This is a genomic window from Streptomyces rectiviolaceus (assembly GCF_039533825.1).
Taxonomy (GTDB): domain Bacteria; phylum Actinomycetota; class Actinomycetes; order Streptomycetales; family Streptomycetaceae; genus Streptomyces; species Streptomyces rectiviolaceus.
On sequence record NZ_BAAAUG010000123.1, the window covers coordinates 51548 to 106677 of the forward strand.

The 55130-nt window shown below is 71.2% G+C and carries 54 protein-coding genes and 2 pseudogenes (1 of these 56 cut by a window edge); 31 read left to right on the top strand and 25 right to left on the bottom strand.

Translation table 11 applies throughout. The annotated features are described in order from the left end of the window. Positions 1-207, bottom strand: a pseudogene (locus ABD378_RS30255) (endo alpha-1,4 polygalactosaminidase); the annotation flags it as partial. A gap of 269 nt (positions 208-476) precedes the next feature. Between ABD378_RS30255 and ABD378_RS30260 the strand changes: the two are divergent. Further along, positions 477-1235 carry a DeoR/GlpR family DNA-binding transcription regulator gene (locus tag ABD378_RS30260; RefSeq protein WP_344525916.1) on the top strand — a complete coding sequence of 253 codons (759 nt, stop codon included), beginning with the start codon at positions 477-479 and terminating at the stop codon, positions 1233-1235. Positions 1236-1277: 42 nt separating this feature from the next. Here the strand turns inward: ABD378_RS30260 and hemC are convergent, their stop codons facing one another. Next, positions 1278-2213, bottom strand: coding sequence for a hydroxymethylbilane synthase (gene hemC / locus ABD378_RS30265; protein WP_344525918.1), 936 nt, complete (start codon positions 2211-2213; stop codon positions 1278-1280). Positions 2214-2390: 177 nt separating this feature from the next. Between hemC and ABD378_RS30270 the strand changes: the two genes are divergently transcribed. Beyond that, positions 2391-2870 carry a GNAT family N-acetyltransferase gene (locus tag ABD378_RS30270; RefSeq protein ID WP_344525920.1) on the top strand — a complete coding sequence of 160 codons (480 nt, stop codon included), beginning with the start codon at positions 2391-2393 and terminating at the stop codon, positions 2868-2870. Positions 2871-2891: 21 nt separating this feature from the next. Here ABD378_RS30270 and ABD378_RS30275 read toward each other — a convergent pair whose 3' ends face one another. The 3 genes from ABD378_RS30275 to ABD378_RS30285 form a co-directional block, all read right to left on the bottom strand. Further along, positions 2892-4412, bottom strand: a complete 1521-nt coding sequence (locus ABD378_RS30275) for an MFS transporter (protein ID WP_344525922.1) — start codon at positions 4410-4412, stop codon at positions 2892-2894. Between the two features lie 15 nt (positions 4413-4427). After that, positions 4428-5954, bottom strand: coding sequence for an MFS transporter (locus ABD378_RS30280; protein ID WP_344525924.1), 1527 nt, complete (start codon positions 5952-5954; stop codon positions 4428-4430). 130 nt (positions 5955-6084) lie between these two features. Further along, positions 6085-6498: a VOC family protein gene (locus ABD378_RS30285; RefSeq protein ID WP_344525926.1), complete on the bottom strand. Its 414-nt coding sequence runs from the start codon at positions 6496-6498 to the stop codon at positions 6085-6087. A 798-nt stretch (positions 6499-7296) separates the two neighbouring features. Between ABD378_RS30285 and ABD378_RS30290 the strand changes: the two genes are divergently transcribed. From ABD378_RS30290 to ABD378_RS30315, 6 genes are read left to right on the top strand one after another with little or no spacing between them, the layout of a single operon-like run. After that, entirely contained in the window at positions 7297-8802 is a 1506-nt protein-coding gene (locus tag ABD378_RS30290) for an ABC transporter substrate-binding protein (protein WP_344525928.1), read from the top strand. 44 nt (positions 8803-8846) lie between these two features. Continuing rightward, entirely contained in the window at positions 8847-9800 is a 954-nt protein-coding gene (locus tag ABD378_RS30295; RefSeq protein WP_344525930.1) for an ABC transporter permease, read from the top strand. 5 nt (positions 9801-9805) lie between these two features. After that, positions 9806-10681 carry an ABC transporter permease gene (locus ABD378_RS30300; protein ID WP_425583895.1) on the top strand — a complete coding sequence of 292 codons (876 nt, stop codon included), beginning with the start codon at positions 9806-9808 and terminating at the stop codon, positions 10679-10681. Further along, a complete protein-coding gene (locus ABD378_RS30305; protein WP_344525934.1) occupies positions 10678-11703 on the top strand; it encodes an ABC transporter ATP-binding protein in 1026 nt (341 codons plus the stop codon). The genes ABD378_RS30300 and ABD378_RS30305 overlap by 4 nt, the downstream gene beginning before the upstream one ends. Next, positions 11703-12758, top strand: a complete 1056-nt coding sequence (locus ABD378_RS30310; protein WP_344526067.1) for an ABC transporter ATP-binding protein — start codon at positions 11703-11705, stop codon at positions 12756-12758. The genes ABD378_RS30305 and ABD378_RS30310 overlap by 1 nt, the downstream gene beginning before the upstream one ends. A gap of 11 nt (positions 12759-12769) precedes the next feature. Then, positions 12770-14626, top strand: coding sequence for a gamma-glutamyltransferase family protein (locus ABD378_RS30315; protein ID WP_344525936.1), 1857 nt, complete (start codon positions 12770-12772; stop codon positions 14624-14626). Between the two features lie 96 nt (positions 14627-14722). On the opposite strand, the gene ABD378_RS30320 is transcribed toward ABD378_RS30315, so the two are convergent. The 5 genes from ABD378_RS30320 to ABD378_RS30340 all read right to left on the bottom strand — a co-directional run bounded on the left by ABD378_RS30320 (position 14723) and on the right by ABD378_RS30340 (position 20283). After that, positions 14723-14905, bottom strand: a complete 183-nt coding sequence (locus tag ABD378_RS30320) for a DUF1272 domain-containing protein (RefSeq protein ID WP_344525938.1) — start codon at positions 14903-14905, stop codon at positions 14723-14725. Between the two features lie 130 nt (positions 14906-15035). Continuing rightward, the gene (locus ABD378_RS30325; RefSeq protein WP_344525940.1) at positions 15036-16286 is read right to left on the bottom strand and encodes a cation:proton antiporter; all 1251 of its coding nucleotides are present in this window, start codon (positions 16284-16286) and stop codon (positions 15036-15038) included. A 4-nt stretch (positions 16287-16290) separates the two neighbouring features. Then, the gene (locus ABD378_RS30330; protein ID WP_344525942.1) at positions 16291-16776 is read right to left on the bottom strand and encodes a cation:proton antiporter regulatory subunit; all 486 of its coding nucleotides are present in this window, start codon (positions 16774-16776) and stop codon (positions 16291-16293) included. A 108-nt stretch (positions 16777-16884) separates the two neighbouring features. After that, entirely contained in the window at positions 16885-18426 is a 1542-nt protein-coding gene (locus tag ABD378_RS30335; protein WP_344525944.1) for an ATP-dependent DNA ligase, read from the bottom strand. Positions 18427-18729: 303 nt separating this feature from the next. Continuing rightward, entirely contained in the window at positions 18730-20283 is a 1554-nt protein-coding gene (locus ABD378_RS30340; protein WP_344525946.1) for a sigma factor, read from the bottom strand. 213 nt (positions 20284-20496) lie between these two features. On the opposite strand from ABD378_RS30340, the gene ABD378_RS30345 reads away from it, so the two are divergent. Further along, a complete protein-coding gene (locus ABD378_RS30345) occupies positions 20497-20910 on the top strand; it encodes an SsgA family sporulation/cell division regulator (RefSeq protein WP_344525948.1) in 414 nt (137 codons plus the stop codon). Between the two features lie 92 nt (positions 20911-21002). Further along, positions 21003-21746: a siderophore-interacting protein gene (locus ABD378_RS30350; protein ID WP_344525950.1), complete on the top strand. Its 744-nt coding sequence runs from the start codon at positions 21003-21005 to the stop codon at positions 21744-21746. On the opposite strand, the gene ABD378_RS30355 is transcribed toward ABD378_RS30350, so the two are convergent. Beyond that, positions 21722-22909, bottom strand: coding sequence for a D-alanyl-D-alanine carboxypeptidase family protein (locus ABD378_RS30355; protein ID WP_344525952.1), 1188 nt, complete (start codon positions 22907-22909; stop codon positions 21722-21724). The two genes, ABD378_RS30350 and ABD378_RS30355, sit on opposite strands and share 25 nt — an antisense overlap. 152 nt (positions 22910-23061) lie before the next feature. On the opposite strand from ABD378_RS30355, the gene ABD378_RS30360 reads away from it, so the two are divergent. Beyond that, positions 23062-23763, top strand: a complete 702-nt coding sequence (locus ABD378_RS30360; RefSeq protein WP_344525954.1) for a restriction endonuclease — start codon at positions 23062-23064, stop codon at positions 23761-23763. 131 nt (positions 23764-23894) lie between these two features. Further along, positions 23895-24740 (top strand): NAD(P)H-binding protein, encoded by an 846-nt coding sequence (locus ABD378_RS30365; protein ID WP_344525956.1) that lies wholly within the window; start codon positions 23895-23897, stop codon positions 24738-24740. A gap of 9 nt (positions 24741-24749) precedes the next feature. On the opposite strand, the gene ABD378_RS30370 is transcribed toward ABD378_RS30365, so the two are convergent. Further along, entirely contained in the window at positions 24750-25544 is a 795-nt protein-coding gene (locus ABD378_RS30370; RefSeq protein ID WP_344525958.1) for an NAD(P)H-dependent oxidoreductase, read from the bottom strand. Positions 25545-25641: 97 nt separating this feature from the next. Between ABD378_RS30370 and ABD378_RS30375 the strand changes: the two genes are divergently transcribed. Next, the gene (locus ABD378_RS30375; protein ID WP_344525960.1) at positions 25642-26571 is read left to right on the top strand and encodes a helix-turn-helix domain-containing protein; all 930 of its coding nucleotides are present in this window, start codon (positions 25642-25644) and stop codon (positions 26569-26571) included. A gap of 11 nt (positions 26572-26582) precedes the next feature. Here the strand turns inward: ABD378_RS30375 and ABD378_RS30380 are convergent, their stop codons facing one another. Together ABD378_RS30380 and ABD378_RS30385 are read right to left on the bottom strand one after the other, a co-directional pair. After that, entirely contained in the window at positions 26583-27074 is a 492-nt protein-coding gene (locus ABD378_RS30380; RefSeq protein ID WP_344525962.1) for a glutathione peroxidase, read from the bottom strand. 33 nt (positions 27075-27107) lie between these two features. Next, on the bottom strand, positions 27108-27890 hold the full coding sequence (locus ABD378_RS30385; protein WP_344525964.1) for an ABC transporter permease: 783 nt from the start codon (positions 27888-27890) through the stop codon (positions 27108-27110). A 181-nt stretch (positions 27891-28071) separates the two neighbouring features. Between ABD378_RS30385 and ABD378_RS30390 the strand changes: the two genes are divergently transcribed. The 3 genes from ABD378_RS30390 to ABD378_RS30400 all read left to right on the top strand — a co-directional run bounded on the left by ABD378_RS30390 (position 28072) and on the right by ABD378_RS30400 (position 30620). After that, positions 28072-29157 carry an S-(hydroxymethyl)mycothiol dehydrogenase gene (locus tag ABD378_RS30390; RefSeq protein ID WP_344525966.1) on the top strand — a complete coding sequence of 362 codons (1086 nt, stop codon included), beginning with the start codon at positions 28072-28074 and terminating at the stop codon, positions 29155-29157. Beyond that, entirely contained in the window at positions 29157-29786 is a 630-nt protein-coding gene (locus ABD378_RS30395) for an MBL fold metallo-hydrolase (protein WP_344525968.1), read from the top strand. The genes ABD378_RS30390 and ABD378_RS30395 overlap by 1 nt, the downstream gene beginning before the upstream one ends. A 114-nt stretch (positions 29787-29900) precedes the next feature. Beyond that, complete coding sequence (locus tag ABD378_RS30400; protein WP_344525970.1) at positions 29901-30620, top strand: DUF2470 domain-containing protein; 720 nt, start codon at positions 29901-29903, stop codon at positions 30618-30620. Here ABD378_RS30400 and ABD378_RS30405 read toward each other — a convergent pair. After that, positions 30591-30881 (bottom strand): DUF1232 domain-containing protein, encoded by a 291-nt coding sequence (locus ABD378_RS30405; protein WP_344525972.1) that lies wholly within the window; start codon positions 30879-30881, stop codon positions 30591-30593. The two genes, ABD378_RS30400 and ABD378_RS30405, sit on opposite strands and share 30 nt — an antisense overlap. A gap of 171 nt (positions 30882-31052) precedes the next feature. On the opposite strand from ABD378_RS30405, the gene ABD378_RS30410 reads away from it, so the two are divergent. Both ABD378_RS30410 and ABD378_RS30415 read left to right on the top strand, forming a co-directional pair. Continuing rightward, the gene (locus ABD378_RS30410; protein ID WP_344525974.1) at positions 31053-32252 is read left to right on the top strand and encodes an amidohydrolase family protein; all 1200 of its coding nucleotides are present in this window, start codon (positions 31053-31055) and stop codon (positions 32250-32252) included. Positions 32253-32355: 103 nt separating this feature from the next. After that, positions 32356-32879: pseudogene (locus ABD378_RS30415) on the top strand (isochorismatase family protein). 19 nt (positions 32880-32898) lie between these two features. Here ABD378_RS30415 and ABD378_RS30420 read toward each other — a convergent pair. From ABD378_RS30420 to ABD378_RS30430, 3 genes are read right to left on the bottom strand one after another with little or no spacing between them, the layout of a single operon-like run. Next, on the bottom strand, positions 32899-33684 hold the full coding sequence (locus tag ABD378_RS30420; protein ID WP_344525976.1) for an SDR family NAD(P)-dependent oxidoreductase: 786 nt from the start codon (positions 33682-33684) through the stop codon (positions 32899-32901). Positions 33685-33692: 8 nt separating this feature from the next. Continuing rightward, complete coding sequence (locus ABD378_RS30425; protein WP_344525978.1) at positions 33693-34385, bottom strand: TetR/AcrR family transcriptional regulator; 693 nt, start codon at positions 34383-34385, stop codon at positions 33693-33695. A 53-nt stretch (positions 34386-34438) separates the two neighbouring features. Then, positions 34439-36049, bottom strand: coding sequence for an alpha-amylase family glycosyl hydrolase (locus ABD378_RS30430; RefSeq protein WP_344525980.1), 1611 nt, complete (start codon positions 36047-36049; stop codon positions 34439-34441). Between the two features lie 191 nt (positions 36050-36240). Between ABD378_RS30430 and ABD378_RS30435 the strand changes: the two genes are divergently transcribed. After that, positions 36241-36909, top strand: coding sequence for a HalD/BesD family halogenase (locus ABD378_RS30435; protein WP_344525982.1), 669 nt, complete (start codon positions 36241-36243; stop codon positions 36907-36909). Here the strand turns inward: ABD378_RS30435 and ABD378_RS30440 are convergent. From ABD378_RS30440 to ABD378_RS30455, 4 genes are all read right to left on the bottom strand, one after another. Next, positions 36906-38081, bottom strand: a complete 1176-nt coding sequence (locus ABD378_RS30440) for a lactonase family protein (RefSeq protein WP_344525984.1) — start codon at positions 38079-38081, stop codon at positions 36906-36908. The genes ABD378_RS30435 and ABD378_RS30440 overlap by 4 nt on opposite strands. 140 nt (positions 38082-38221) lie before the next feature. Next, positions 38222-39100, bottom strand: a complete 879-nt coding sequence (locus tag ABD378_RS30445; protein ID WP_344525986.1) for an ABC transporter permease subunit — start codon at positions 39098-39100, stop codon at positions 38222-38224. Continuing rightward, positions 39097-39771 carry an amino acid ABC transporter permease gene (locus ABD378_RS30450; RefSeq protein WP_344526069.1) on the bottom strand — a complete coding sequence of 225 codons (675 nt, stop codon included), beginning with the start codon at positions 39769-39771 and terminating at the stop codon, positions 39097-39099. Before ABD378_RS30450 ends, ABD378_RS30445 begins: the two co-directional genes overlap by 4 nt. Positions 39772-39886: 115 nt before the next feature. After that, positions 39887-40708 carry a glutamate ABC transporter substrate-binding protein gene (locus ABD378_RS30455; protein ID WP_344525988.1) on the bottom strand — a complete coding sequence of 274 codons (822 nt, stop codon included), beginning with the start codon at positions 40706-40708 and terminating at the stop codon, positions 39887-39889. Positions 40709-41097: 389 nt separating this feature from the next. On the opposite strand from ABD378_RS30455, the gene ABD378_RS30460 reads away from it, so the two are divergent. The 3 genes from ABD378_RS30460 to ABD378_RS30470 all read left to right on the top strand — a co-directional run bounded on the left by ABD378_RS30460 (position 41098) and on the right by ABD378_RS30470 (position 42571). Beyond that, positions 41098-41484 (top strand): STAS domain-containing protein, encoded by a 387-nt coding sequence (locus ABD378_RS30460; RefSeq protein WP_344525990.1) that lies wholly within the window; start codon positions 41098-41100, stop codon positions 41482-41484. Between the two features lie 198 nt (positions 41485-41682). After that, positions 41683-42327, top strand: coding sequence for a TNT domain-containing protein (locus tag ABD378_RS30465; protein WP_386546903.1), 645 nt, complete (start codon positions 41683-41685; stop codon positions 42325-42327). A gap of 7 nt (positions 42328-42334) precedes the next feature. Next, the gene (locus ABD378_RS30470; RefSeq protein WP_344525992.1) at positions 42335-42571 is read left to right on the top strand and encodes a hypothetical protein; all 237 of its coding nucleotides are present in this window, start codon (positions 42335-42337) and stop codon (positions 42569-42571) included. On the opposite strand, the gene ABD378_RS30475 is transcribed toward ABD378_RS30470, so the two are convergent. Both ABD378_RS30475 and rpmF read right to left on the bottom strand, forming a co-directional pair. Next, complete coding sequence (locus ABD378_RS30475) at positions 42560-43726, bottom strand: GTP-binding protein (protein ID WP_344525994.1); 1167 nt, start codon at positions 43724-43726, stop codon at positions 42560-42562. The two genes, ABD378_RS30470 and ABD378_RS30475, sit on opposite strands and share 12 nt — an antisense overlap. Positions 43727-43731: 5 nt before the next feature. Further along, positions 43732-43902, bottom strand: coding sequence for a 50S ribosomal protein L32 (gene rpmF / locus ABD378_RS30480; protein WP_135332135.1), 171 nt, complete (start codon positions 43900-43902; stop codon positions 43732-43734). Positions 43903-44033: 131 nt separating this feature from the next. On the opposite strand from rpmF, the gene ABD378_RS30485 reads away from it, so the two are divergent. The 9 genes from ABD378_RS30485 to ABD378_RS30525 all read left to right on the top strand — a co-directional run bounded on the left by ABD378_RS30485 (position 44034) and on the right by ABD378_RS30525 (position 55077). Beyond that, the gene (locus ABD378_RS30485; RefSeq protein ID WP_344525997.1) at positions 44034-45551 is read left to right on the top strand and encodes a membrane-associated oxidoreductase; all 1518 of its coding nucleotides are present in this window, start codon (positions 44034-44036) and stop codon (positions 45549-45551) included. 102 nt (positions 45552-45653) lie between these two features. After that, positions 45654-46748: a substrate-binding domain-containing protein gene (locus ABD378_RS30490; RefSeq protein WP_344525999.1), complete on the top strand. Its 1095-nt coding sequence runs from the start codon at positions 45654-45656 to the stop codon at positions 46746-46748. 91 nt (positions 46749-46839) lie between these two features. Beyond that, positions 46840-48174, top strand: coding sequence for an ABC transporter substrate-binding protein (locus ABD378_RS30495; RefSeq protein ID WP_344526001.1), 1335 nt, complete (start codon positions 46840-46842; stop codon positions 48172-48174). Positions 48175-48247: 73 nt separating this feature from the next. Then, on the top strand, positions 48248-49219 hold the full coding sequence (locus tag ABD378_RS30500; protein WP_344526003.1) for a carbohydrate ABC transporter permease: 972 nt from the start codon (positions 48248-48250) through the stop codon (positions 49217-49219). Further along, entirely contained in the window at positions 49216-50079 is an 864-nt protein-coding gene (locus ABD378_RS30505; RefSeq protein WP_344526005.1) for a carbohydrate ABC transporter permease, read from the top strand. The genes ABD378_RS30500 and ABD378_RS30505 overlap by 4 nt, the downstream gene beginning before the upstream one ends. Positions 50080-50161: 82 nt before the next feature. Beyond that, positions 50162-51142 (top strand): hydroxyacid dehydrogenase, encoded by a 981-nt coding sequence (locus tag ABD378_RS30510; protein WP_344526073.1) that lies wholly within the window; start codon positions 50162-50164, stop codon positions 51140-51142. Then, positions 51139-53031: a DUF2264 domain-containing protein gene (locus ABD378_RS30515; protein WP_344526007.1), complete on the top strand. Its 1893-nt coding sequence runs from the start codon at positions 51139-51141 to the stop codon at positions 53029-53031. Before ABD378_RS30510 ends, ABD378_RS30515 begins: the two co-directional genes overlap by 4 nt. Before the next feature lie 55 nt (positions 53032-53086). Beyond that, the gene (locus tag ABD378_RS30520) at positions 53087-53875 is read left to right on the top strand and encodes a MerR family transcriptional regulator (protein WP_344526009.1); all 789 of its coding nucleotides are present in this window, start codon (positions 53087-53089) and stop codon (positions 53873-53875) included. Continuing rightward, entirely contained in the window at positions 53872-55077 is a 1206-nt protein-coding gene (locus ABD378_RS30525; protein ID WP_344526011.1) for a glycosyltransferase, read from the top strand. Before ABD378_RS30520 ends, ABD378_RS30525 begins: the two co-directional genes overlap by 4 nt. On the opposite strand, the gene ABD378_RS30530 is transcribed toward ABD378_RS30525, so the two are convergent. Next, positions 55074-55130: the end of an amidohydrolase gene (locus ABD378_RS30530; RefSeq protein WP_344526013.1), read on the bottom strand. It continues 1614 nt past the right edge of the window; the window shows 57 of its 1671 coding nt (coding positions 1615-1671); its start codon lies beyond the right edge, outside the window; it ends in the stop codon at positions 55074-55076. The two genes, ABD378_RS30525 and ABD378_RS30530, sit on opposite strands and share 4 nt — an antisense overlap.

A 55130-nucleotide genomic window follows, 5' to 3' on the forward strand; every position in this document is an offset into this window, starting at 1 on the left:
CGCCGGGTCCCGGCTGACGACCTCGACCCCGGCGGGCGGCGTGTACGAGCCGCCTATCTGGTAGTCGAACCCGGCATGGGGCGGTGGCGGCGCGGCGGCGGTCGCGCCGGCGGACGCCGTCGACGGGGTGAGCAGGCAGGCGGCCGCGGTGGCCGTGAGGGCCGCGGACGCGGCGATACCCCTGCGCAGAACACGATTGAGGCTCATCTCAGAGCTCCAGATGTCTGAGGGCACGTCCCCGCCTCGGACACGCAAAGGGTCCTGGCGACTTAGTCCGGGCTCATGGCCAAGGCCAACTACCGGCTGGGCGTACCTCTGCGCCGAGTGCTCGGCATCGGCGTGCCAGGGAGTTAAGCGAGCAGCTTCGGTCATGTCAAGAGAAGGGGACTGAGAAGCACTTGGCGCACTCGCGCAGAAACGCGCACCAATTCTGCGGGACCCTGCTCGTATCGGCCGCCCCGGACTATGCTCGCCCAGTGCTGAGAAGCGACCGCCAGGCGCGGATACTTGAGCATGTCGCTGCCCAAGGCAGCGCGGACGTGGCGCAGTTGTCCCGGCTCCTCGGGGTCTCGCAGGCCACCGTGCGCCGTGACCTGCGGCAGTTGAGCGATGAGCGGCTGCTCGAGCGTACGCATGGCGGCGCGGTCCTCGGCGGCCTGAGCATCGAGGTTCCGCTCCGGCACCGGGTCGACCAGCGCTCCCCGCAGAAACAGGCCATCGCGCAGGCCGCCGCCCAGCTGGTCCCCGCCGGTGCGGTGGTCGGTCTCACCGGCGGCAGCACCACCACGGAAGTGGCCCGACGGCTCGCCGACCGTGGCCCCGTCACGATCGTCACCAACGCCGTCAACATCGCGGCCGCCCTCGTGCTGCGCCCGACCGTCACGCTGATCGTGATCGGCGGCACCGCCCGCAGCGAGAGCTACGAACTGGTCGGCCCCATCGCCGAGAAGACCCTCGCCGACCACCACACGGACATCGCGTTCCTCGGCGTGGACGGCATCAGCGCCGTCCACGGGTGCACCACGCACGACCAGTTGGAGGCGGCCACCGACCGTGCCTTCGCCTGCCACAGCGGCCGCACCGTCGTGGTCGCCGACCACACCAAGATCGGCAGGGCGACGTTCGCCAAGATCTGCCCGACGGCCGGCGTGCACACCCTGGTGACCGACGCCGGTGCGCCCCGGGGCGAACTCGAGGCCATCGCCGCCGTCGGCGTGCAGGTCACCGTCGTATGAGCGCCGGAAGTGCTGTCAGTGCTGTGACTGCCGTCGGCACTGTCAGTGCGCGATGGAGTCGATCAGTTCGCGGGCTCCCTGACGCAGCAGCGTGACCGCCACGGACGTGCCGAGCGTCGCCGGGTCGAGCGGCCCGGCCCACTCGTGGGCGTTGAGGACCGTCTTGCCGTCCGGGGTGAAGACGCGGGCGCGCAGTGAAAGCTCGCCGCCCCGCTCGCAGCGCGCGTACCCGGCGATGGGGGAGTTGCAGTGCCCTTGCAGGACGTGCAGGAACATGCGCTCGGCGGTGGCCTCCCGCCAGGCCTCGGGGTCGCCGAGGCCCGACACGGCGTCGATGGTCCGCGTGTCGTCCTCGCGGCACTGCAGCGCCAGGATCCCGGCGCCGATCGGCGGGCACATCGTCTCCACCGAAAGGACCTCGGTGACCACGTCCATACGGTCGATGCGCTCAAGGCCCGACACCGCGAGCAGCAGCGCGTCCGCGTCGCCCGCGGCCAGCTTCTCCATCCGGCGCCCGGCGTTCCCGCGCATCGGCACGCACTCCAACTCCGGGTGCGATGCGGCGAGTTGGGCGATGCGGCGCACGGAAGACGTGCCGATGCGGGTTCCTGCGGGCAGCTCGTCCAGGGTGAGCCCGCCGGGGTGGATGAGCGCGTCACGGATGTCGTCCCGCTTGAGGAACGCGGCGAACGTGGTGCCCGCCGGAAGCGGCCGGTCCGCCGGTACGTCCTTGACGCAGTGCACCGCGAGGTCCGCCTCACCGGCGAGCAGCGCCGCGTCGACCTCCTTGGTGAACGCGCCCTTGCCGCCGAGCTTCGCGAGGTCCCCCATCCAGCGGTCGCCGGAGGTCGTGACCGGCACGACCTCGGTGCGGATCCCGGGGTGCAGCGCGGCGAGTTCGGTGCGTACGCGCTCCACCTGGGCCAGCGCCATGGGGGAGGAGCGGGAGACGATGCGGATCAGCTCAGGAGCGGACATGCGCACCACGATAGGCGCTCAAGAGGGGAGTCTGCTAAAGGGCTTCTTGGTCCCGCGGGGGCCCGGTGGCGGCCGGTCCTGGCGTGCGCGACACCCCGAGCCCTCATAGCGTGAGAGGCAGCCGGCCACCGTGCCCGCCCCCGTGCAGGTCCCGGCGTCAGTCCCCTGGGAGGTCCGATGTCCGCCGCAGCCGCTCATCAGCGGTCCCCGATCGTTCTCGAACGGATGGCTCCCACCCATCTGGCCGACGTCCTCGCCCTGGGGCGCGAGCTGTACGACACCTCGGTGAAGCCGTACACGTCCTGGTCCCTTTCGGCGATCGCCGGGCACATGGACGCCGATGCCTCCTCCTGCTGGGTGGCGCTCGACGGTGACGCGCTCGCCGGGTTCGTCATCGGCTCGATGGGATTCGACCAGCGTACGGACTGGGGGAACCTGGAGTGGATCGCCAGCGCCCCCGCCTACCAGGGGCAGGGCGTCGCCAGCCATCTGGTGCAGGCCTGTTGCGCGACGCTGACCGCCGCCGGTGCCACCGCCGTCGTGACCGATGTCGAGTCGCGCAACACCGCGTCCGCCGCACTGATGCGGCGCAACGGTTTCAAGGAGAGCGTGTCGGTCACCCTCTTCGTGCGCGACGCACCCGATGCGATCGCCTGACCGACGGCCCCGGCGGCGGCCCTATCCCGCGCAGTCCTTGCCCGGCTCCAACGGCGGTGAGCTGACGCCCAGATGGGACTTGCAGCGCGGCGTGTTCCCCGGGTCCTCGTGCCAGGAGGCAGGGCGCGGGCGGATGAAGGCGGCCGCCGCTGCCGCCGCGAGGACGAACAGGCCCGCGCAGCCCACGGCCGCCTTGCCGAACGCCGTGTTCAGCGCGTCCGGATCCGCGTACGCCGTACCGGAGAGCCCCACCGCAAGCGGCAGCGCCGCGACGACGAGCATCTGGGCCACCCGCGCCGCGGTGTTGTTGACGCCGCTCGCCAGGCCCGCGCGCCCCGCGTCGACCGAGGCGAGGACCGTCGCCGTCAGCGGAGCCACGAACAGGCTCATCCCCAGGCCGAGGACCACGACCGCGGGCAGGACCTCCGTGACGTACGCGGCGCCCGGCTCGATCCGCAGCATCAGGAGCGCCCCGGCGCCCGCGATCAACGGGCCCGCGACCAGTGGCAATGTGGGGCCGACCCGCCGCGACAGATCTCCTGCGGCGGCCGAGAGCAGCAGCATCAGGACCGTGATCGGGAGCGTCGCCGTGCCCGCCTGCAGCGCGTCGTAGCCGAGTGTCGTCTGCAACTGCACCGGCAGCATGAACAAGAGCCCGCCGATGGCCGCGTACAGGCACAGCGTCATGACGTTGGCCGCGCTGAACAGGCGGGAGCGGAAGAGGGAGAGCGGAAGCATCGGGTTGCGGCGGCGGTGCTCCACCACGACGAAGGCGGCACCCGCCGCGAGTCCGCCGAGCCCCGGCAGGATGGCCGCAGCCTTCGACGAGTCTCCCGCGGCGCCGATCAGCGCGAAGCTGATGCCCGCGAGGAACAGTGCCGCCAGGCACGCCCCCGTCACGTCGAACGGCTTCTCGGCGGCGCCTTCGGCCCGGCTCTCCGGCACATGACGCACCGCGAAGAGCACGAGCGCGGCCAGCGGAATGTTGATCAGGAAGATCCACCGCCAGCCGGGCCCGTCGATCAGCCAGCCGCCCAGGAACGGCCCGACCGCGCCCGCGACCCCGCCGAGCCCCGACCAGGCGCCCACCGCGCGCGCCTGGTCCTGCGGCCTGAACGACGTACGCACCAGGGCGAGCGAACCCGGCGTGAGCAGCGCACCGCCGATGCCCTGCAGTGCCCGCGCCGCGATGAGCATCCCCGCGTCCTGCGCCAGCCCGCACAGGGCGGAGGCGATGGCGAACCACACGACGCCGATGACCAGGGTGCGCCGCCGCCCGATGCGGTCGCCGAGCGCCCCGCCGAGCAGCAGCAGCGCCGAGAGCGTGAGCATGTAGGCGTTGACGACCCACTGCAGGGACGCGAGCGAGGTGTCCAGGTCGCGGCCGAGCGTGGGCAGGGCGACGTTCACCACCGTGCCGTCCAGCATCGCCATGCCGGACGCGAGGACGGCGCAGGCGAGCACCCAGCGGCCCCGCGCCGACTTCAGCGCGACGCCGCCGTCGGCGCTGTCCGTCGCCGATGCCTTCTCTGTCGAGACCATTGCCCCACCGTCGCTCTACATGTGCGCCGTGCCGCCGGCCGCTTCCGAGTGGACCGGAGCTCCTCTGCGGTAGAGCACGACAGTAACGATCAGTCCGACCGCGAAGAAGACCGCCGACCACCAGTACGCGGTCGAGTAACTCTCCATCGCCGACTGGGCGCGCACCTCGGGCGTCGGCTGCCTGCCCACGAGGTAGTTGGCGGCGGCGCTGGTGGCGAGGGAGTTGAGCAGGGCGGTGCCGATCGAACCGCCCACCTGCTGGCTGGTGTTGACCATCGCCGACGCCACACCCGCGTCATGCGCGGCGACGCCCGCGGTCGCCATGCTCATCGCCGGGGCGAACACCAGGCCGAGGCCGAGACCGGCGACGAGCAGCGGCGGCAGCACGTGTGCCGCGTAGCCGCTGTGCACGTCCAGGGCGGTGAGCCAGGCCATCGCGGCCGCCGCGAGACCCATGCCGAGCGGCACGATCGGCTTCGCGCCGAACCGCGGCACGAGCAGGTTGGTCGTGACGACCGAGATCACCACCATCACGGCGACCATCGGCAGGAAGGCGAGTCCCGTCTTGACCGGGGTGTAGCCGAGGATCTGCTGGAGGTAGTACGTGAGAAACAAGAAGACACCGAACATGCCCGCGCCGGAGATGAACATCGCGAGGAACGACGCCCCGCGGTCGCGGTCGAGCACCACCCGCAGCGGAAGCAGCGGATGCTCCGCGCGCGTCTGCCACCAGGCGAAGGCGGCCACCAGGACGGCGCCGACCACCAGGAACCCCCAGGTGTCGACGTCGCTCCAGGCGTGCGTCTCGGCGTTGGAGAAGCCGTAGACGATGCAGAACAGGCCCGCGGAGACCAGCAGGGTGCCGGGTACGTCCAGCTTCGGGCGGTCGGCGGGCCTGCCCCCGTGCAGCAGGCGGGCGCCGCCCAGCATGGCGAGCACCGCGAAGATCAGGTTCACGTACAGACACCAGCGCCAGTCCAGATACTCGGTCAGTACGCCGCCGAGGAGCAGGCCGACCGCGCCGCCCGCGCCCGCGATGGCGCCGTAGATGCCGAACGCCTTCGCCCGTTCCTTGGGGTCCGTGAACGTCGTGGTGAGCAGGGACAGGGCGGCGGGCGCGAGGAGCGCGCCGAAGACGCCCTGGAGGGCGCGGGCCACCACCAGCATGGTGAAGCTGGTCGCCGCGCCGCCGAGGGCGGAGGCGAGCGCGAAGCCGCCGAGACCGGCGAGGAACACGAGCTTGCGGCCCACCAGGTCGGCGATCCGGCCGCCGAGGAGCAGCAGGCTGCCGAAGGCGAGCGCGTACGCGGTGACGATCCACTGGCGGTTGCCGTCGCTGAACCCGAGGTCCTGCTGGGCCGATGGCAGCGCGATGTTCACGATCGTCGCGTCGAGGACCACCATGAGCTGGGCGATCCCCACGATCCCGAGGATCAGCCAGCGGTGTTCGTGCCGCCCGCCGCTCGGATGCGGGGGAGCGGAGGCCGTGGATGATGCGGTCTGTACGGCCTCGAAGGGCTCCGGCGCGGGCGAGCGGTCCATCGGTGCCTCCAGACGCCCCCGCCACACAAGACATCCCCGTCACACCGTAGGCGCGCTGCTCAGAGCCCGCGACCGGGGCCCGGCAGGACCCCGGCCCCGGAGCCGGAACCAATCAATTCTGGGTGGGCGGTCAGCTCTGCGGCTCGCTGATGTTGACCATCCAGGGGATGCTGAAGCGGTCCGTGCACATGCCGAACACGTCACCCCACATCTGCTTCTCCATCGGGACGGCCACCGTGCCGCCGGCGGACAGCTTCTCCCAGTACCCGCGCAGCTCGGCGTCGTCGTCTCCGCTCAGGCTCACCGAGAAGTTGTTGCCCGGGGTGTGGTCCATGCCCGGCGGGGTGTCGGCGCCCATCAGGGTGAAGCCGTTCGGTGCCTCCAGCATGCCGTGCATGATCTTGTCGGCGTCCGGAGTGCCCTGCTGGCCGGCTTCGCCGAAGGTGTTGAGGGCCAGCTCGCCGCCGAAGACCTCCTTGTAGAACTCCAGAGCCTGGCGGGCGTCGCCGCCGAAGCTGAGGTACGGGTTGAGACGCGAGGCCATGAAAACCTCCCAGAACGGGGTGAACGGTCAGTTGCGCGGAGACTAGCGCGGCGCACTGACAACGGCCCGCCGAGTGGCGTGAGTGGTACGTCGTCCCAAGTTCGCCGGACATCGAGAGCTGTCGGCAGTAGCCTCGAAGCGGCTCATCTCAGGAAGAGGGGGGCGGCCCTCCACGCCAGGTGTAGGGACGCACGCCCCGGAGATGAGGTGTGAAGTGGCGGAAGCGTCGCAACCTTCCCGGCAGAAAGGGAAGTCGCGCGAGTTTGCGGATCGGCTGGCCGTTGCTCTGGGAGCTCGAGCTCTCTGGGCGTTGATCGAAAGGCTGGTCGGTCATCACTTCCACGGGTGATCAGTAGTCACCCCCGTGGGTCCGAGGTGCACCCCCCGTCGTCTCGGGCCCGCTCTTCCTCATCTTCTCGCGCCGGCCGCCGGCATCGCCGTCCACAGACCGACCAGTTCGGCGCCCTGCCATGCCCGACGGCCCAGCTCGCGCGTAACCGCCTGTTTTGGACGCCCTGCCACTTGATGGACGGGAGTCCGCCGAATGTCGCGCTCGGTTATTCAATCTTCATCAAATCTGGTCCGGCATCCGGACAGGCCTCTTGTGTGCGGACTGTATGCGAAATACGTTCTGCCGTATTCCTTGATCGTCCACGATCAGCCCGGAACCACCCCTGGCGGAGGTACCTACTCGTGCGCCGAAAAGCGGTTGCCCTCGCGGCAGTTGCCCTGGTGATGTCCACAACGGGAGGCTGCGGCTCCTTGCAGTCATCGGCCACCGAGGTCGGCGGTGAGCGCATGACCGACGACCGTCCCGTGCGCGACGGCGGAACCCTCACCGTCGCCCTCAACGCCGACCCGGACAAGCTCGATCCGACCCTCGCGCAGACCCTCGTGGGCCGCACCGTCTTCGCCGGGATGTGCGAGAAGCTCTACGACATCGACGAGCACGGGACCGTGATCCCGCAGCTCGCCACCGCGCTGCCCAAGACGTCGAAGGACGGCCGCACCGTCACCTTCGGCCTGCGCAAGGGCCTGAGGTTCAGCGACGGCACGAAGCTGGACGCGGACGCCGCCGTCACCTCGCTGCTCCGGCACCGCGACCTCGCGGGCTCGGCGCGCGCCACCGAACTCGCCCCGCTGGCCGAGGCGGAGGCGACCGGACCGTACACCGTGAAGCTCACGCTCAAGCAGGCCTACGTGCCGCTGACCGCCGTCCTGGCGGACCGCTCCGGCATGGTGATGTCGCCCACGGCGCTCAAGAAGTACGGCAAGAACTTCACCAACCACCCTTCCTGCGTCGGCCCGTTCAAGTACGTGGAGCGCGTCGGCGGCGACCGCATCGTGCTCGCCAAGGACCCCCACTACTACGCGGCCGACCAGGTCCACCTCGACAAGGTGATCTACAAGCCGATACCCGACGGCAACGTCCGCCTGGCCAACCTGCGCTCCGGCGACATCCAGGTCGGCGACCAGATGACACCCGTCGACGTCCGCAGCGCGCTGACCGAACCCGGTCTCCAGCTCTTCAACTCGCCCTCGCTCGGCTACCAGGGCATCGGCCTCAACGTAGGAAACGTGAAGGGCCTCGGGGAGAAGCCGGGGCGCATCGACTCGCCCCTCGCGCGCGAGCCGAAGGTCCGTGAGGCGTTCGAGCTCGCCATCGACCGCGACCTGATCAACAAGGTCGTCTTCCAGGGCATGTTCGAGCCCGCCTGCGGCCCCGTCTCACCCGAGTCCGCCATCGCGCCCGGCGTCAAGGCGTCCGCCTGCCCCAAGCGGGACGTCGCCAAGGCGGAGCGGCTCCTCAAGGAGGCCGGGGTGAAGACTCCGGTGCGCATCGAGCTGAAGGTGTCCACGACGCCCGAACACAGCCGTCTGGGACAGGTCATCCAGGCCATGACCAAGGAGGCGGGCTTCGCCGTCACGCTGCGCCCCACCGAGTACGCCACGATGCTCGAGGAGACCGACTCCGGGCAGTACGACGCCTTCACCAGCGGCTGGTCCGGGCGGCTCGACCCGGACGGCAACATCGCAAGCTTCCTGCAGACGCGCGGCGCGATGAACGCCTACGGCCTCTCGGACCCGACGATAGACCGGCTCGTCGAGCGCGGTCGCACCGAGGCCGATCCGGACGAACGCGCCAAGATATACGCGGAGTTGACCCACCGCGCCCAGGAGCGGCGCGGGCTCATCTACCTCTACCGGCAGAAGAACTACGTCGTCACCGGCAAGGACGTCGCGGGCGTCCGCGTCTACGGCGACGGCCTGGTCCGCGTCACGACTGCGGGGTACGCGCGATGAGCCTGACCCGTCCGCGCCCGCGTGCCGCTGCTCGCCTCAGTCCCATGACGTCCTATCTGCTCACCCGAGTCCGACAGTCACTCATCACGCTCGTCCTGGTCAGCATGGTCGTCTTCGCCGGTATCCGCGCCCTGCCGGGCGACCCGGCGCTCGCGCTCGCCGGTGAGGAGCGCAGCCCAAAGGCGCTCGCCGCGATCCGTGAGAGCTACGGCCTGGACGACAACATCATCGTCCAGTACGGGCGGTTCATCGGCCACGCGATCACCGGTGACCTCGGGACCTCCTCACGGACGGGCCTTCCCGTCGCCGACGCGATCACCGCGGCGCTGCCCATCACCCTCGAACTGGCCGCCCTCTCCCTGCTGTTGGCGGTCACGCTCGGCATCGGCGCGGGCGTAGTCGCCGCCGTACGGCGCGGCAGGCCCGAGGAGTGGCTGGCCAACGCCCTTGCCCTCCTAGGGCTCTCCATCCCCACCTTCTGGCTGGGCATCGTCCTGGTCCTCGGGTTCGCCATCGCCGTGCCGGTCTTCTCGGCCTCCGGATACGTGCCGTTCGGCACCGACCCGCTCGACAACCTGCGCCGCATGGTGCTGCCCGCGATCGTCCTCGGCTCGGGTCTCGCGGCCGTCGTGATGCGCCAGACACGGGCGGCGATGCTCGACTCGCTCTCCGCCGACTACGTACGCACCGCGCGGGCCAAGGGCCTGTCCCGGCGCGAGGTCATCGGCGGGCACGCGTTGCGCAACTCCCTGGTCACGGTCGTCACCGTGCTCGGCCTCCAGCTCGGCCACCTCATCTCGGGCGCCGTCGTCACCGAGCAGATCTTCGTCCTGCCGGGCTTCGGCAAGCTGACCATCGACGCCGTGTTCACCCGCGACTACGCGACCCTGCAAGGCGTGGTGCTGTGCACGTCCGCCGCGTACATCCTCATCAACCTGCTGGTCGACGTGGCGTACTCGGTCATCGACCCGCGCATCCGGCTCGGAGGTGCCCGGTGACGACAGTGGTGCTCACAACACTGGGGCGGATACGTTCCGCGGGCGCGGGCAGCGGCAAGCTGCGCGCCCTGCGCAAGAACCGGCTCGCCATGACCGGTGGCGTCATCGCCGCCGTGTTCGTCCTCGTGGCGCTCTTCGCGCCACTGGTCGCGCCGTACGATCCCGCGCGGCCCGACTTCGCCAACGCCCTTGCCGCGCCAGGCTGGTCGCACTGGCTGGGCACCGACGACCTCGGTCGCGACCAGCTCTCCCGCGTCGTGTACGGGGCGCGCGCGTCCATGCAGGTCGGCGTGGTGGCGGTGGCGCTCGCGTTCGTCGTCGGCGTACCACTGGGCCTGCTCGCGGGCTACTACGGCAAGTTCACCGACAGCGTCGTCTCGCGGCTCACCGACACGATGCTGGCCTTCCCCTTCCTGGTGCTCGCCGTCGGGCTCGCCGCGGTGCTCGGTCCCTCGCTCACCAACGCGACCATCGCGATCGGGATCTCGCAGATCCCGGCCGTCATCCGCATCACCCGCGCGGAGACCTTGCGGCTGCGGCACGTCGACTACGTGGCCGCCGCCGTGGCCAACGGAGGCGGCGACGCCACCGTGCTCTTCCGGCACATCCTGCCCAACGCCACCTCCGCGCTGACCGTCCAGGCGACCGTCGGCATCCCCGCCGCGATCATCGGCGAGGCGCTGCTCAGCTTCCTGGGCCTCGGTGTGCAGCCACCGGACGCGTCGCTCGGCGTGATGCTCTCCGGCGCCCAGTCCTTCCTCGCGCCCGCGCCGTGGATGGCGGTCTTCCCCGGACTCGCGGTCGTCGCGGCCACCCTGGCGTTCAACCTGCTCGGCGACGGCCTGCGGGACGTCCTCGACCCCCGAGGAGCCACCCGATGACCGAGCCCGTACTGAGCGTCCGTGACCTGTCGGTCTCCTTTCGCTCCGACGCCCGCACGGTGCACGCCGTCGACCATCTCTCGTACGACGTCGCACCGGGCGAAGTGCTCGCGGTGGTCGGCGAGTCGGGGTGCGGCAAGTCCGTCACGGCGATGGCCGTGATGGGACTCCTGCCGCCCACCGCGCACATCGAAGGGTCGATCAGACTCGGTGGCGCCGAGATCGCCGGAGCGAGCGAGAAGGAGCTCGGGCGGGTCCGCGGCAAGGACATCGCGATGATCTTCCAGGAGCCGATGACCTCGCTGAACCCGGTCCTGACCATCGGCCGGCAGATAGGCGAGGTGCTCCGGCGCCACCAGGGTCTGTCGAAGAAGGAGGCACGCGCGCGTGCCGTCGAACTCCTCGACCTGGTGGGCATCCCGGCCCCCGCCCAGCGCGTCGACGAATACCCCCACCAGCTCAGCGGCGGCATGCGGCAACGCGTCATGATCGCCATCGCGGTCGCCTGCGACCCGTCCGTCCTGATCGCCGACGAGCCGACCACCGCGCTCGACGTCACCGTCCAGGCGGGCATCCTCGAAGTCCTGCAGTCCCTGCGGGAACGGCTCGGCACGGCGATCGTGCTGATCACCCACGACCTGGGCGTGGTGGCCGACGCCGCCGACCGGGTCCTGGTCATGTACGCGGGCCGCCCCGTCGAACAGGCCCCGGTGCACGAGCTGTTCGCCGAGCCGCGCCACCCGTACACCCGCGGCCTCCTTGGCGCGGTCCTGCGCCCGGGCGGAGAGGGCAAGCGGCGCCTGCCCGAGATACCCGGCCTGGTGCCGAGCCTCGACGCGCAGCCGGACGCCTGCACCTTCGCCCCGCGCTGTGCGTACGCCGACGACCAGTGCACGACGCGCAGGCCCGGCTTCAAGGCCGTCTCTCCGAATGCCGGGGCCGACGCCGCGCACCGAGCGGCCTGCTGGCACCCGCAGGAGGCCCCCGTGCTCACGCCCACCACCCAGGAGGCCGGACAGTGATCCCCACCCAGACGCGCGAGAGCGAAGCGACTCCGGTGCTCGAACTGCACGGCCTGGAGCGGCACTTCGCGGGACACGGCGGCCTCGTGCGCGCCGCCGACGGCGTCACGCTCACCGTCGGCAAGGGCGAAGTCGTGGGACTCGTAGGGGAGTCGGGCAGCGGCAAGTCGACGGTGGGGCGGTGCGCCGTTCGGCTCGACGAACCCACCGGGGGCACCATCCGCATCAACGGCACGGATGTGACCCGCCTTTCGCGGCGCGCCCTGCGGCCCCTGCGCAAGGACTTCCACCTCGTCTTCCAGGATCCCTCCTCCTCGCTCGACCCCCGTATGACCGTCGGGCAGATCATCGCCGAACCCCTTCGCCTGCACGGCATCGCCAAGGGGGACGCGGCCCGCGCGCGCGTGGCGGAACTCCTCGCCCAGGTCGGCCTGCGCCCCGAACACGCCGACCGGCATCCGCACGAACTCTCCGGCGGACAGCGCCAGCGCATCTCCATCGCCCGCGCGCTCTCCGTCGACCCGGACCTCCTGGTGGCCGACGAACCCACATCCGCCCTCGACGTCTCCGTCCAGGCCTCGGTCCTCAACCTCCTGGCCGATCTGCAGCGCGACCGCGGCTTCGGGTGCTTGTTCATCACGCACGACCTGGCCGCCGTGGAGTTCCTCGCCGACCGCATCGCGGTCATGTATCTCGGCCAGATCGTCGAACAGGCGCCGACCGTCGAGCTGTTCGCCGATCCCAAGCACCCGTACACGCAGGCGCTCCTGTCCGCCGCGCCCGTGCCCGACCCGGCGCTGCAGCGCACCCGCGAGCGCATCGTCCTCAGCGGTGAACTGCCAAGCCCCCTCGCCCCGCCACCGGGCTGCCGCTTCCACACGCGCTGCCCGCTGGCCGTCGACCGCTGCCGCGTCGAGGTGCCCGAGCTGCGCACGCTTCCCGGAGACGGCGGACGCGAGGTCTCCTGCCACCTCGTCGCCGACGACGGCACGGCTCTGGACGCGGCCGCCGCCCCGACCCTCCGTACGATCCCCAGTACCCGCACCGCACGCTAGGAGCAGCCCACTTGTTCACCACCCGGCCGACTCTCCAAGGCACCTTCGGCATGGTGTCCTCGACCCACTGGCTCGCCTCGCAGTCCGCGATGGCCGTCCTGGAGGACGGCGGCAACGCCTACGACGCGGCGGTCGCCGCGGGCTTCGTCCTGCACGTCGTCGAGCCGCACCTCAACGGCCCGGCGGGAGAAGTGCCGATCATCCTGGCGCCCGCCGACGGGGAGGTGCGGGTCCTGTGCGGGCAGGGCGTGGCGCCAGCGGGCGCGACCGTGGACCACTACCGCTCGCTCGGTCTCGATCTGGTGCCGGGCACAGGGCCGCTCGCGGCCGCCGTGCCCGGCGCGTTCGACGCGTGGATGGTGCTCCTGCGCGACCACGGGACCAAGTCCCTCGCCGATGTCCTCAAGTACGCCATCGGGTATGCCGAGGACGGGCACGCGCCCGTGGAGCGCGTCGGCGAGACCGTCGAGACGGTGCGCGAACTCTTCGAGACCGAATGGCCGTCGTCGGCCGAGGTCTACCTGCCCGGCGGGCAGGCCCCGCGCCCCGGAGAGCTCCTTCGCAACCCGGCGCTCGCCGCGACCTGGCGCCGCGTGATCGAGGAGGCGGGCGACGGCCCGCGCGTCGAGCAGATCGAGGCCGCGCGGAAGATCTGGAGCGAAGGGTTCATCGCCGAGGCGCTGATACGCCAGGCGGCGATCCCCACGATGGACACCAGCGGGTCCCGGCACACCGGAACGCTGACGGCCGCCGACCTCGCCGGATGGGAGGCAGGCTACGAGGCCCCGGCGACGTACGACTGGAACGGCTGGACGCTGTGCAAGGCGGGCGGCTGGAGCCAGGGCCCGGTCTTCCTGCAGCAGTTGGCCGTGCTGCCCTCCGCGCTCGCGGACCTGCCCGCGTACGGCTCGGCCGACTATGTGCACCTGCTGATCGAGGGCTGCAAGCTCGCCATGGCGGACCGGGAGGCCTGGTACGGCGACGCGGAAGGTGCCGGCACGGTCCCGGTCGCCGATCTGCTGTCTCCTGCCTACAACGAGGAGCGGCGCACGCTCATCGGCGAGAAGGCCTCGCACGAACTGCGCCCCGGAAGCCCTGGCGGGCGGCCCGCGAAGATCTCCGACCACGCGCGCGCAGTGGCCGATGGCGAGCCAGGCTTCGACGCGCTCGGTCTGCCCGGAGCGGGCGCGGGCGAACCGACCGTCGCGAAGAGCGGCACCTCACCCGTGCCCGGTGAACCGGCCGTATCGGCGGACGGCGCCACCCGCGGCGACACCTGCCACCTGGACATCGTCGACCGCTGGGGCAACATGGTCGCGGCCACGCCGAGCGGCGGCTGGCTGCAGTCCAACCCGGTCGTGCCCGAACTGGGCTTCCCGCTCGGCACTCGCCTCCAGATGGCGTGGCTCGAAGAGGGCCTCCCCAACTCCCTCACGCCGGGCCGCCGCCCGCGCACCACGCTCACCCCGTCCCTCGCGCTCAAGGACGGCGTACCGGTGATGGCCTTCGGCACACCCGGCGGCGACCAGCAGGACCAGTGGCAGGTGCACTTCTTCCTGGCGGTGGCGCTGCGCGACTCCGTACGCGGCGGCCTCGACCTGCAGGGCGCCATCGACGCCCCCAACTGGCACAACGACAGCTTCCCCGGCTCCTTCTACCCGCGCGGCATGCGCCCGGGGAGCGTCACGGTCGAGTCCCGCATGGACGGGACGGTGATCGAGGAGCTGCGCAGGCGCGGGCACGACGTGACGGTCGGCGAGCCCTGGTCGGAGGGCCGGCTGTGCGCGGTGGCGCGTGACCCGCGCACCGGGGTGCTCTCGGCGGCGGCCAACCCGCGAGGGATGCAGGGGTACGCCGTGGGGCGGTGAGACGCCCGACGCGAAAAGGCTCCGGCCGAACTCGGCCGGAGCCTTCCCCTGGGCGCGTGACCTCAGCCCTGCGGTGCCCTCAGCCCTGCGGTGCCCTCAGGCCGATGCGCGAGTGGGGCGGCGCACCAGCTCGCCGCCACAGTTCGGGCAGACATGCCGCATGCCGACGGCGCACGGCTCGCAGAACGTGCACTCGTAGGAGCAGATACGCGCCGGCGCGTCGAGGGGCAGGGCCGCCTTCTCGCAGCGCTCGCAACGGTCCCGCATCTCCAACGCCATCGTTCCTCCTTGACCGGACTCTTCGGAGCTTCATCTTCGACGGCGGTTCTGGCTTTGGAAGCAGGGTGGACGGCCAATGCTCGACATGATCGGGCCATGGCCGCGCCTCGGCGTCCACCCTGCGCCGGATTCAGGAACGGCCGCCCGTGCCCTGCCCGTCGAGCGAATCCTCCGTGGCCGGGACCGGCTCCCGCTGAGGCGGCAGAGACACCGTCGCCGTGGCCTTGCGGCTTCGGGAGAACCGTGCGGCCACCGGCTGCGCGAAGCGTGCGGTCAGGGGGCCGACGATCACCAGGATCAGGACGTACGCCGTGGCCAGCGGGCCGAGCGACGGTTCGATGCCCGCGGTGACGGCGAGACCCGCGATCACGATGGAGAACTCGCCGCGCGCCACAAGCGCACCGCCCGCACGCCACCGCCCCTTGACGGAGATCTTGGCGCGGCGGGCCGCCCAGTACCCCGTGGCGATCTTCGTGCACGCCGTCACGACGGCGAGCACGAGCGCGGGAAGCAGCACCGGCGGGATGCTCGCCGGGTCGGTGTGCAGGCCGAAGAAGACGAAGAAGACGGCGGCGAACAGGTCCCGCAACGGTGCGAGGAGACTGTGCGCGCCCTCGGCGACCTCGCCGGACAGGGCGATGCCGACCAGGAACGCCCCCACGGCGGCAGACACCTGGAGCTGCTGCGCGATCCCGGCGACCAGGATCGTCAGACCGAGGACGACCAGGAGCAGCTTCTCGGGGTCGTCGCTCGACACGAAGCGCGAGATGACGCGGCCGTAGCGCACGGCGAGGAACAGGACGAGGCCCGCGGCCCCGAGCGCGATGCCCAGGGTGAGACTGCCCGCGGCCCAGCCGACACCGGCCAACAGGGCGGTGATGATGGGCAGATACACCGCCATCGCCAGGTCTTCGAGGACCAGGATGCTGAGGATGACGGGGGTCTCGCGGTTGCCGAGCCGGCCCAGGTCATTGAGCACCTTCGCGATGACCCCGGACGACGAGATCCAGGTGACGCCCGCGAGGACGACGGCGGCCACCGGGCCCCACCCCATGAGCAGCGCCGCGATCGCGCCCGGCACGGCGTTGAGCCCCATGTCGACCAGACCGGCCGGGTACTGGGTCTTGAGGTTGCTGACCAGATCGCTCGCGGTGTATTCGAGCCCCAGCATCAGCAGCAGCAGGATGACGCCGATCTCGGCGCCGATCGCGACGAACTCCTCACTGGCGCCCAGCGGAAGCAGCCCGCCCTCGCCGAACGCGAGCCCGGCCAGCAGGTAGAGGGGGATGGGGGAGAAGCGGAACCGCCCGGCGAATCTGCCCAGCAGCCCGAGCGCGAGGATGATCGCGCCGAATTCGATCAGGAAGACAGCGGAGTGCATCGAATCACTCCCGCCCGAGTATCGCCGCGGCGCTCTCCACACCCTCGCGGGTGCCGATCACGATGAGGGTGTCCCCGCCCGCGAGGCGGAAGTCCGGCGTGGGCGACGGAATGGCCTCGGCCCTGCGAAGGACCGCGACGATGGAGGCGCCGGTCTCGGTCCGCATCTGGGTCTCGCCGAGCACCCGCCCGTTCCAGTGCGAGGAGCCGGACACCTCGATGCGCTCGGCGACGAGACCGAGGTCGGTGGTGTGCAGGAGGTTCGGGCTGTGGTGCGAGGGCATCAGCGCGTCGATCAGCGCGTCCGCCTCACCCGAACTCAGTCGCAGCGAGAGCGCGCACTCGTCGGGGTCGTCGGCTCGGTAGGCGCTGAGGGTGCGCGCGCCGTCCCGGTGCGCGACGACCGAGATCTGGCGGTGTTCTCGGGTGGTCAGGTCGTACCGGATGCCGATGCCTGGGAGCGGCGTCTGGCTGAGGCGTGAAGCGGGCACAGCTCTTCCCCTAGTTGCTGATTGGCTGATGGGCGTCAATACGGCGTTAAGGTCACCCTATCGGCCCGTCTTTTGCCAGAACTTGGTGGTAGAGGATCCGCGCCGGGGCTATGGCTGATGCCCCGCCAACACCGTCTCGACGGAATCGGCTTCTGTGGGCGACTTGTCCTCGCGGTATCGGACGACCCGGGCGAAGCGGAGCGTGACGCCGGCCGGATAGCGGGTGGACTTCTGCAGCCCGTCGTAGGCGATCTCGACGACGAGCTCCGGACGTACGGTCACGACGAAACCGTCGTCGCCGACCGCCAGCTCACGCAGCCGCTCGGTCTGCCAGGCGAGCATCACGTCGGTCATGCCCTTGAACGTCTTCCCGAGCATGGCGTACGTCCCGTCCGCGCGCCGGGCACCCAGGTGGAGGTTGGAGAGCTTGCCGGTCCGCCGCCCGTGTCCCCACTCGGCGGCGAGCACGACGAGGTCCAGTGTGTGCACCGGCTTGACCTTCAGCCAGCTCGCACCGCGGCGACCGGCGATGTACGGCGCGTCGAGGGCCTTGAGCACGACGCCTTCATGGCCGCGGCGCAGTGTGTCGGCGAAGAACTCCTCCGCGGCGCCGAGTTGCGCCTCGTCCGCGGGATCGGCGACGACGGTGCGCCGCACCCGCATCGGTTCCGGGACGAGCTCCGCCAGGTGGGTGTGCCGCTCGGCGAACGGCAGGTCGAGCAGATCCTGCCCTCCGGCGTACAGGACGTCGAAGAAGACGGGCGAGACGGGCAGTTCGGCGGCGGCGGTCGTGACGTCGACACGGGACCCGACGCGTCCGGCGATCTCCTGGAAGGGCCGGGGTCTGCCGTCGCCGTCGAGCGCGATGACCTCACCGTCGAGAATGAAGGCGTCTCCCGCCAACTCCATCGCCGCGGCGGTGAGTTCGGGAAGCCGGTCGGTGATGTCGTCGAGGGTGCGGGTGTAGACGCGGACGACGTCCCCGTCGCGGTGCACCTGGACGCGGATACCATCCAATTTCTCTTCGACGGCGCACGGACCACCCAGCTTGCCCACGCCTTCGGTGACGGATCCCGCCCCGTGCGCCAGCATCGGGAGCACGGGCCGACCCACGCTGAGCCTGAACTCGTCCAGGGCGTCCGGGCCCCTGGCGAGCAGCGCCTCGGCGACCGGGGTCACCGCACCCGCCAGCATCACCGCGCGGCGCACGGCGGCCGGCGGGGCCTCCGTCGCTCGGGCGAGGCCCTCCACGGCGATGGCGTCGAGCGCCCCCTGCCGGACCTCGCCGGTCAGCAGCCCGAAGAGAAACCGCTGCTCCTCTCCGGTGGCCGCACCCATCAACTCCCGCACCAGCCGCTTGCGTTCGGCCTGGGACCCGGGCCCGGAGAGAGCTCCGACGGCGGTGAGCGCGGCGTCCGTGGCCTGAACGGTGAGGGTGGGTTCGACGGCGGCAGGAGGCGGCTCCTTCAGGAGACTCCACCCGATACCCAGCCTCCCCTGGGGGAGACGGCCCGCGAGATAGGGGATGACGATCGGGGCGTCGGCGGGGGTGGCCGCGCGGAAGAGATCGGCGAGGAGGGAGATCTTCTGGGAACGGGCAGAGGTGGTGGCCACGGCGGCCGATACGTGGGCGAGGCGGGCTAGGAGCATGCGTTTTCCTTTCCCCGATCCCGCCCGTGCCCCAAACCGGGGGCGGGGCCTCCTGGGGTCGGATGTCAGCCAGTCCGGCGGCTGCGCCGTGCAGGGGGCTCCGCCCCCAGACCCCCGCTCCTCAAACGCCGGAGGGGCTGAACCAATCAGCCCGTCGTGGGGGTCCCCCCTGCTCCTTAAGAGCTTGGGGGAGTTTGAGGACGAACTCGGCGAAGCCGGTGATGACGGCAACGAAGGCCCCCGCGCAGCGGGTTTTCGGGAAGGGGCGGGGTTGGGGACTGAATCCGTTGCCCCGACCCCCTTCTACGGGATGTGGCAGATATGGATCGGCCCGACCCAGGGCTCGCAGACCGGCTCCGGCGGAGGCGTGGGTTCGACTGGCGTCGGCTCGATCGGGGTGGGATCGACAGGCGTGGGATCGACAGGCGTGGGCTCGACGGGCGTGGGCTCGACCGGCGTTGGGTCCACCGGAGTGGGCTCGGGGGTGGGCGTAGGAGGTACAGGCGTCGGAGTGGGTGTTGGCGTCGGCGTCGGGACCGGCGGCGCGACGGGTTCCGTCGGCTCAACGGGCGCCACCGGCTCGGTGGGCTCGGCGGGCTCGGCGGGCTCAGGGGGAGCCTCCACCTCCGGCTGCTCCGCCGGGTCTCGCTGCTCCGCCTGAGCCGGAGGCTCCGACGCGGGAGCCTCCTCGGCGGCAGGCTCCTGCTCCGGAGCTTCCGGAGCTTCCGCCTCCGCGGGAGGCGCATCCCCCGCAGGAGGATCCTGCCCCGGACCAGCCCCCTCCGCCCGCGGCTCCGGCACAGGAGCCGGCGAATCAGCCGGAGCGGGAGACCGCTCCGGCGCCCCGCTCTCCACCGCGGTGGCCCGCTGCGGCGGCACCGGGTGGCCCGAGCCCCCGAGCACAAGCCCCGCCGCCACAGCCGCCCCCGCCACGGACACCCCCACGACCCCCACCGCGGCAGCGGGAAGCTTGCCGCCTCCGGTGAGGACATGACGTACGCCGTGAAGGAAGCCGCCGTGCCCGCCCGAGGCGGAAGCGGAACCCGCGGAACCCGCGGCCCCCGCCGAACCCGCGGCCAGCGGCAGGAGGAACTTGCCGGTGCCACCCAGAACGAAGATCAGCAGCGCCGGTCCCACCAGCGCGGGCAGCCGGTCGTTCGCGCGGGCGAGCAGCGCGAGCCTGCCCCGGCAGTCGGCGCAGCCGTCGAGATGGGCGAGCAGCTGCTCGGACTGCCGGGCGGAGGCCTCGCCGCGTATATGGCCGGGTATCCGGTCCCAGTGCTGCTCACATGCGGGGTCCTCGGGTGTCCCGGGATGTGCGCGCAGGAACGCCTGCCGCATCCCTTCGCGGGCCCGGTGCAGCAGTACTGCCGTCGCGCCCTGCCCGGCACCGATCCGGCGGCCGACCGTCTCCAGCGGCTGTTCCTCCGCCTCGGCGAGCCACAACGCCTTCACCCAGCGCTCGGGCAGCTGGCCGAGCACACGGCCGAGCAGGTCCACGGAGGAGACACGGTCCTCGGGGTCGTCGCCGCCATGGTTCACCGAGCCGACGGACTCGACGGACTCCGGGGCATGCGGATCACGCGGCGTCTCGCGCCCGGCACCGCGCCCCACGGCCGCCGCCAGATGCCGCACGGTCGTCATGAGGTACGCCGGTACGTTCTCGATCTCGTGCCCCGCGGACAGCCGCCGCCAGACGCGGAAGTGCGCCTCGGCGACGAGGTCGTCGGCGACCCAGGCGTTGCCGGTCAGCGAGCGCGCGTAGGCGACAAGGCGTGGCTGTTCCTCCTCGTAGATGCGGGAGTACGTGGCCGTGGCGGGCGTGGTGACGGGCCCGTCGGCGGATACGTCGGTCATGGCAGAGCACTCTCCCGGTCCCACTGCGGGTGGTTCGGACGAATTCGAAAGCCTAGGCGGTAAATGTCCGACTTGTGATGCGGGAGTGGCGCAGGTCACAGGGATTGGCCCGCGTGTCGCGTAATGAACCCCCTTGCCGAGGACTCGTACAGACACAGACATCGAAGAAAGCAGAGCGAGCAGCGGCAGCTGCGACAGAAGAGGAGTCCGATCATGGCCGTCACCCTTGAGCAGCCCGCCCGCGCCCGCCTGATCACCCCCGAAGGGCGCGAGCGCGCGTTGCCCGTGACCCTGCGCTATGCGGCGGCCGACCCCCTGGCCGTCCAGATCACCTTCCCGTCGGAGGCCTCCCTCGACGGCGCGGAAGTCACCTGGATCTTCGCCCGTCAGCTCCTCGAGGAGGGACTTCGCGCCCCTGCGGGCGGCGGTGACGTGCACATCTGGCCGTGCGGGCGGGCGCGCACGGTTCTCGAGCTCCATGCGCCGCAGGGTCTTGCCCTGGTGCAGTTCGACAGGGTCGTGCTGCAGCGATTCCTGCTGCGTACGTATGCCGTCGTGGGGGTGGGGCGCGAGGGTACGGGGCTCGACCTGGACCAGGACCTCGCCCGTCTGCTGGGTGGAGTCTGAGTGCGTTCGCACGCGCCCGCCCGACATTAGGTTAGGCTGCCCTAACCTAATTGTGGTGAGCGGCTCCTGGCCGCTCAGGGGAGGGGCATTCGATGGGTCATGGCTGGGAGGGAGTGGTCCTCAAGCTGTTCCGCGGCAAGGACTTCGAGTTCACCGTGACCGGGGCCGAGGACGTCACCGAGCACTACCGGCGCCTGCACCTCACGGACGGCGGCATGCTCGCGCTGACCGGAGTGCATCCCACGATGTGGGTGCGTCTGTGGTTCGACCACGCGGACGGCAGTCATCATCAGCGCGCGTACACGCTGGTGGACCCCGATCCCGCCGCCGGGACGTTCAGCCTGGAGTTCGCCCTGCACGACGGCCGCGCGAGCGACTGGGCGCGCAAGGCCGGTCCGGGGGACAGGATCGATGCCACCCTGCAGGGCACCGGCTTCGACGTGCCCGATCCGCTGCCCGCACGGCTCCTGGTGATCGGGGACACGGCAGCGGTCCCGGCCGTCAACTCGCTCCTGACCGCCATGCCCCACGTGCCTGCGACCCTCTGGCTCGAGACGCAGCACGCATCGGACCACGACCTCGACCTGCGTCTCGACCCGGCCCTGCACGACCTGCACCGCGTGGAGCGGCACGACGCGGGCAGTCGACTGGTCGAGGAGGTCAAGGCCGCGCTGCCCGCGCTCCTCGCGCTTCTCGATGAACCCGCCGACGTGTACGTCTGGATCACCTGCGACACGACGACGACCCGCGCCCTCACCTCCTATGTCCGCAAGGAGCTCTCGGTCCCGAAGCAGCGTGTGCACGCGCTCGGCTACTGGCGCCCCGAGAAGCGGTAGCGGCGGGCCGTCCGCCGCCGGATCACCACCACCGCACCCGCCACCAGGGCCGCCGAACCCGCGGCGACGAGAAGGATCGCGGTCCAGTCCGAGCCGTCCGCCTCGGCCGAATCGGCGGCGAGCTCGGAAGCGTGCGCGGGGCCCTGTGCCGTGCCCCGACTCTCGCTCCTGGGGACCAGGGAACCCACCGGCCTGACGTGCCCCGCCGCCTTGAACCCCCAGTCCAGCAGCGACCGGGTCTCCTCGTACACGCGGTATCCGCCGCTCGCCTGAGGGTTCATCACCGACACGACGAGGGTGCGGCCGTCGCGTTGCGCCGCGCTGATGAGGGTGTTGCCCGCGTGGCTGGTGTAGCCGTTCTTGATGCCGAGCAGGCCGGGGTAGGCGGGAACGCCGTCGGCTCCGGTGAGCAGGCGGTTGGTGTTCTGGATGGGGTAGGACCAGTTGCCGTGCGGGAACTTGGCGATCGCCGTCGAGCAGTAGCGGGCGAACTCCGGGTCCGCGAGACCCGCCCGGCCGAAGACCGCGAGGTCGTAGGCCGAGGAGACCTGCCCCGCGGCGTCGTAGCCGTCGGGAGAGACCACATGGGTGTCGCGAGCGCCCAGGGCGCGGGCCTTGGCCCGCATCTGACGGACCGTCTGCTGCCAGCCGCCGTTCAGCTTCGCCAGCACATGCACGGCGTCGTTGCCGGAGCTGAGGAACACGCCACGCCACAGATCGGCCACGCTGTAGCTGCGCCCTGCCTCGACCCCCACCAGGCTGCTGCCGTCACCGACGTCGTCGAGCTCGCTCTGGGTGACCGTGTGCCGGGCGACGGCGTCCAGGTGGGGCAGGGCGGTCAGGGCGAAGAGCGACTTCAAGGTGGAGGCGGGCGGCAGTTGGCGGTGTGCGTTGTGGGCGGCGAGCACTTCGCCCGAACGGGCGTCGGCCACCACCCAGGAGAGAGCCGAGACGTCGCTCGGCACGGCAGGGGCGCCGGCGCCCGGTCGTGCCTGGACGCCCGGCCGGTCGAGGAGGTCCGAGGAGTACGCGGGGCCCGGCTTGGGTGGCGTGGGCTCGTCCGTGGCGGCCGCAGCGAAGGGTGTGGGCAGGAGGACCAGAGCGGCGACCGCGAGGGCCGCGGCGCGGACGGATGAGGAGCGCGTGAGGTACCTGATGACCATTCAGCCACCGTATGAGCGCGGCCCGAAGCCCGCAGGTCAGCTTGGTCCGGCTGGATGTACGGGGGTGGCAGTCGGCCGTGTGTGCGTGCGCTCTTCCCGAACCCGCCGTCCCTGCCCACACTGCTGGGCAGGGACGGCGTGAGGGGGCTCTGATGGCCGCTCGACGGGGACGGCGCACGGCGGCACGCAAGAGGAACAAGTCGACCTGGAAGCCGTGGGCGGTGTGCGGCGCCGTGCTGCTCCTGGAGCTGATGCTCATCTGGTCGGAGCTCCGGCCTTATGCGGCAGGGGCGTTGATCCTCGGCATTCTCGGGTCCGTGGTCTGGTGGCTGTGGCGCACGGATCGGGTGGCGCGTGAGCGCGATCGGGCGTGGCGGAAGGAGGAGGCGGTACGGGCGGGCCACCGGACGCTCGCGCAGGCGGACGCGATGACCGGCACCGAGTTCGAGGAGCTGGTCGCCGGGCTCTGCCGCAGGGACGGGTGCACCGAAGTACGCCGAGTGGGCGGCGCGGGGGACAACGGCGCCGACGTCGTCGGGCGGCTCCCGGACGGCCGGACCATGGTCGTCCAGTGCAAGCGCTACGCGCCGAGCAGCGCCATCGCCACCCGCGAGCTGCGCGATCTGCTTGGCTCACGGGTGCACTTCGGGGCCGATGTGGCGATCTTCGTGACGACCACGCGGTTCAGCCGTCCCTCGGAGACCTTCGCGGCGGGGCACGGCATCGTGGCGGTGCACCGTGACCATCTGGGCCTGTGGAACAGCGGCGCCTCTCTGGAGTCGCTGCTCGGTGTGAGCGGCGCGGGCCAGGGGGACACCCGGCACCGGGCCAGGTGGAAGAAGACGTACGGATAGCCCCGCACGCAGAGGGAGTTGTGAGGTCGGTCACGATGACCCCCTCTCCCCATTACTTTCCTCTAGGTACCTACTGCGTCGGCGCCGATAGCTTCCGTGGAGTCAACCGAGAACGACCAACGGGAGCAAAGATGATCGTGGTGACCGGAGCGACGGGCAATGTCGGCAGGCCGCTCGTGCAGGCCCTCGTCGCGGCGGGCGAGCAGGTGACCGCCGTATCGCGCGGCATAACGGCGTCGGACGTCCCAGCGGGCGTACGGCACCATCAAGCCGACATGGCCGACATGGCCGACATGGCCGACGCAGAAGGCCTGGGGCCCGTGCTCGAAGGCGCGGACGCGCTGTTCCTGCTGACCTCCGGCGATCTGGTGCTCGCCGGAGGCCACGTGCACGGCGTCCTCGAAGCCGCACGGGCAGGCGGCGTCCGGCGGGTCGTTCTGCTGTCCTCCCAGGGCGTCGGGACGCAGCGCCACCCCTCGGACTACGAGGACGCCGTCAAGGAATCGGCCCCGGAATGGACGCTGCTGCGCCCCGGAGGCTTCGCCTCCAACGCCTTCCTCTGGGCCGAGCAGGTCCGCGGGCGGCGGGCGGTGACCGCGCCGTTCGGCGACACGGCGCTGCCGGTCATCGATCCGGCCGACATCGCGGAGGTCGCGGCGGCGGCGCTGAGCGAAACCGGCCACGCGGGCGCCACGTACGTACTGACCGGACCGGCGCCCGTCACGCCCCGGCAGCAGGCGGCGGCGATCGGGGACGCGGTGGGCGAGACCGTGCGGTTCGTCGAGCAGAGCCGAGCGGAGGCCAGGGAGCAGATGGTGCGGTTCATGCCCGCGCAGGTCGTGGACGCCACGCTCGCCATCCTGGGCACGCCGTCGGCCGACGAGCAGCGCGTGAGCCCTGACGTCGAGCGGGTCATCGGCCGCCCGCCCCGTACGTTCGCCGAGTGGGCGGCACGCAACGCCGCCGCCTTCAAGTAGCCCCGCCGCTCAGCCGCGCGGCCGGACGTGGAGATCCGGTCCGCTCGTCCCCGGCGCCTCCACGCCCGGCAGCAGCCGCATGTCGTGGTCGTAATCGCCGCCGACGAGCGACCGGAACGGCACCGGCTCATCCGTGAAGAGCCCGTCGAGCCGACGCCCGTACGCCCGCTTCGCCGCCGCGAACTGATCCTGGGGCAGGTCGTTCGACTCGTACACCGCGAAGGGTTCGAGCGGCGCCATGCCGGTGAACCAGAACAGGCCGTGCTGCAGCGGATGGAGGACATCAGCGAGGCGGCCATGGATGCCACGGTCGGAGAGCGACGACTCCCGGGCCCCGGCCGTCACCGACACCAGCGCCCGCCGCCCCGCGAGTGCGCCTTCGCCGTAGGGCGGGGGGACCGCCGGGCCGTAGCCGAACCCCGCGGTGAACACCCGGTCGATCCAGCCCTTCAGGATCGCGGGCGCGGAGAACCACCACAACGGGAACTGCAGGATCACCGCGTCCGACCGGCGCACCTTCTCCTGCTCGGCGGCGATGTCGGGCGAAAGACGGCCCGCGAGAGTGTCGCGCTCGGAGGCGTCCATGACGTGCAGTCGCCGGTCCGCGATGTGGCCGGGGAAGTCGTCGGCGTCCACCGTCGCCTTCCACTTCATCGCGTAGAGGTCGGACACCCGCACCTCGTGCCCGGCCGCGCGCAGCTCGTCGACCGCGAAGGCGGCCAGCGACGCGTTGAGCGAGCGGGGTTCCGGATGGGCGCTGACGACGAGGATCTTCTTCGGCCGCTGGGGCGTGGCTTCGTTCATGACGCCACGTTCTCCCGGCCCCGGCAGGGCAGCCAGAACCCTGTTCAACCGTCGGAACGCCGATCCTGGTACTGCGAGGGCCACGCATACTTGATCCATGGACGGCGCGGACCACATGACGGATTCCATGACGGACTCCATGACGAACAGTGACGGGATCGGCGACCCCCGGCGGGCACTCGGCGGATTTCTGCGCGCCCGCAGGGGGCGCGTCGCGCCGGAGCACGTGGGGATCACCGGGGGGATCGCCGGGGGCCGTCGCCGCAGGGTGCGCGGGCTTCGCCGCGAGGAGCTGGCCCAGCTCGCCGGGATCAGCGTCGACTACTACGTACGTCTCGAACAGGGCCGGGCCACCCAGCCGTCCCCCGAGGTGCTCGACGCGCTCGCCGGGGCGCTCGGCCTCGACGCGGCGGAGCGCGGGCATCTGTCCACCCTGGCCGCGGCCAGGCGCGACCCCGCGCCCACGGCACGGGTCAGCCCGCTGCTGCGGCGGATCCTGGACTCCATGGGCGACTTCCCCGCCTTCGCGACGGACCATCGCCTCGACGTGGTGGCCTGGAACTGCCTCGGCGCGGAGCTGATGGGCGGCCTGGGCGAACCGCGCCGCCGCGACCGGAACAACGCGAGGTTCCTCTTCATCGACCCCGCGTCGCGCGTCGTGTTCCCCGACTGGGAGGACAGGGCGGCGGAGGCCGTGGGCCAGCTGCGGGTGGCCGCGGGGCGTTACCCCGAGGACGCGGAGCTGGCCGCGCTCATCACCGAACTGGCCGCTCACAGCGCCGAGTTCCGGCGGATCTGGGACAGCGGAGAGGTCGTGATGTGCGCGGCGGGCCGCAAGCGGCTGCGGCACCCGGTGGCCGGGCTGCTCACCCTGGACTTCGAGACCTTGCACGTGCCGGCCGCCCCCGGTGAGACGGGGCTTGTGGTGCACGTGTTCAGCGCCGAGGAAGGCAGCGCGGAGGCGGACGCCCTCGCCCGCCTCGGACTCAGGGCGGCGCCCCGCGCCGTGGACACCGCCCTGAGGTGAGGCCGGGCGGGTCAGGCAGGCAGGACCTTCTCGATGGCGGCGACGACCTCGGCGGAGTCCGGCTCGGCCTGCGGCGAGAACCGCGCGGCGACCTTTCCGTCGGGGGCGATGACGAACTTCTCGAAGTTCCAGCGGACGTCGCCGGTGTGACCCTCGGCATCCGCCGTGCCCACGAGGTTCCCGTACAGCGCGTGGCGGTCGTCGCCGTTCACGTCGACCTTCTCGGTCATCGGGAACGTCACGCCGTACGTCGCCGAACAGAACTCGGCGATCTCGTCCGACGTACCGGGCTCCTGGCCCATGAACTGGTTGCAGGGCACGCCGAGGACGGTGAAGCCACGGGCCGCGTACTGCGCGTGCAGGCGCTCGAGGCCCGCGTACTGCGGGGTGAGGCCGCACTTGGAGGCGACATTGACGATCAGGACGGCCTTGCCCAGGTACTGGCCCAGGTCCGCCGAGCCGCCCTGGAGGGCGCCGATCTCTGCATCTTCGTAAACAGACATGATTCGGAGCCTACGCTCACGGGGCTCGGCCGATCACTCCGGTCCCGTCCGGTTCAGGCGCCCGCGGGCGACCAGTTCGACGGTCACGGCCACCGCGATCGCCTGGACCGCCATGAGGGCGATCAGCACGAACAGCTGCACCGCGCCCGCGAGTGCGGGAGACGCGCCGCCCAGGAGCATGCCGACGAAGGCTCCGGGCAGCGTGACCAATCCCACCGTGCGGGTCTGGTCGAGTCCGGGCAGCAGGGCGTCCGACGCGGCGGGGCGGATCACCTCCAGGCGGGCGTCCCTTTCGAGCAGGCCAAGGGCCAGGCCCGCCTCGAACTCGCCCTTGCGGGAGTGGAGTTCGTCGAGGGAGCGGCGCCCGCCGAGCACCGTCGCCGTCAGCGCGCCGCCGATCAGGATGCCCGTCACGGGGATCATGGCGATGCCGCGCACCGGGAGCAGCCCGGCCAGGGCCAGGCAGGTCACCACCGGGACGACGGGGCCCGCGATCGGCAGCGCCGCCCACCACCAGCTGCCGTTGGCGGTGATGCGGCGCCCCGCGGTGCGTGCGGCGACGGCGACCATCAGGAGCAGGAAGGCGAAGAGCGCCACGATGTGGTGGATCACCCAGCCGATCACCAGGGACACCACGCCCAGCTGCACGGCCGCCCGCACCCCGGCCACCCCGATCTCCCGCGCCCTGCCGTACGAGCCGTCGGGGGAGAGGCGGAACACGGCGGCCGTCGTGGCCGCGGCGAGCAGCAGGACGAGGAGCGCAACACCGAGCGTCGCGTTGACCGGAAGCAGGGCCTGAGCAGCGAGATCGCGCACGCGCCCACCCTAGGTGGCGGCGGGCCCGCAGATCAGGGCTGAGGGCGGAACCGGTGATCGGAACTCGCGCGTCCGGGGTCGTCGTGGGCGGGCCCGGTCTGTGAGGATGCGGGAAGAACATGTGATGCCGGACGAGCAAGTGACGCCGGAAGCTGGACCGGAAGAAAGAGGGGCTGACCTCATGGCGCAGCAGGTACAGGGCGTGATCGCGCGCGCGAAGGGCGAGCCGGTACGGATCGAGACGATCGTCGTGCCGGACCCGGGGCCCGGGGAAGCCGTGGTGCGGGTGCAGGCCTGCGGGGTCTGTCATACCGACCTGCACTACCGCGAGGGCGGCATCAACGACGACTTCCCCTTCCTCCTCGGCCATGAGGCGGCGGGCGTCGTGGAGTCGGTCGGCGACGGTGTCACGGAGGTCGCGCCCGGCGACTTCGTGATCCTCAACTGGCGTGCGGTGTGCGGCCAGTGCCGCGCGTGTCTGCGGGGCCGCCCGCAGTACTGCTTCGACACGCACAACGCCAAGCAGAAGATGACCCTCACCGACGGCACGGAGCTCTCGCCCGCGCTCGGCATCGGTGCCTTCGCGGAGAAGACCCTCGTCGCCGCCGGTCAGTGCACCAAGGTCGACCCGGCGGCGTCGCCCGCCGCGGCGGGGCTCCTCGGCTGCGGGGTCATGGCCGGTATCGGCGCCGCCATCAACACGGGCAACGTGGGCCGCGGCGACTCGGTCGCCGTCATCGGCTGCGGCGGCGTGGGCAACGCGGCGGTCGTGGGCGCGCGGCTCGCCGGGGCCGCGAAGATCATCGCCGTCGACATCGACGACGAGAAGCTGGAGACCGCGAAGAGTCTCGGCGCCACGCACACCGTCAACTCCCGTGCGGCGGACCCGATCGAGGCGATCCGCGAGCTGACCGCCGGCAACGGCGCGGACGTCGTCATCGAGGCGGTAGGCCGTCCGGAGACGTACGAACAGGCCTTCTACGCCCGCGACTTGGCGGGCACGGTCGTCCTGGTCGGCGTGCCGACACCGGAGATGCGCATCGATCTGCCGCTCCTGGACGTCTTCGGGCGTGGTGGCGCGCTCAAGTCGAGCTGGTACGGGGACTGTCTGCCCTCCCGCGATTTCCCGATGCTCATCGACCTCTACCAGCAGGGGCGGCTCGACCTGGACGCCTTCGTCACCGAGACGATCGAGTTGGCGGACGTGGAGAAGGCGTTCGAGCGGATGCACCACGGGGATGTCCTGCGTTCGGTGGTGGTCTTCTGATGGCGGCGCGCATCGACCACTTGGTCACCTCGGGCACGTTCTCCCTCGACGGGGGAACCTGGGACGTCGACAACAACGTATGGATCGTGGGGGACGACAGCGAGGTCGTCGTCATCGACGCCGCGCACGACGCGGACGCCATCGCGGCGGCGGTCGGTGAGCGCCGGGTCGTCGCGATCGTGTGCACACACGCCCACGACGACCACATCGACGCGGCCCCGGCGCTCGCCGCCCGCACCGGCGCGCCGATCCTGCTGCACCCCGCCGACGCGGAGCTGTGGAAGCAGACCCACCCCGACCGCGCCCCCGACGGCGAGCTGTCCGACGGGCAGGAACTCACCGTGGCGGGCGTGCAGTTGAAGGTCCTGCACACCCCCGGCCACTGCCTGGGCGCCGTCAGCCTCTACGCGCCCGCCCTTGCCACGGTCTTCACCGGCGACACGCTCTTCGCGGGCGGTCCTGGAGCGACGGGCCGGTCGTTCAGCGACTTCCCGACGATCGTCGACTCGATCAGGGACCGGCTTCTCACGCTGCCGCCGGAGACGGTGGTGCGGACCGGTCACGGCGACAGCACGAGCGTGGGCGCGGAGGCGCCGCACCTGGAGGAGTGGATCGCCCGCGGCCACTGACCGACCGCACTTGCAACGGCCCCGCGTGGTTCGCCGCGCGGGGTCTTTCGCGTACTGGCCCTGTTCCGCGATCTCCGATAAGTTAGGCAAGGCTTACCTAATGGAGGTTGAAGGATGGGTGTCCGTCACGCCAGCACGAGCGTGCCCACTGCAGCGGCACGCGCTCGCTCACTGCTCACCACCGCGTGGTCCTGCGCGGTGACCACAGAGATCGGCAAGGATGAACTCGTCGGCGCGCACAGCGTCACGCCGGAGGGCATCCTCCTGCTTTCACCGCCCCCCGACAGCGCCCTCGCCACCGCGATGATCTGCGCGCCGCGCGGCGAACCGTCCACCCTGGTGGAGTTCGCCGATGTCGCCCCCGTGCCGGTCAGGGACCGGATCAGGGCCCGGCTGTGGCTCTCGGGATCACTGGTGCCCGACGGGGAGGGATTCATCTTCGCGCCGACCTGCGCCGTCCTTCACGACTCCACCGGCGGCCGCATCGGCATCGACCTCGACGAACTGGCCCAGGCCGCCCCCGATCCGCTGGCCGAGGCCGAGGCACGGCTGCTCACCCATCTCGCCGACGCGCACGAGGACGCCGTCGAGCAGCTGACCCGGCTCGTCTGCGCGGACAGCCTGCACGGCGTCGTGCGCGTACGCCCGGTCGCCATCGACCGCTACGCGCTCACGCTGCGGCTCGAGAAGGCCCGCAGCCAGGCGGACGTCCGGCTCGACTTCGACGAGCCCGTCGAGGACGTGGCCCAGGTGACCGAGCGCATGCACATCCTGCTGACCAAAGCCCGATACCTGCGCCGCCCCCTACTTCGCCCCACGCCCCCCGACGCCTGAATCCGCCGGCCTCATGGACCGCAGCGCGAGCACGAGCACCCCGATGTCATCGAGAAACACCGGGTCCGGCAGCAGATCGGCCGGCAGGACGAGATAGGCGACCGCGCCCCAGAACACCCACTGGCGCTCGACCGGCAGCCCCGCCGCGCGCAGCGTGCGCCGCGTGCGGACCAGACGTACGAGCAGCGCGATCGCCACCGCGAGTGTCGCGGCCACCAGGATCGCGCCGGCAACAAGGAGGACCGTGACTTCCGTGCTCATCAGACCCTGACCTCCGTCCTGCGACATCCCGCGACGTCCTGTGCGGGCGCTCGGCCCAGGCTATGGGTACCCGCAGGACGCCGCACGAACATCCCGTCCTGCCCTTCCATGACGGACGATGGAGGCCGGCATCACCGCCAGCTGCTCCAACTCCTTGCGGGAAAGGCAGAGATGAGCCAGATGAGCCAGACGCTGCTCACGGCAGGGCGGGTTCTGACCGGGCCGCGTGGCCAGTACGTCACGGACGGCGCCGTACTCACAGAGGGCACCGACATCGTCGCCGCGGGCGCCCGGGCCGAGGTCGAGCCCCTGGCGCGCCGCGTGTCGCAGCGGTTCGCGCTGCCCGACGCCACGGTGCTGCCCGGCCTCATCGACGCCCATGTCCACCTGGTCTTCGACGCGAGCAAGGACCCCGTCGCGGTCCTGGACGCGCACAGTGACACCACCCTCATGGAGGCGATGGAGGAGCGGGCGCTGCGGTTCCTGCGCAGCGGTGTCACCACGGTGCGCGATCTGGGTGACCGGAACCGCCTCACCCTGCGGCTGCGCGAGGAGATCGCCGCGTCCCGGGTGCCGGGCCCGCGGATCCTCGCCGCCACGACGCCGCTGACCACGAAAGGCGGCCACTGCTGGTTCCTGGGCGGTGAGGTCGAGGGCGAGAGCGAGATCCGCGCCCTGGTGCGGCGCAACGCCGAGCTCGGCGCGGACGTCATCAAGGTCATGGCCACCGGCGGCGGCCTCACCAAAGGCGGCCCCGCCACCTGGCAGAGCCAGTTCAGCGCCCCCGAGATCCGTGTGATCGTCCGCGAGGCGCACCGGGCCGGTCTGCCGGTCGCCGCCCATGGACACGGCACCGCGGGGATCGTGGCCGCCGTGATGGCGGGCGTCGACACCATCGAGCACTGCACCTGGATGACGCGCAAGGGCCTCGGCCTGCGCGAGGACGTCCTGGACGCCATCGTCGCCAAGGGCATCCGCATCTGCCCCACCGTCAGCCCGAACTGGCGGATGCTGCCCATGTTCTTCGGCGCCGAACGGGCCAAGGCGATGTTCGACCAGGTCCGCACGATGGCCGAGCGCGGCGCGCGGCTGATCGCCGGGACGGACGCGGGGGTCCAGCGTGCGGGCTGCGACGGCCTGGCCGAGAGCCTCGGTTTCTACCAGCACTTGGGGATCGAACCAGACCGCGTCATCGACATGGCGACCACGGAGGCCGCCGAAGCGCTGGGCATCGCCGACCATGTCGGACGCCTGGCCGCGGGCTACCGCGCCGACCTGATCGCGGTGCACGGCGATCCGCTCAGGGACGTGGCGGTCCTGGGCGACGTACGCCTGATCATGGCGAACGGCAAGATGGTGGACCATGAGTGAGCCATCGGCACATCCCACGCAGCCACATCGCCCGAATCCCCCGCAGCCCCATTCCAAGCAGCAGCATCCCGCGAAGGCCGTCCAGGCGCTGATCGTCGTCGACATGCAGTCCGCCTTCGTCACCGGCGACGGCGCCGTGCCCGAAGCGGCTCGTGTCCTCGACCGGACGACCGACCTGATCACGCGGGCCCGCGCCGCGGGCGCCCTCGTCGTCCAGCTCCAGAACGACGGCGAGCCGGGAGCCGTCGACGAACCCGGCACTCCCGGCTGGGAGATACACCTGGCGACAGACACGGACCGGGGCGAGCGGGTGCTGCGCAAGACGGTCGACGACGGATTCGAGGAGACCGGACTCGCGGATCTGCTCGCCGAAGCGGGCGTGCACGACGTGGCCATCTGCGGGGTGCAGTCCGAGATGTGCGTGATGGCGACCGCGCGTACCGCCCTGGAGCTGGATCTCCGTGTCGTCCTGCCGCACGACGCGCACGCGACGTACGACATCCCGGCCGCCGAAGGCATCAGCGACGTGGTTCCGGCGGCGATGGTGTCGCGGGTGGCCGAATGGGCCCTCGCGACGAGGTCGAGATCGTCGCGAGGGCCCAGGACGTCGACTTCACCAAGCCGTAGACCTGGTGGCGGCCGGGGATCAGCGGGCGGTGTACGCGCCGTCCACCAGGTGGTAGCTGCCGTGGATGAACGAGGCCCGATCCGAGAGCAGGAACACGATCAGCTCGGCGACCTCCTCGGAGTGACCGAGGCGGCCCGCCGGGTGCAGGGAGACGAGGGCGTCGTACGCCTCCTGGTCCATGCTCTGCAGGAGCGGCGTCTCGATGAAGCCGGGGCCGACCGCGTTCACGCGGACGCCCTTCGCGGCGTACTCGGCGGCGGCCGTCTTGGTGAGGCCGACGACGCCGTGCTTGGCGGCGACGTAGGCGGGGGAGCCCGCGAAGCCGACCGAGCCGAGTATCGAGGCGACGTTCACGATGGCGCCCGCGCCCGCGGCCTCCAGGACCGGGAGTTCATAGCGCATCGAGTAGAAGACGCCGTCGAGGTTCGTGCGGACGACGCGGTCGTACACGTCAATGTCGTACGCGCCCGTCGGCTTGCTCTCCCCGCCGATGCCCGCGTTGTTGACCGCGAGGTCGAGCCCGCCGAACGTCTCGACGGCGAACCGCACGGCGGCCTCGACCGACGCGGGCTCGGTGACGTCCACGGCGACCGCGGCGGCCTTGACGCCCTCCGACAGGAGCTGGGCGGCCGCCTTCTCGGCGCCCTCGGCGTTGTGGTCGGCGATGACGACGTTCGCGCCGCCCGCGCCCAGGCGGCGGGCAGTGGCCAGACCGATGCCGGAGGCGGCGCCCGTGACCAGGGCGGTCTTGCCGGCGAACTCGGTGGCGTAGTCGGGGACGGTGGTGGCGGGGGTGGTGCTCATGGTGCTCTTCACTCTCTTGTCGCGATGTGGGGGGCCGCGATGGCGGCCTCCCCTGTCAGGACGGCGTAGGCCCGCTCCACATGCGCGGCAAGGTCTGCGTCGTGTCCGTGCCCACCGCGCGCCCAGCTGCGCAGGGCGGCGGTCAGCACTCCGGCGGCGGCGCCGACGACGACGGCCGGGCGCTGGTCCCGGACGGGGTCGGTGCCGAGCCGGTCGGCGATGATCCGGACGGACTCGTCCTGGGCGTCGACCCGGACGCGTTCGTACGCGGCGAACAGCGCGGGCTCCGTGTCGACGAGCGCGAGCAGTGCCCGCGTCCGGGACCGGCGGTGCAGGCCCGGAGTCTCCGGGTCGGTGAGCCAGTCCCGCACGGCCGCGTGATAGGCGGCCAGTGGGGGCTCGTCGGCGGGGCGGGTGCGCAGGGCCGCGTTGATGCGGTCGCCGTCGGCGCGCGTGAAGTCGAGCGCCGCGGCCTCCTTGCTGCCGAAGTGGCGGCTGAAGGTGCGGCGCGTGACGTCGGCGCGCTCGGCGACGGCCTCCACGGTGACGGCCGCGAGGCCGTGCTCCAGGATCAGGTCGATGGCCGCGTCGGCGAGCGCCTCTCGGGTCTGCCGGGCCTTGCGCTGCCTGCGGTCCTCGCCGCCCCGGTCGGTGGCCGGGACTCCTGAGCTTCCTGAGCCGGATTCCGTCGCCTTGTTCATGCCTTCGACTGTACACCCGAGATGTCCCAATGGGACACCTGTCCCGGCGGGACTCAATCAGAGGTGGACGCGGGACGCAGATCGAAGACGCCGTACCCGAATCCCCGCGCCGTGACGACGCCGCTGTCGGCCTCCACGCCCTTCACCTCCAGGGCCCGCGGGCCCGCCTCACCCACGACATCGGTGGTGAACGCCGCCGGTGTGCTGCGGGGATTGATCACCACGAGGTGGCGCCCGCCCCTGACGTACACGAACGGATAGCCGCTGTGCAGCACCTCCACCGAGCCGTCGGGCCCCAGCTCCGGGGAGGCCTTGCGCAGGGCGATCAGGCGGTGCGCCAGGTGCAGCAGGGAGGCCTCGTCGGCCCGCTGTGCGGCGACGCTGGGGCGCTGCGGGTCGGGGTCGACGGGGAGGTAGAGGCGGTCGGCCGGGGCGGTGGAGAAACCGGCGTTCGGGCCGTCGTCCCACTGCATGGGGGTGCGCGAGCCCGCCCGGTTGTAGCGCGGGCCGAGCACGCTGCCCTCGGTGTCGGGCAGGCCCGGGATGTAGCGCATGCCGATCTCGTCCCCGTAGTAGATCGCCGGGAGCGTGGGCCAGGTGAGCTGGAAGGCGAACGCCGCCGGGAGCTGTTCGGCGGTGCGTGGACCGCAGTTGAGGCGGGAGAAGTCGTGGTTGGAGGTGGGCAGCGAGACGTGTCCGGCGTCGCCGATGGCGTCGTGGGCCGCCCGCCAGGCCTCGACGAACGTACGGGGCGACCCCTTGCCGCTGGGGTCGAAGAAGCAGTCGAGCGGGTCCCACCCCTCGTCGGCGGTGCCCTCGCCGTTGTTCCACAGGGAGCGCAGGGGACCGCCGTTGGTGGGGCCGCCGAACTGAAGGAAGAAGTCGACGTGGAACCCGGCGGGGACGGACACCGCGGGATCGCCCCACTCCGAGAGCAGCACCGCCTCCGGGTGGGCGGCGTCCAGCCAGCCGCGCAGCTCGGTCCAGACCTCGGCCGTGGCGCTGCGGTCCGGGTCGTCCTTGACGAGGGAGTGCGCCATGTCGACGCGGAATCCGGCGAGGCCAAGGCGCAGCCAGTGGTCCATGATGTCGCGCAGGGCGGCCCGGTTGGCGCGCGGGCCTTCGGCGTCGACGGACTGCCGCCACGGCTCGGCCGGATCCATGCGCGCGTAACCGAAGTTGAGGGCGGGCTGGGAGTCGAAGAAGTTCGGCAGATACGCGCCGGGGCGGCTCCCCGGGGAGCGTACGAATCCGTCCGGACGGCCCTCGGGCGCCCAGATGTAGCGGTGGTCGTCCGGGTCGTCGGCCGACGCGGTGAACCACGGGTGCCGGTCGGAGGTGTGCCCGGCCACCAGGTCGAGCAGGACCCGGATGCCGCGCCGCCCCGCTTCCCGTACCAGCGTGGCCAGGTCGTCGCTCGTGCCGTAGCGGGGTGCGACGGAGAGATAGTCGGAGACGTCGTACCCGGCGTCGCGGAACGGCGATGTGAAGCAGGGGTTGATCCAGACGGCGTTGACACCCAGCCAGGCCAGGTGGTCCAGATGCGCGGTGATGCCGTTGAAGTCACCGATGCCGTCGCCGTCGGAGTCGGCGAAGGACTGCGGATAGATCTGGTAGAAGACGGCGTCGGAGAGCCAGGCGGGGGCGGGGCGGAACGAAGTCATGGAACGGGTGCAGCCTTTCCCTCGTACGTTCGCGGCTGAGGCGGATCAGTCTGGTCGGCGTCAGGTCTGCTCAGCGTCACAGTCTGTTCAGCGTCCCGGTGGTGAGGAAGTCCGTCCAGCACGCACCTCCTTTCACTCCCCGGCGTACGGCGCGGCGGTTGTTCCGTTGCGGGCGGGGGTAGGTCCGCACGGTGCTTTCCTTACCCGGCCACACCCCGAGGCTGAGCGATCACTTCGCCGCCGAGGGCTATCTGCGACTGCCGTCGCTCATCCCGCCGCCCCTGCTCGAGGAACTGACGCGTGAGGTCGAGGGGTTGGAGAAACTGGCCGTGCGCAGGGACTTCGCCATGGCGTCGACGGGCGACTCGCCCCGCCACATGACCACCCTCGGCGGCCACACCATCGACCGGGAATCCACCCTGATCCCACGCCTGTACCGCGACAGCGAACTCCTGGCCTGGCTCGGCAAGGTCGCGGCCCTGCCCGCGGTCGAGGTCACGGACCCCCTGGAGCGGCACGTCCTGAACATCCTGCACCGGCCCGGCGACACCCATGGCGCCCACACCGACGACTACCCCCTGGCCCTGGTGCTCTTCGCCGAAGCCCCCGCCGACCCGGCCGACGGCGGTCTGCTGCACTACACCCCGCGCGCGGACGCCCTCGACGCCCTGCACACCACCGCCGATCAGGCGCACCATCAGCGTGGTGACGGCTACCTCCTGCGGGCCGACACGACGGCCCACCGGGTCACCGCGCTGCGCAGGCCGGGCGTCCGTCGCACCGTGCTGAACTTCGCCTACACCACCCCTGATCGGCAACGGGCGCGCACACCCTCGGCCTCCCAGCTGTACGCGCCCTAGAGCGGTAGCGCGCACACGGCCACCGGGGCGGCGAACGGCTCGCTCGCCAGGCGCAGTCGGCCGCCTTTCCCGACCTGGAAGACGCTCACCGAGCTCGACTTCTGGTTCGCCGCGAACAGCAGTCGCTGCGAGGGCGAGAAGGCGATGTGCCGGGGGAAGTCCCCGCCGACGGGGACCGTGTCGAGCAGTCGCAGCCGGGCGCCGCCCGCTTCGACTGCGTACCGCGTGAGGCTGTTGTGCCCGCGGTTGGCGAGGAAGGCGAAGGTGCCCTCGCGCGTGACGAGCAACTGCGCCGGATAGCTGGTGCCTTCGCCCGTGCCGGTGGACTGCGGCGCACCGGGAGTCAGCCGCCCGCTCGCGGGGTCGTACGCGCAGACGACCACCGTGTTGTCGACCTCGTTGGCCAGATAGGCGAAGCGTCCGGAGGGGTGGAAGGTGAGGTGGCGTGGCCCCGAGCCCGGTCGCAGGGTGGCGTACGAGACCTGGGTGAGCTTCCCCCTCTTCGCGTCGAGGCGGTAGCTGTAGACGGTGTCGTTGCCCAGGTCGACGGCGAGGAGATGACCGCCGTCCGGGCTGGTCACGATCTGGTGGGCGTGCGGGCCGTCCTGGCCCGGGCCGGGCGGCGGACTGGAGTGGGTGACCAGATCGCTCAACTCGCCAAGCGCGCCTGAGCGTTGGACCGGGTGGACGGCCACGCTCCCGGAGAGATAGTTGGCGCTGAGCAGCCAGCGCCCGCTCGGGTGCACGGACAGATGGCAGGGCCCCGCGCCGCCGGTGCCGCGCGCGCCAAGGACTTCAGGGCCCGCGGGGGAGAGCCCGACCGCGGTCACGCCGCCCTGCTCCTGCTCGTTGACGGCGTAGAGAGTCCTGCCCGACGGGTGGACGCAGAGGTAGGAGGGATCGGGTACGCCGGTCAGCGTGCCGGTGCCGGTGATCTGCCCCGTCGCTTCGTCGTACGTCGCCAGACCGAGGCCGGTGCCGCCGCCGGGCTTGGTGGTGTAGGTGCCGAGGAAGAGCGGGCGGGCGCGGTTCGGGGGTCTTCCAGGGGGCGCGGCGGATGCGGCGGGCGCGGACGCGGCGACAGCGGTGGCGGCGGTGGCGGCAAGTGCTCCGATGAATCCCCGGCGCCCCCAGTCGCCTGCCATGCGCTGCCCGTTGTTCTCACCGGTCATGTCGGCCTCCATGTCCGCAACTCACCCGCCAACTCATGCGTCGGTAGTGACGCATGTGGCAGACACAGTGGTACCCGGAAACCTCCGAGGACAAGAGGCACAACCAGGGTTGCGTTCCGTGCAACGCCGGACCGCTCCGCTCAGGCGAGTGGGGCGCGCCCCGTAGGACTGGCGGTGACCGCTGTTCCCGTGGTCCTCCTGCTCCGCCTGACCCAGGACTCGGTGCGGGAGGCGAGGGCGGTGAGCAGCAGGTTCAGTGCGATGAAGAGCAGGGCGACGACGGTGAAGGAGGCAATGGTGTTGGCGCCGTAGTTCGCGGAGATCAGGCGGACCTGGTGGAGCAGTTCGTCGAACGCCAGCATCTCGCCGCCGAGCGCGGTGTCCTTGACGATCACCACGAGCTGGGTGGTGAGGGCGGGCAGCATCGCGGTGACCGCCTGGGGCAGCAGTATGGACGCCATGAGCTGTCCCTTGCGCATGCCGATGGCGCGCGCGGCGTCGCTTTGACCACGGGGCAGGGCAAGGATCCCGGCCCGCACGATCTCGGCGAGCACGGCCGCGTTGAAGACGACGAGGCCGGTCACGACCGCGTACAGCGGGCGCGCTTCGGGGGTGACGTCGCTGAACCGTGCGTACACCTCGTTCGCCAGGAGCATCAGCATCAGCACGGGGACGGCGCGGCAGCAGTCGATCAGCGTGCCGACGGAGCGGCGGAGCAACGCGTGGTCGGAGAGCCGCGCGATGCCGAGCAGGGCGCCCAGGGGCAGGGCAAGCACCAGCGCGACGGCGGCGGCCTGGACGGTGTGGAGCAGGCCCGGCAGCAGGAACTCGGTCCACACCCGGGGGTCTTCGACGAAGGGGGTCCACTTCTCGGCGGCCAGTTGGTTCTTGTCGGCGAGCTGCTTCAGCGTCCACCAGGCCGCGGCGGCGACCATCAGGAGGAAGAGCAGGGAGTACAGAAGATTGCGGCGTCTGGCACGAGGGCCGGGGGAGTCGTACAGGACGGAGAGTGCCTTCATCGCCGGACCGCCACCCTGGTGCTGATCCAGCCGAGCAGGAGCCCGGTGGGCAGGGTGATGCAGACGAATCCGAAGGCGAAGACCGCGAAGACGGCGAAGACGGCGTGGCTTTCGTTCTCCAACATTTCCTTCATCAGCAGGGCGGCCTCGCCGACCCCGATGGCGGCGGCCGTCGTCGTGTTCTTGGTCAGTGACATCAGCACGGTGGCCAGCGGGTTCACCACGGCACGGAAGGCCTGGGGAAGCACGACGTGGCGCAGCACCTGGGGGAAGGTCAGGCCCAGCGAGCGGGCGGCCTCGGCCTCGCCGACCGGCACGCTGTTGATGCCGGAGCGCAGTGATTCGCAGACGAAGGTGGCGGTGTAGGCGGCAAGGCCGAGGACCGCGAGGCGGAACCCGGTCTCCTTCGCCGTGCCGCCGCCGAGCGTCGCGCCCATGGTCTGGTGCAGGGCGAGCGAGGTGGCGACGATGATGACGGTCAGGGGAGTGTTGCGTACGACGTGGACGTACAGGGCGGCGAAGGCCCGCAGCAGCGGCACCGGACTGACGCGCAGACCGGCGAGGAGCGTGCCCCAGGTCAGTGCGCCGGCCGCTGCGTACAGCGCCAGTTGGACGGTCACCCAGAACGCGCCGAACAGGTCGTAGCGCTGCGCGTCGAGGAAGTCGGGCAGCAGCGCGGCGGTATCGGGCACCGGAGTGGCGGACGGGAAGGTGGCGGACGGGAAGGTGGCGGACGGGAGGGTGGCGGGCGGTGCCCCGGGCGGGAGGTGGCCGGCCATGGGTCCCTCAGCCGGTCTCGGTGATCTTCGGTGCGTGTTCGTGGTCGAAGTGCGCCGGACCGAAGTGCTTGCGCACCGCTCGGTCCCAGGACTTGTCGGAGACCATCTTCCGCAGTGCCTTGTTGACCTTGTCCCGAAGTTTGGTGTCGGACTTGGCCACGCCGATGCCGTAGCGCTCGTCGCTGAGCTCCAGGCCGACGAGCTTGAACTTGCCGCGGTGCGCGCGTTGCGCGGCGAATCCGGCCAGGATCGCGTCGTCGTTGGTCAGCGCGTCGACGACCTTGTTCTCCAGGCCGGTCAGGCATTCCGTGGGTGAACTGAACTCCTGGAGGTCGGCCTCGGGAGCGAGCTTGTCCTTCACGTTCTGCGCGGACGTGGACCCGGTGACCGAGCAGAGCTTTCTGGAGTTCAGGTCCTTGGGTCCCTTGACGGATGTGTCGCCGGCGCGGACCAGCAGATCCTGGTGGGCGAGGAAGTACGGCCCGGCGAAGGAGACCTTCCGCTTGCGCTGTTCGGTGATCGAGTAGCTCGCGACCACCAGGTCCACATCGCCGCGTACCAGCAGATTCTCGCGCTCGGCCGGAACGGTCGCCTTCCAGGTGATCCGGTCCTTCGGTACGCCCAACTGCTCGGCGACATAAGTCGCGACGTCGATGTCCAGACCTCGGTACACGCCGTCGGGCCCCCGCAGCCCGATGCCCGGAAGGTCATCCCGGACAGCGATGGTCAGCCGGTCCCCGCCCCCACCGCTGTCCGACCCTCCGCACCCGGCAGCGCCGGCCAGGACCAGGGCGACCAAGGCCGCCGCGGTCTGCCTGCAACGCCTCATCCGGTCTTTCCCCTCGCCGCGCCCGCCTGCTCGCCGAGCTCGATCGGAAACCCCGCCGATCAGCCAACGTCCCACACGCGTTCTGCGGCCACAACGACGCGATCCGGACATCTGCCTCGGGGGGAACGGTGAGCCCGGCGGCGGGCGGAGCGGCGCACACCGCGCATGAAATACGGAGAGTAACTAAGGTCAACTTGCCATGAATACGCGCCGCATGGTGGCCGGAGCTGTCACTCGGAGGTATGAACTGGCCCTGAGCGGGCAAGATGTAGATGCCATTCGCGGTGCCGCCCCAGACCCCGGCGGCGTCGGGCGCCGGCTTCAGGGCCGCGCCGCTCGCGTTGTCGTAACTCTTCGTATGCGGGGTGTAGTGAATTGGGGGGTGGACCATGGGCACGCCCGACCCGGGCTTTGGGCTGCACCACCGTGTGGTGGACGGATCGGTCATTCTGACGTTCCGCGGCGAACTGGACGCCTGGGCAGATCAGGAACTCGCGCCGCGCCTAGCGGAGTTACTGGACCGGCCAGGCGCTGACGTGGTGGTGGACCTGCGGCAGGTCACGTTCCTGGACGCCGGTGGCCTGCGGCTGCTGGTGCGCGTCAAAGGCCTGGCCGCCGCGAGGCAGTGCTCCCTGCGACTGGTGCGCTGCAGTCCGCGCGTCTGGCGGGTGCTGCGCATCACTCGGCTCGACCGCAGCTTCACCGTCCTGGACGACATGCCCGCCGCCCTGGACACGCCCGAGGACTGCGAGGGAAACCTGAACAGGCCGGCCTAGAAAGGGCCCTGGCCCCCACTGGGGCGCGATGGCCGGTTCTGGCTCGGCGCGACGGAAGTTGACCACTGAGAGCCACTGCTCGGATACGGTGTGCGAGCTGATTTCGTTTCCCGTGGATACGCGAGGAGTCGCCGAGTGGACCGCAGTTCTGTGATCCGGATCCGTACTGTTCTGGCCGCGCTTGGCGTGGCCACCGCAATGGCGGCCGCGCCCACCGCCACCGCGGTGGCGGACCAGAAGCCGACAGCGTCGTCGGGCGGTTCGTCATCGTCCTCGGCACCGCACGAGCCCTGCACCGGGGAGTACCACAAGGATGCCCGCCTCGGCCCGAAGTGGCTCCCCAGGAAGTGGCAGGAGCCGGTCGGCCCGCTGCTCAAGGGATGGAAGCGCACGGGCGGCCTCGCGCCGTCGTCCTTCCTGAAGAAGTACTGGGAGGGCCCCGCCGATTCGGGCGGCTGGAAGTACCCGCCGAACGACGGCTTCGAGACCGTCAACGGCCAGATCGACAAGCACCCCGAGGAGCTGGATGAGGGTGATCTCCTCGACCGCTTCGGATCGGAGTACGGCTCCTACCTGGCCCCCGCGGGCGACTCGTACGCCGAGCGCGCGCTGCCTCCACAGAACCTCAACACCCGTGACGCGGCGGTCGCCTGCGACTACCGCGTCTACGAGGTGAGCAAGTCGTTCACCGTCTGGCAGGGCGGCATCGCCCCCTGGTTCGCGCAGCCCGGTGGCGGCCAGCAGATCAAGCTCGACCCGGTGTTCCTTGACCCGGGTGAGGGCCAGCGCCTGAACGTGAAGTGGCTGCTCGAGCACGGCTACCTCGAGCCTGCGAACGACTAGCGCGCCGATGGACGTCCGTGGACTGCCCGCAGCCCTGCGCGAAGCCGGTGTCGCCGACGGCTACTACTGGATCGAGGGCGTCCACGAACCGGCCCCCACGCCCCCCGACTTCGTCTACCTGCGGAGAACCGAGGACGGCGAGGCGTGGGAGACCGGAACGTACGAACGCGGGACACACCACCCCCTCGCCCGGCACACGGACGAGGGGGAGGCCTGCGCGCAGCTGCTGCGCCTACTGCGGTGAGACGGCGAGGGGCTCGTGCTCACAGGCGTCGTCGATGCCGTACGTGTCCCATTCGGGGAACGGGTCGTCCGCCGGAAGACTCTCGCCCTCGGCCATGAGACACCCGGTGAGCGCGGCCCGCAGCGCGTCGGCGCGCAACTCGGTCCCGATGAAGACCAGTTCCTGCCCCAGGTGGTCCCCCGAGTCACGGGCGGCGGACGGTTCGAAGCGCGCCACGGACCCCGCCTGTGACCACAATCCGGTCACGTTCGGGCGGCTGGCGAGCCAGAAGAAGCCCTTGGACCGCAGCACGTCCCCGAAGGTCCCGCTGTCCAGGCCCTTCGTGACGAAGTTCCACAACCGGCCCGGATGGAAGGGCAGTTCGGACCGGAACACGGTGCTGGAGATCCCGTACTCCTCGGTCTCCGGCACATGGTCACCGTTCAGCTCCCGCACCCACCCCGGGGCCTGCTGCGCCCGCTCCAGGTCGAACAGGCCGGTACCGATGACCTGTCGGGGGTCGACGCGGCCGTGGGTCGTGGTCACGACGCGGGCGAGCGGATTGAGGCGGGAGAGGGTGGCGGTGAGCCGCTCGGCGCTCTCCGCGTCCACGAGGTCGAGCTTGTTCAGGACGATGACGTCGGCGAACTCGATCTGGTCCATCAGCAGATCGCTGACGGTGCGCTCGTCCTGCTCGTACTGATCGAGGCCACGCTCGGCCAGACCGTCGCCGCCCGTCAGTTCCGGCAGGAAGTTCGCGGCGTCGACCACCGTCACCATGGTGTCGAGCCGGGCCAGATCGTCGAGCGTGGCGCCGTCGTCGCGCGGGAACTGGAAGGTGGCCGCGACCGGCATCGGCTCGGAGATGCCGCTCGACTCGATGAGGAGATGGTCGAACCGGCCCGCTCGCGCGAGACGGCCGACCTCCTCCAGGAGATCGTCGCGCAGGGTGCAGCAGATGCACCCGTTGGTCATCTCCACGAGGCGTTCCTCGGTGCGCGAGAGGGCCGCCTCGCCGCCGCGCACGAGGGCGGCGTCGATGTTGATCTCGCTCATGTCGTTGACGATCACCGCGACGCGCAGGCCTTCGCGGTTGCCCAGGACATGGTTGAGCAGCGTCGTCTTGCCCGCACCGAGGAAGCCGGACAGGACGGTCACCGGCAGTCGCCCGGCCATGCCCGTCAGCCCTCGGGGCGCAGCAGGCCGCGCTCGTACGCCTTGGCCAGTCGCTGGGGCACCAGGTAGGCGGAGCCGTCGACGGTGACCGGCACGAGCTGCGGGGTGCTGGCCTTCCACTGGGCGCGGCGGTGGCGGGTGTTGCTGCGGGACATTTTCCGCTTGGGTACGGCCATGGTTTCGGTCCTTTCTCGGCGGTGCGACGCCGAGGCTATATGAAAATGGATCCCATTTCGAATTGGGTCCGTGTCGACAGTCCGCATCCCGTGGTTGACAGCCAGGACGCGCCCGCGACAGCATCCCGGCGATGGAGATCACCGACCTGACACCCGCGGAGCGCCGCGTCTGGCAGGCGTTCGCGGTCGGCGAGGGCGTCGACTTCCGCGAGAGCCCCGACGACGACCCGCGGGCCGGTGGGTCCTGGGGGCCCGAGCGGACGGTGCGTGCCGATGTGCTGCGGGCGCTGCTGCTCAACGGCCCGACGCGGGACGGCGAGATAGCGGGCGTGAAGCTGACGGGCGCGCGGATCACCGGGCGGCTCGACCTCATGTACGGGACGGTCGAGCACCCCCTGCGACTGCGGTCCTGCCACTTCGAGGAGACGCCGAACCTGTACGGTGCCCAGCTCCGCGCCCTGGTCCTGAGCGACTCGGTCCTGCCGGGCCTCACGGCGGGAACCCTCCGAATCGAGCTGGTCCTGCGGATCACCTGCTGCCGGATAACGGGCCCCGTGCGGCTCGCCGGCGCGCAGATCACCGGTGCCTTCTTCGTCAACGGGGCGGAGCTCGGCACCCCGCCCGCACCAGACGGGCAACCCGCGCCGGACGCACCGGACGCGCCGGACCCCGAAGCGGCGGCGGAAGCGGTGCTCCAGCTGAACCACGCGGTGATCGGCACCGACGTATGGGCCGTCGGCCTGGTGGCCCACGGCCAGGTCCGGCTGAACGGTGCCACGGTCGGAGGCCAGGTCAACCTCGACGACGCCGTGCTGAGCGCTCCCGGTGACGTGGCGCTGCACGCCGAGAATCTGTCCGTCGGCACCGATCTGCGGGCCAAGGGGCTGCGCGTCCACGGCACGCTCAACCTGAGCGGCGCCAGAATCCCGCGGCACGTCAATTTCGCCTACGCCCGCCTCTCCCACCCCGGCGGGTCGGCGCTGCGCGCCAGCAGCTGCGTCGTCGGCGAGCTGTGGCTGCGGGAAGCCGCTCCGATCCAGGGCACCGTGAATCTGCGCCGCTCCCAGCTTGACCTGCTGCACGTCCCTCCCGAGGTGTGGCCGGGTCAGGTCAAGCTCGACGGCCTGACTTACCAGAGGCTCGCCCCGCACCTGCCCGCGGAGCAGCGGCTTCCGCTGCTCGAACGCGATATGGGTGGCTATCTACCGCACAGCTACGAGCAGTTGGCCGCCGCGTACCGCACGGTGGGCGACGAGGCCGCCGCCCGCACCGTGCAGCTGGCCAAGCTCCGCCGCCACCGGCGCACCCTGCCGCCGTACGCCAGGATCTGGGGCCACCTCCAGGACGTGACGGTCGGCTACGGCTTCCGTCCGATGCGCGCCGCCGGATGGCTCTTTGTCCTGCTGCTCACCGGGGCGCTCGCCTTCGCCCTCCACCACCCGCGCCCGCTGAAGTCCGACGAGGCGCCCGACTTCAACCCTGCCTTCTACACCCTTGACCTGCTCCTCCCGATCATCGGCTTCGGGCAGGAGTCCGCCTTCGCGCCGGACGGCTGGTACCAGTGGCTCTCGTATCTGCTGGTCGCCACGGGCTGGGTGCTCGTCACCACGGTCGCGGCGGGCATCACCCGCTCGCTCAGCCGCCAGTGACGAACATCGCCGACCTGGACACAGGCGGGGAAATGATCGATATCCTCCAGCGGAAACGCTCAAACGAACACCCGACGGGTACGTGGCGAGGGGGTCGGCAGCATGCGGGAGCCGAGGGACGTCAGACGGCAGCGGATACTCGCGGTCGTGGAGTCGCGTGGTGAGGCGCGGCTGAGCGATCTCGCCGACGATCTCGAGGTCTCGGTGATCACCGTGCGCCGGGATGTCGAGGACCTCGCGCGCGAGGGCAGGTTGCGGCGAGGGCACGGGGTGGCGCGGTCGGTCGGGCCCGTGGAGCGGAGCCCCGCGCCTGCTGAACCGATGGCGACGGGTGGCGCGGTGGCGCTGATGGTGCCGGAGCGGCACACCTATCTGTACGAGACGATGCACGGGGCCCGGGGCGTCCTGAACGAGGCAGGGATGCGGGTCGCGCTGCACATCGCGCCGCAGGCGGAGGGCGCCGAACGGCCGCTGGTGGAGCGGGTGTTGGCCGAGGACGTGCGAGGGCTCCTCATCGCTCCGCGCTGGCGCACCGCGGCCGAGGAGGAGGCGGACTACGCCTGGCTCGCCGCGTCGGGCGTGCCCACGGTCCTGATGGAGCGGCGGCCGCGTGCGGGCAGCGCGCTGCACGCGATGGACTCGGTCTGCACCGACCACTGGTACGGCATCCATCTCGCCGTCGATCACCTCGTGAGGTTCGGCCACCGACGGATCGTCCTGGCCGCGCGCGACGACAGTCCGACGGCCCGCGCGCTGCGTGCGGCCTTCGCCGAGATCGCCGCGTCCAGGCCCGAGATCGAGGACTGGAGCGTGATGCTCAGCGCGGAAGGCGCCGGTCCCGGACGGGTGCGCGAACCACTTGACCTCGCGGCGCGGCTGCGCGAACGCGGGGCGACGGGCGCCGTGCTGCACGGCGACGTCGACGCGCTGATGCTCGTGCAACAGCTCATGGACCGTGGGGTGCGGGTGCCGCAGGACTGCTCGGTGGTGGCGTACGACGACGTGGTGGCCGCGCTCGGCAGCACTCCGCTGACCGCCGTGTCCCCGCCGAAGCACGAGGTGGGGCGGACGGCGGCCGGGCTTCTGCTGCGCAGGCTCGACGAGTTGGCGGGGCCGGGTGCGGGGACGACGCAGCGCGTGGAACTTCTGCCGGAGCTCAAGGTCCGCGGATCCGCGACACACGTCGGGATCGTTTGACCGCTTCAGTTTCTTTTGATCGGTCTATTGACCGGCACCGTTCACGCGATCAGGATTCCGGTGTCCCGAACAAGAGCCGCGGGAGGCACCCATGCCTGGTCGACGACCGAGCCGCCGGTCCCTGCTCGCCGTGACAGCCGCAGTTCCCGTCGCAGGTGCGCTCAGCGCCTGTTCGGGCAGCACGGGCGGCACGTCGAGCAGCAAGAGCGGCACCACGCGCATCACCTTCTGGTCCGCACTGCGCGGAAGCCAGGAAGTGGTCGACGCGTTCAACAAGACCCACGACCGCATCCAGGTCGAGTTCCAGCAGATCCCGTCCGGCGCCATGGGCGGATACGCCAAGCTCAGCAACGCCGCCCGGGCCGGGAACGCCCCGGACGTCGCCACGATCGAATACCCCCAGGTCCCGGGCTTCGCCATTGACGGCGTCGCCCGTGACATCACCTCACTCGTCAGCGACCGGCTGCGCGCCAAGCTGCTGCCGCAGGCTCTTGGCCTCACCACCTTCGAGAAGCGGGTCTTCACCGTCCCGCTCGACGTCGAGCCGATGGTCCTGCACTACCGCGCCGACCTGTTCGACGAGTACGGCATCGAAGTCCCGCGCACCTGGGACGAGTTCACCGAGGCCGCCCGCACCGTCCGGGACAAGGCGCGCGACCGGCGTATCGCGCTCTTCCCCACGGACGGCGGCACCCAGTTCGCCGCATGGGCGTGGCAGGCGGGCGCCCAGTGGTTCGACACCCGCGACGGCGCCTGGAACGTCTCGCTCACGGACCGCCCGACCCGCGAGGTCGCCGCGTACTGGCAGCGGCTCATCGACGAGGACCTGCTCTTCGTCAACGCATCCGAGAGCAGGCACTACGACTCCCAGCTCGGCGAGGGTTTGGTCCTGGCCCGGCTCAGCGGCGCCTGGGACGCGGGCGCGCAGATGAACGCGAGGCCGGGCCAGAAGGGCCAGTGGGCCATCGCCCCGCTCCCGCAGTGGGACCCCGACAACCCCGTCGTCGGCACCCACGGCGGCTCCACCTTCGCCGTCACCAAGGACAGCCGGCGCCCCGAAGCGGCCATGGAGTTCATCGAGTGGCAGGTATCGCACCCCGACGCCTTGCGCGCCCGCCTCTCCAGCGGCACCAGCAGTCAGTACCCGGCCGTCCCGGACCTGGTCCCCGTGGGCCGCAAGGCCTTCGACCGCACCTACTACTCGGGCCAGGACATCTACCGCCTCTTCGAGGAACAGGCCGAGGCGATCCGCGACGGCTGGGTCTGGGGCCCGCGGATGACCGCCACCCAGAAGGTCATGCAGGACGGCTTCGCCCGCGCAGGCGGCGGCAAGGGCTCGCTGCTCGACGCCGTGCGCGCCGCGCACGACGGAACCATGCCGGACCTCAGGGCCCTTGGCCTCTCCACCTCCGAACACAGCACATGACCGGCCCGAGCGCCCCCGCGCGGCAGAAACCCCCGAACGCCGACGAGCACCAGCAGAAAGGCAGGTGACCCCCATGACCACGACCGCGCCCCCGGCCCGCGCCACCCGCACCGACGACGCGCCCGTCCCCGCCCGCCGCGCCCGCACGCGTGCGCGGCGCCGTGAACACATGGCGTGCGGCGTCCTGATGACCCCCTTCCTGATCCTGTTGGTGACGGTCTTCCTGATACCCGTCGGCACCGCCGTCTGGCTGAGCTTCTTCAGCGACGACCAGCCCGGCCTCGGCTTCGGCCCGGAGGAGACGGTCTTCGTCGGCCTGCGCAGCTACACGGCCGTCCTCACCGACCCGACGTTCCTCGGCAGCCTCGGCACGGTCGCCCTCTACTGCCTGATCTACATCCCGCTGATGGTGATCGGGGCTCTCGCCCTGGCCCTGCTGCTCGACTCGGGCGTCGTACGGCTGCGCGCCTGGGCCCAGTTGGGACTCTTCCTGCCGCACGCGGTGCCGGGCATCATCGCTGCCCTCATCTGGCTCTACCTCTACACGCCGGGGCTCAGCCCGGTCGTCGACGTGCTCTCCAAGGGCGACATCCACATCGACTTTCTCGGCGTGAACACCGTGCTCCCGTCGATCGTGAACATCGCCCTGTGGAGCAACCTCGGCTACAACATGGTGATCTTCTACGCCGCCCTGCAGGCCGTGCCCCGAGAAGTGATCGAGGCCGCCGTGGTCGACGGCGCGGGACCCGTACGCACCGCACTCCAGGTCAAGGCGCCCCTGGTGCGCTCCTCGATCGTCATGGTCGCCATGTTCACCCTGATCTGGGCGATGCAGCTGTTCACCGAACCCGTGCTGCTCAGCCAGTCGTCCCCGATGATCAACTCGCGCTTCTCGCCCAGCATGTACATCTACGACGCGGCCTTCACCCGCAACAACTACGGCCTGGCCGCCGCCGCTTCGGTGATCCTGCTCCTGTGCACGGTCGCCCTCTCCTACGGCGTCACGCGCTGGACCAACCGCTCCCAGAAGGAGGCCGCACGATGAGCGCCGACACCGTCACCGCGCACCGCCCCCGCCTCCTGGGCCGCACCGTCGTGAACACCGTGGTCGGGATCGCGGTGCTCTACACCCTGCTGCCCGTCCTGTGGCTGGTGCTCGCCGCCTCCAAGAGCCGGGACGCGCTGTTCAGCAGCAACTTCTTCTCGCTGTCCGACTTCTCCTTCCTGCAGAACCTGCGTGACCTGTTCGCGATGGACGGCGGCCTCTACGGCCGCTGGTACACCAACAGCCTGCTCTACGCCGTCCTGGGCGCCGCGATCAGCGCACTGGTGAGCGTCGCCTGCGGCTACGCCTTCGACAAGTACCGCTTCCGGCACAAGGAGAAGGTCTTCGGCCTGGTGCTCGCGGCGGTGATGGTGCCGCAGACGGTGCTCGCGCTTCCGCTGTATCTGATGGCATCGGCCACGGGCGTCGTCGACACCTTCTGGGCGGTGTTCATCCCGGTCCTGTTCAACCCGTTCGGCGTATATCTGGGGCGGATCTTCAGTCAGGGGTACGTGCCCGACGAGGTGCTCGAAGCGGCCCGGGTGGACGGCGCGGGGGAGCTCACCACCTATGTGCGCGTCTCCCTGCGGATGCTGGGCCCCGGCCTGGTGACGGTCTTCCTCTTCCAGCTCACCGCCATCTGGAACAACTTCTTCCTGCCGATGGTGATGCTCTCGGACGAGAAGCTGTACCCGGTCAGCCTCGGCCTCTACACCTGGAACAGTTCGGCCACCGTCTCACCCGAGTACTACCCCGTGGTCATCATCGGTTCGCTCCTCGCGGTGCTGCCGCTGATCCTTGCCTTCATTCTGCTGCAGCGCTTCTGGAAGTCGGGTCTGACCGCGGGCTCGGTCAAGTGAGGCATGTGAACACGGTCAAGTGAGCCATGTGAAAGGGAAACTGTTGAAGAACGGCAGCCACCGTCCGCGTACCGCGCTCGCCATGGCCCCGGACGCGGCGACGGCCGTGCTCGGCCCCGACGCCCTGGCCGCACTCGGCCGGGTCTGCGATCTCGTGCCGGACACTGTCCTGGACGACTTCACCACGGAGCGGGCACGCTCCGTGCTCCGGGACGTGGAGGTCCTGGTCACCGGCTGGGGCTGCCCGCCCCTCGACGCCGCCGTGCTCGCGGCGGCGCCCCGGCTGCGGGCCGTCGTCCACACCGCGGGGTCGGTACGCGGCCACATCACCCAGGAGTGCTGGGCGCGCGGCATCGAGGTGTCGTCGGCCGCCGCGGCCAACGCGCTGCCCGTCGCGGAGTACACCGTCGCCATGATCCTGCTCACCGGCAAGCACGTCATGGAGCGGGCACGGGAGTTCAAGGCCACCCGGCGCCGCGACGACTGGCTCGGCCTCTCGCACGGCGTGGGCAACTACGGCCGTACAGTCGGCATCGTCTCCGCCTCGATGATCGGCCGCCGTGTCATCGAACTCCTTCGCCCCTACGACCTCCAGGTCCTGCTGCACGACCCGTACGTCTCCGACGAGGAGGCACGCGAGCTGGGCGTACGGCCGGTCGGGATCGGGGAGTTGTTCGCGAGCAGCGATGTCGTCAGCGTCCACACGCCGCTGCTGCCCGCCACCCGCGGCCTTGTCGGCCGTGAACTGATCGCCGCCATGCGCCACGAGGCGGTGCTCATCAACACGGCCCGCGGCGCGGTGCTCGACCAGGACGCCCTCACCGAAGCCGCGCTTGCCGGGCGCGTCCGTGCCGTCCTCGACGTCACCGACCCCGAAGTCCTGCCCCCCGACCACCCGTTGTGGGAGTGCGACAACGTCATCATCACCCCCCATCTGGCCGGTTCGCAGGGCAACGAGTGGGGGCGCCTCGCCGATCTCGCCGTCGCCGAGCTCGGCCGCTGGGCCGCGGGCGACGGTTTCGCCCATGCCGTACGACGCGAAAGGCTGGCCTACCTCGCATGAGCATCCCCGGACTGCCCGGACTGCCCGAAGAAAACCGGGAGTTGAGCCCTCACACCGGCTACACGCGCGAGCACTGGGAGGCCGCGGCCGACGGTCTCCTGGGTGCCGCCTGGCAGTGGGCGACGCCGCGCGGAGCCCTGCTCGACCTGCCGGGGCGGCCCTCCGCCTCCGGCGTACGGTCGGACGGCCTGGAGGGATACGCCCGCACCCTGCTCGCCGCCGCGTTCCGGGTGGCGGGCGCCGATGGCAAGGACCCGCACGGCTGGCTCGACCGGTACGCGGAAGGACTCGCGGCCGGTACCCGCACGCCGGGCCGCGACGACGCCGAGTCCTGGCCGGTGATCCTGGACCACAACATCCAGGGCCAGCCGATGGTCGAGTCGGCGTCCGTCGCCCTCGGCCTGCGGCTGACCCGCCCCTGGCTGTGGGACCGGCTCGACACCGACGTACAGGACCGGGCGGAAGAGTGGCTGCGCGGCGCGATACGCCATGTCCCCGCGCCCAATAACTGGTACCTCTTCCCCTACACCGTGGCCGGATTCCTGGAGTCGGTGGGCCGCGGCGACGCGGAGACGGCTCGGGCGCGCGAGCGGGCGCTCGGACTCCTGGAGACCTGGTACCGAGGCCAGGGCTGGTACGCCGACGGAGACGGCCGCGCCTTCGACCACTACAACGGCTGGGCCCTGCACCTGTACCCGACGCTCGACGCCCAACTGGGCGGCGACCAGGATCAGTTGGCCCGGCACGGCGCCCGCATGCACGAGCACCTGGAGAGCTTCGGGCTCCTGTTCGGCGGCGATGGTGCCCCGATCCACTTCGGCCGCTCCCTGACCTACCGCTTCGCCGCGGGAGCGTCCGTGGCCCTCGGCGCGCTCACCGGCCACACACCCCTCACCCCCGGCACCTCGCGCAGGCTCCTCAGCGGCTCGCTGCGCTACTTCCTCGACCACGGCTCCGTCGGCTCCGACGGCCTGCTCAGCCTCGGCTGGCACGGACCGCACGACGCGACCCTCCAGCCCTACTCGGGACCCGCGTCGCCGTACTGGGCATCGAAGGCGTTCGTCGGTCTCCTGGCACCGGCCACCCATCCCCTGTGGACCGCGACGGAGGAACCCGCCCCCAGCGAGCGCCGCGACCAGGTCCTCGCGCTGCCCGCCCCCGGCCTGCTGGTGCAGAGCACCCGCGCCGACGGGATCGTACGGCTGCACAACCACGGCAGCGACCACGCGCGCCCGCACGAGGCCGAGTCGGCGGCCCACGAGGACCCGCTCTACGCCCGCCAGGCCTACTCCACGAGAACCGGCCCCACGGCACGCGGCAACACCGCCGACAACCACATCGCCGTGGAGGTCGCCGGAGTACGCAGTGCCCGCAGCCGCATCCACCCGCTGGGCGCGGGTCAGGGCGAGGGCTGGGGCTGGGCCGCGTCCCGGCACACCCCGGCCTTCGTGAGCGGCCCGCCCATGGTGCCGGGGCTGCGCGTGGAGAGCGTCACCGTGGCCAAGGGCCGCCACGAACTGCGCGTGCACCGCGTCGTCGGCGCACCGCACGGCGCCCGCGTCACCCACACGGGCTGGGCGACAGGCCCCGATGAGACCTTGCTCTCCGCGCTCCATCCCTTGCACGGCTGGACCGGCCGGGACGAACCGCGCGCACCCCAGGGCACGGCCTTCACCCGGTGGGCCCGCGTGCCACGTCTCACGGCCGATGCGGAGGGCACGGCGGTGTACGTGGCTCTGGCCACGCTCACCGCGGCGCCGGAACGCGCGTCCTCGGCCGACACCGCCACCGTGGTGAGCGCGACGGCGGACACCGTCGAGGTGCGGTGGACGGACGACGGCTCCGTGACCCGGATCGCCTTCGCACCGCTGAAGGTGGAGCACGGCTGACTTGACCCTCACGTCGCGTCAGGCTGCACGCTGTACGCGACGAAAGGCGAGGTCCATGAGCTACACCGTCGGGCAGGTCTCCGGGTTCGCGGGGATCACCGTCCGTACCCTGCATCACTACGACCGGTCCGGGCTGCTCGTGCCGAGCGAGCGCAGCCCGGGCGGGTACCGCCTGTACGGCGAGGCCGATCTGGCCCGCCTGCAGCAGATCCTCTTCTACCGCGAACTGGGCTTCGCCCTGGAGGAGATCGCGGAGATCCTCGCGGACCCGCAGGCCGACGTGCTCGATCAGCTGCGGGCGCGGCACAAGGCGCTGGTGGAACAGATCGGCAAGCTGGGCCGTCTGGTGGAGGTCGCCGAGCGGGCCATGGAGGTGCAGCAGACCGGCGTGCGGCTCAGTCCGCAGGAGCGGTTCGAGGTGTTCGGCGAGATCACCTTCGACCTGAGCTACGCCACCGAGGCCGGGCTCAAGTGGGAGAACAGCGCGGGGCACAGAGAGGCGATGAGCCGCGCCGCGGCCCATTCCAAGGAGGACTGGGCCCGGCTCATGGGCGAGGCGGCAAACTGGCGGGCCGAACTCATCAAGGCGTTCGACGAGGGCGAACCCGCCGAGGGGAAGCGGGCCATGGCCCTCGCCGAGGAGCACCGGCAGCACATCACACGCTGGTTCACGCCCTGCACGCCCGCCATGCACCTGCGCATCGCCGACGACTTCGCCGAAGACCCCCGCGCCTTCGCCCTGGTCGTACCGCCTTCGGAGCAGCGGCCCGGCCTCGCCGCGTTCCTGTACGCGGCGGTGCGGGCCAACGCGGAAGAGGGCCGGAGCGAGGTGGAGAGCCGATGAGGATTCTGCTGACCGCCGCCGGATCGTACGGCGATGTCGCTCCGTACACCGGTCTCGGCGCCCGGCTGCGTGAAGCCGGCCACGACGTCGCACTCGCCACGCAGGAGTCCTTCGCGCCGCTCGTGCGGGGCGCCGGGCTCACCTTTCGCCCGCTGCCCGCGGAGACGAGCGCGGGCGGTGGTGGGGGAAAACGGCAGCTGATGCGCACGGCCGCCGCGTTCGTACGGGAGTTGGGGGCAGGGCTCGTCGACGCCGCGGAACCCGGCGCCGACGTGCTGCTGCTCTCGACGACCACGGCGCCGCTGGGCCGGCAACTGGCCGAGGCCATGGACGTACCGTCCCTTGGCGTATACCTGCAACCCACCCACCCGACAAAGGAGTTCGCGCCGGTGGTGACCGGCGGCAGGTCGCTCGGCGGTCCCGCCAACCGCGCACTCGGCCGCTTCTCCCTGCGGATGGCCGACCGTGTCTACGCCGACGCGGTCGCGGACCTGCGGGATCGCCTCTCACTGCCTCCGACCACCCCGGGTGCCGTCCGGCGGCGCACGGAAGAAGCCGGGTGGCCGGTCCTGCACGGATTCAGCACCGCCGTGGTGCCCCGGCCCGCGGACTGGCGCGACGGCCTCGACGTGGTGGGCAACTGGTGGCCGCACCACGACCCGGACATCCCGCTGCCCGCCCGCTTCGAGGACTTTCTGCGGGCCGGGCCGCCGCCCGTCTTCATCGGGTTCGGCAGCATGGCCGCGGGTGAGGGCGCGCGACTGGGCGAGCTGGCCGTCTCCGCCCTGCGGCGGGCCGGGCTGCGGGGAGTTCTGCAGGAGGGGAGGGCGGGGCTGATGGCGCACGGCGACGACATCCTCACCGTCGACGAGGTGCCGCACGCGCTCCTCTTCCCGCGGATGGCCGCCGTGGTCCATCACGCGGGCGCCGGAACCACGGCGGCAGGGCTGCGGGCCGGGGTGCCCGCGATCCCCGTGCCCGTCATGGCGGATCAGCCCTTCTGGGCCTCGCGGCTCGCCGGTCTCGGCGCGGCCACTGCGCCCATCCCGTTCAAGGAACTCACGGCGGAGTGCCTGGCCGAGCGGCTCAGGCGTGCGGTGCGCGAGACCACGTACAAGGAAGCCGCCCGTGCCGTCTCCCGCCGGATGGAGGCGGAGGACGGCGCCGGTCATGTCCTCAAGGCGGTCGAGCGGCTCGGCTAGTACACCGGCGTCGGCTGGTCCGCCGTCACCACCCCGCCCACCACCACGATTTC

What these genes read in the sequence shown, in the direction of transcription:
- hemC (WP_344525918.1), bottom strand. Translation starts at nt 2,213, where the DNA reads ATGTCCGCTCCTGAGCTGATCCGCATCGTCTCCCGCTCCTCCCCCATG.
- ABD378_RS30270 (WP_344525920.1), top strand. Translation starts at nt 2,391, where the DNA reads ATGTCCGCCGCAGCCGCTCATCAGCGGTCCCCGATCGTTCTCGAACGG.
- ABD378_RS30275 (WP_344525922.1), bottom strand. Translation starts at nt 4,412, where the DNA reads ATGGTCTCGACAGAGAAGGCATCGGCGACGGACAGCGCCGACGGCGGC.
- ABD378_RS30280 (WP_344525924.1), bottom strand. Translation starts at nt 5,954, where the DNA reads ATGGACCGCTCGCCCGCGCCGGAGCCCTTCGAGGCCGTACAGACCGCA.
- ABD378_RS30285 (WP_344525926.1), bottom strand. Translation starts at nt 6,498, where the DNA reads ATGGCCTCGCGTCTCAACCCGTACCTCAGCTTCGGCGGCGACGCCCGC.
- ABD378_RS30290 (WP_344525928.1), top strand. Translation starts at nt 7,297, where the DNA reads ATGACCGACGACCGTCCCGTGCGCGACGGCGGAACCCTCACCGTCGCC.
- ABD378_RS30295 (WP_344525930.1), top strand. Translation starts at nt 8,847, where the DNA reads ATGACGTCCTATCTGCTCACCCGAGTCCGACAGTCACTCATCACGCTC.
- ABD378_RS30305 (WP_344525934.1), top strand. Translation starts at nt 10,678, where the DNA reads ATGACCGAGCCCGTACTGAGCGTCCGTGACCTGTCGGTCTCCTTTCGC.
- ABD378_RS30320 (WP_344525938.1), bottom strand. Translation starts at nt 14,905, where the DNA reads ATGGCGTTGGAGATGCGGGACCGTTGCGAGCGCTGCGAGAAGGCGGCC.
- ABD378_RS30325 (WP_344525940.1), bottom strand. Translation starts at nt 16,286, where the DNA reads ATGCACTCCGCTGTCTTCCTGATCGAATTCGGCGCGATCATCCTCGCG.
- ABD378_RS30335 (WP_344525944.1), bottom strand. Translation starts at nt 18,426, where the DNA reads ATGCTCCTAGCCCGCCTCGCCCACGTATCGGCCGCCGTGGCCACCACC.
- ABD378_RS30340 (WP_344525946.1), bottom strand. Translation starts at nt 20,283, where the DNA reads ATGACCGACGTATCCGCCGACGGGCCCGTCACCACGCCCGCCACGGCC.
- ABD378_RS30345 (WP_344525948.1), top strand. Translation starts at nt 20,497, where the DNA reads ATGGCCGTCACCCTTGAGCAGCCCGCCCGCGCCCGCCTGATCACCCCC.
- ABD378_RS30350 (WP_344525950.1), top strand. Translation starts at nt 21,003, where the DNA reads ATGGGTCATGGCTGGGAGGGAGTGGTCCTCAAGCTGTTCCGCGGCAAG.
- ABD378_RS30355 (WP_344525952.1), bottom strand. Translation starts at nt 22,909, where the DNA reads ATGGTCATCAGGTACCTCACGCGCTCCTCATCCGTCCGCGCCGCGGCC.
- ABD378_RS30360 (WP_344525954.1), top strand. Translation starts at nt 23,062, where the DNA reads ATGGCCGCTCGACGGGGACGGCGCACGGCGGCACGCAAGAGGAACAAG.
- ABD378_RS30365 (WP_344525956.1), top strand. Translation starts at nt 23,895, where the DNA reads ATGATCGTGGTGACCGGAGCGACGGGCAATGTCGGCAGGCCGCTCGTG.
- ABD378_RS30370 (WP_344525958.1), bottom strand. Translation starts at nt 25,544, where the DNA reads ATGAACGAAGCCACGCCCCAGCGGCCGAAGAAGATCCTCGTCGTCAGC.
- ABD378_RS30375 (WP_344525960.1), top strand. Translation starts at nt 25,642, where the DNA reads ATGGACGGCGCGGACCACATGACGGATTCCATGACGGACTCCATGACG.
- ABD378_RS30380 (WP_344525962.1), bottom strand. Translation starts at nt 27,074, where the DNA reads ATGTCTGTTTACGAAGATGCAGAGATCGGCGCCCTCCAGGGCGGCTCG.
- ABD378_RS30390 (WP_344525966.1), top strand. Translation starts at nt 28,072, where the DNA reads ATGGCGCAGCAGGTACAGGGCGTGATCGCGCGCGCGAAGGGCGAGCCG.
- ABD378_RS30395 (WP_344525968.1), top strand. Translation starts at nt 29,157, where the DNA reads ATGGCGGCGCGCATCGACCACTTGGTCACCTCGGGCACGTTCTCCCTC.
- ABD378_RS30400 (WP_344525970.1), top strand. Translation starts at nt 29,901, where the DNA reads ATGGGTGTCCGTCACGCCAGCACGAGCGTGCCCACTGCAGCGGCACGC.
- ABD378_RS30405 (WP_344525972.1), bottom strand. Translation starts at nt 30,881, where the DNA reads ATGAGCACGGAAGTCACGGTCCTCCTTGTTGCCGGCGCGATCCTGGTG.
- ABD378_RS30410 (WP_344525974.1), top strand. Translation starts at nt 31,053, where the DNA reads ATGAGCCAGATGAGCCAGACGCTGCTCACGGCAGGGCGGGTTCTGACC.
- ABD378_RS30420 (WP_344525976.1), bottom strand. Translation starts at nt 33,684, where the DNA reads ATGAGCACCACCCCCGCCACCACCGTCCCCGACTACGCCACCGAGTTC.
- ABD378_RS30425 (WP_344525978.1), bottom strand. Translation starts at nt 34,385, where the DNA reads ATGAACAAGGCGACGGAATCCGGCTCAGGAAGCTCAGGAGTCCCGGCC.
- ABD378_RS30430 (WP_344525980.1), bottom strand. Translation starts at nt 36,049, where the DNA reads ATGACTTCGTTCCGCCCCGCCCCCGCCTGGCTCTCCGACGCCGTCTTC.
- ABD378_RS30440 (WP_344525984.1), bottom strand. Translation starts at nt 38,081, where the DNA reads ATGACCGGTGAGAACAACGGGCAGCGCATGGCAGGCGACTGGGGGCGC.
- ABD378_RS30445 (WP_344525986.1), bottom strand. Translation starts at nt 39,100, where the DNA reads ATGAAGGCACTCTCCGTCCTGTACGACTCCCCCGGCCCTCGTGCCAGA.
- ABD378_RS30455 (WP_344525988.1), bottom strand. Translation starts at nt 40,708, where the DNA reads ATGAGGCGTTGCAGGCAGACCGCGGCGGCCTTGGTCGCCCTGGTCCTG.
- ABD378_RS30460 (WP_344525990.1), top strand. Translation starts at nt 41,098, where the DNA reads ATGGGCACGCCCGACCCGGGCTTTGGGCTGCACCACCGTGTGGTGGAC.
- ABD378_RS30465 (WP_386546903.1), top strand. Translation starts at nt 41,683, where the DNA reads ATGGCGGCCGCGCCCACCGCCACCGCGGTGGCGGACCAGAAGCCGACA.
- ABD378_RS30470 (WP_344525992.1), top strand. Translation starts at nt 42,335, where the DNA reads ATGGACGTCCGTGGACTGCCCGCAGCCCTGCGCGAAGCCGGTGTCGCC.
- ABD378_RS30475 (WP_344525994.1), bottom strand. Translation starts at nt 43,726, where the DNA reads ATGGCCGGGCGACTGCCGGTGACCGTCCTGTCCGGCTTCCTCGGTGCG.
- rpmF (WP_135332135.1), bottom strand. Translation starts at nt 43,902, where the DNA reads ATGGCCGTACCCAAGCGGAAAATGTCCCGCAGCAACACCCGCCACCGC.
- ABD378_RS30485 (WP_344525997.1), top strand. Translation starts at nt 44,034, where the DNA reads ATGGAGATCACCGACCTGACACCCGCGGAGCGCCGCGTCTGGCAGGCG.
- ABD378_RS30490 (WP_344525999.1), top strand. Translation starts at nt 45,654, where the DNA reads ATGCGGGAGCCGAGGGACGTCAGACGGCAGCGGATACTCGCGGTCGTG.
- ABD378_RS30495 (WP_344526001.1), top strand. Translation starts at nt 46,840, where the DNA reads ATGCCTGGTCGACGACCGAGCCGCCGGTCCCTGCTCGCCGTGACAGCC.
- ABD378_RS30500 (WP_344526003.1), top strand. Translation starts at nt 48,248, where the DNA reads ATGACCACGACCGCGCCCCCGGCCCGCGCCACCCGCACCGACGACGCG.
- ABD378_RS30505 (WP_344526005.1), top strand. Translation starts at nt 49,216, where the DNA reads ATGAGCGCCGACACCGTCACCGCGCACCGCCCCCGCCTCCTGGGCCGC.
- ABD378_RS30510 (WP_344526073.1), top strand. Translation starts at nt 50,162, where the DNA reads ATGGCCCCGGACGCGGCGACGGCCGTGCTCGGCCCCGACGCCCTGGCC.
- ABD378_RS30515 (WP_344526007.1), top strand. Translation starts at nt 51,139, where the DNA reads ATGAGCATCCCCGGACTGCCCGGACTGCCCGAAGAAAACCGGGAGTTG.
- ABD378_RS30520 (WP_344526009.1), top strand. Translation starts at nt 53,087, where the DNA reads ATGAGCTACACCGTCGGGCAGGTCTCCGGGTTCGCGGGGATCACCGTC.
- ABD378_RS30525 (WP_344526011.1), top strand. Translation starts at nt 53,872, where the DNA reads ATGAGGATTCTGCTGACCGCCGCCGGATCGTACGGCGATGTCGCTCCG.